General features: G+C 63.8%; 47 protein-coding genes, 3 tRNA genes and 1 riboswitch (1 of these 51 running past the window's edge). Of the genes, 19 read left to right on the top strand and 31 right to left on the bottom strand.

Annotated features, from left to right (window positions below; genetic code table 11):
- The 4 genes from AB5Y68_RS00255 to AB5Y68_RS00240 all read left to right on the top strand — a co-directional run.
- Positions 1–1,703, top strand: the 3' portion of a protein-coding gene (locus AB5Y68_RS00255; protein ID WP_039038965.1) for a M3 family oligoendopeptidase. The gene continues 88 nt to the left of window position 1, outside the view; 1,703 of the gene's 1,791 nt are visible here — the last part of the coding sequence; its start codon lies off the left edge, out of view; its stop codon occupies positions 1,701–1,703.
- A gap of 78 nt (positions 1,704–1,781) precedes the next feature.
- Positions 1,782–3,590, top strand: a complete 1,809-nt coding sequence (locus AB5Y68_RS00250; protein ID WP_039038964.1) for a M3 family oligoendopeptidase — start codon at positions 1,782–1,784, stop codon at positions 3,588–3,590.
- A gap of 184 nt (positions 3,591–3,774) precedes the next feature.
- Positions 3,775–4,314, top strand: a complete 540-nt coding sequence (gene ycfP / locus AB5Y68_RS00245) for an alpha/beta hydrolase YcfP (RefSeq protein ID WP_010674358.1) — start codon at positions 3,775–3,777, stop codon at positions 4,312–4,314.
- A 74-nt stretch (positions 4,315–4,388) separates the two neighbouring features.
- Positions 4,389–5,681: an NAD(P)/FAD-dependent oxidoreductase gene (locus tag AB5Y68_RS00240; RefSeq protein ID WP_039038963.1), complete on the top strand. Its 1,293-nt coding sequence runs from the start codon at positions 4,389–4,391 to the stop codon at positions 5,679–5,681.
- Between the two features lie 78 nt (positions 5,682–5,759).
- On the opposite strand, the gene AB5Y68_RS00235 is transcribed toward AB5Y68_RS00240, so the two are convergent.
- A complete protein-coding gene (locus AB5Y68_RS00235) occupies positions 5,760–6,950 on the bottom strand; it encodes an OmpP1/FadL family transporter (RefSeq protein WP_039038962.1) in 1,191 nt (396 codons plus the stop codon).
- Positions 6,951–7,180: 230 nt separating this feature from the next.
- On the opposite strand from AB5Y68_RS00235, the gene AB5Y68_RS00230 reads away from it, so the two are divergent.
- Complete coding sequence (locus AB5Y68_RS00230) at positions 7,181–7,498, top strand: heavy metal-binding domain-containing protein (protein ID WP_010674360.1); 318 nt, start codon at positions 7,181–7,183, stop codon at positions 7,496–7,498.
- A gap of 482 nt (positions 7,499–7,980) precedes the next feature.
- Here AB5Y68_RS00230 and AB5Y68_RS00225 read toward each other — a convergent pair whose 3' ends face one another.
- On the bottom strand, positions 7,981–10,251 hold the full coding sequence (locus AB5Y68_RS00225; RefSeq protein WP_039038961.1) for an LTA synthase family protein: 2,271 nt from the start codon (positions 10,249–10,251) through the stop codon (positions 7,981–7,983).
- A gap of 251 nt (positions 10,252–10,502) precedes the next feature.
- On the opposite strand from AB5Y68_RS00225, the gene AB5Y68_RS00220 reads away from it, so the two are divergent.
- On the top strand, positions 10,503–11,597 hold the full coding sequence (locus AB5Y68_RS00220) for a hypothetical protein (RefSeq protein WP_010674362.1): 1,095 nt from the start codon (positions 10,503–10,505) through the stop codon (positions 11,595–11,597).
- Positions 11,598–11,712: 115 nt separating this feature from the next.
- Here AB5Y68_RS00220 and lysC read toward each other — a convergent pair whose 3' ends face one another.
- Complete coding sequence (gene lysC, locus AB5Y68_RS00215; RefSeq protein WP_010674363.1) at positions 11,713–13,065, bottom strand: lysine-sensitive aspartokinase 3; 1,353 nt, start codon at positions 13,063–13,065, stop codon at positions 11,713–11,715.
- Between the two features lie 87 nt (positions 13,066–13,152).
- Positions 13,153–13,377, bottom strand: a riboswitch (Lysine riboswitch).
- A gap of 109 nt (positions 13,378–13,486) precedes the next feature.
- Positions 13,487–14,815, bottom strand: coding sequence for an amino-acid N-acetyltransferase (gene argA / locus AB5Y68_RS00210; protein WP_010674364.1), 1,329 nt, complete (start codon positions 14,813–14,815; stop codon positions 13,487–13,489).
- A gap of 252 nt (positions 14,816–15,067) precedes the next feature.
- Here argA and msrA point away from each other — a divergent pair, with 252 nt between their 5' ends.
- Complete coding sequence (gene msrA, locus AB5Y68_RS00205; protein ID WP_010674365.1) at positions 15,068–15,700, top strand: peptide-methionine (S)-S-oxide reductase MsrA; 633 nt, start codon at positions 15,068–15,070, stop codon at positions 15,698–15,700.
- Between the two features lie 303 nt (positions 15,701–16,003).
- On the opposite strand, the gene AB5Y68_RS00200 is transcribed toward msrA, so the two are convergent.
- From AB5Y68_RS00200 to AB5Y68_RS00190, 3 genes are read right to left on the bottom strand one after another with little or no spacing between them, the layout of a single operon-like run.
- Positions 16,004–16,339, bottom strand: a complete 336-nt coding sequence (locus AB5Y68_RS00200; protein ID WP_039038960.1) for a DUF3802 family protein — start codon at positions 16,337–16,339, stop codon at positions 16,004–16,006.
- Positions 16,340–16,399: 60 nt separating this feature from the next.
- Positions 16,400–16,879: a GNAT family N-acetyltransferase gene (locus AB5Y68_RS00195; RefSeq protein ID WP_039038959.1), complete on the bottom strand. Its 480-nt coding sequence runs from the start codon at positions 16,877–16,879 to the stop codon at positions 16,400–16,402.
- A gap of 3 nt (positions 16,880–16,882) precedes the next feature.
- Positions 16,883–17,254, bottom strand: a complete 372-nt coding sequence (locus AB5Y68_RS00190) for an MmcQ/YjbR family DNA-binding protein (protein ID WP_039038958.1) — start codon at positions 17,252–17,254, stop codon at positions 16,883–16,885.
- 106 nt (positions 17,255–17,360) lie between these two features.
- Between AB5Y68_RS00190 and AB5Y68_RS00185 the strand changes: the two genes are divergently transcribed.
- On the top strand, positions 17,361–18,155 hold the full coding sequence (locus AB5Y68_RS00185; RefSeq protein WP_010674369.1) for an alpha/beta fold hydrolase: 795 nt from the start codon (positions 17,361–17,363) through the stop codon (positions 18,153–18,155).
- 15 nt (positions 18,156–18,170) lie between these two features.
- Here the strand turns inward: AB5Y68_RS00185 and AB5Y68_RS00180 are convergent, their stop codons facing one another.
- Positions 18,171–19,148: a LysR family transcriptional regulator gene (locus AB5Y68_RS00180; RefSeq protein ID WP_080767962.1), complete on the bottom strand. Its 978-nt coding sequence runs from the start codon at positions 19,146–19,148 to the stop codon at positions 18,171–18,173.
- 61 nt (positions 19,149–19,209) lie between these two features.
- Between AB5Y68_RS00180 and AB5Y68_RS00175 the strand changes: the two genes are divergently transcribed.
- The 6 genes from AB5Y68_RS00175 to AB5Y68_RS00150 all read left to right on the top strand — a co-directional run bounded on the left by AB5Y68_RS00175 (position 19,210) and on the right by AB5Y68_RS00150 (position 27,317).
- Complete coding sequence (locus AB5Y68_RS00175) at positions 19,210–20,907, top strand: L-lactate permease (protein WP_039038956.1); 1,698 nt, start codon at positions 19,210–19,212, stop codon at positions 20,905–20,907.
- Between the two features lie 12 nt (positions 20,908–20,919).
- Positions 20,920–21,741, top strand: a complete 822-nt coding sequence (locus AB5Y68_RS00170) for a (Fe-S)-binding protein (protein WP_080767961.1) — start codon at positions 20,920–20,922, stop codon at positions 21,739–21,741.
- On the top strand, positions 21,734–23,170 hold the full coding sequence (locus AB5Y68_RS00165; RefSeq protein WP_039038955.1) for a LutB/LldF family L-lactate oxidation iron-sulfur protein: 1,437 nt from the start codon (positions 21,734–21,736) through the stop codon (positions 23,168–23,170). Before AB5Y68_RS00170 ends, AB5Y68_RS00165 begins: the two co-directional genes overlap by 8 nt.
- A gap of 1 nt (position 23,171) precedes the next feature.
- A complete protein-coding gene (locus AB5Y68_RS00160) occupies positions 23,172–23,816 on the top strand; it encodes an LUD domain-containing protein (protein WP_039038954.1) in 645 nt (214 codons plus the stop codon).
- The gene (locus AB5Y68_RS00155; protein ID WP_039038953.1) at positions 23,816–26,623 is read left to right on the top strand and encodes an FAD-binding and (Fe-S)-binding domain-containing protein; all 2,808 of its coding nucleotides are present in this window, start codon (positions 23,816–23,818) and stop codon (positions 26,621–26,623) included. The genes AB5Y68_RS00160 and AB5Y68_RS00155 overlap by 1 nt, the downstream gene beginning before the upstream one ends.
- Before the next feature lie 133 nt (positions 26,624–26,756).
- Entirely contained in the window at positions 26,757–27,317 is a 561-nt protein-coding gene (locus AB5Y68_RS00150) for a hypothetical protein (RefSeq protein ID WP_039038952.1), read from the top strand.
- Positions 27,318–28,039: 722 nt separating this feature from the next.
- Here AB5Y68_RS00150 and AB5Y68_RS00145 read toward each other — a convergent pair.
- The 5 genes from AB5Y68_RS00145 to AB5Y68_RS00125 all read right to left on the bottom strand — a co-directional run bounded on the left by AB5Y68_RS00145 (position 28,040) and on the right by AB5Y68_RS00125 (position 33,395).
- Positions 28,040–28,297 carry a hypothetical protein gene (locus AB5Y68_RS00145; protein ID WP_152610166.1) on the bottom strand — a complete coding sequence of 86 codons (258 nt, stop codon included), beginning with the start codon at positions 28,295–28,297 and terminating at the stop codon, positions 28,040–28,042.
- Positions 28,298–28,305: 8 nt separating this feature from the next.
- A complete protein-coding gene (locus tag AB5Y68_RS00140) occupies positions 28,306–28,776 on the bottom strand; it encodes a hypothetical protein (RefSeq protein ID WP_152610165.1) in 471 nt (156 codons plus the stop codon).
- 264 nt (positions 28,777–29,040) lie between these two features.
- Complete coding sequence (locus AB5Y68_RS00135) at positions 29,041–30,081, bottom strand: lipocalin-like domain-containing protein (protein WP_039038951.1); 1,041 nt, start codon at positions 30,079–30,081, stop codon at positions 29,041–29,043.
- A 185-nt stretch (positions 30,082–30,266) separates the two neighbouring features.
- Positions 30,267–32,693 carry an FtsX-like permease family protein gene (locus AB5Y68_RS00130; RefSeq protein ID WP_039038950.1) on the bottom strand — a complete coding sequence of 809 codons (2,427 nt, stop codon included), beginning with the start codon at positions 32,691–32,693 and terminating at the stop codon, positions 30,267–30,269.
- A 21-nt stretch (positions 32,694–32,714) separates the two neighbouring features.
- Positions 32,715–33,395, bottom strand: a complete 681-nt coding sequence (locus AB5Y68_RS00125) for an ABC transporter ATP-binding protein (protein WP_039038949.1) — start codon at positions 33,393–33,395, stop codon at positions 32,715–32,717.
- Between the two features lie 152 nt (positions 33,396–33,547).
- Here AB5Y68_RS00125 and AB5Y68_RS00120 point away from each other — a divergent pair, with 152 nt between their 5' ends.
- The 3 genes from AB5Y68_RS00120 to AB5Y68_RS00110 all read left to right on the top strand — a co-directional run bounded on the left by AB5Y68_RS00120 (position 33,548) and on the right by AB5Y68_RS00110 (position 36,180).
- On the top strand, positions 33,548–34,021 hold the full coding sequence (locus AB5Y68_RS00120) for a DUF4357 domain-containing protein (RefSeq protein ID WP_010674381.1): 474 nt from the start codon (positions 33,548–33,550) through the stop codon (positions 34,019–34,021).
- 134 nt (positions 34,022–34,155) lie between these two features.
- Positions 34,156–35,580, top strand: coding sequence for a sodium:proton antiporter NhaD (nhaD, locus tag AB5Y68_RS00115; RefSeq protein ID WP_039038948.1), 1,425 nt, complete (start codon positions 34,156–34,158; stop codon positions 35,578–35,580).
- A gap of 33 nt (positions 35,581–35,613) precedes the next feature.
- Entirely contained in the window at positions 35,614–36,180 is a 567-nt protein-coding gene (locus AB5Y68_RS00110; RefSeq protein WP_039038947.1) for a pyridoxamine 5'-phosphate oxidase family protein, read from the top strand.
- Between the two features lie 59 nt (positions 36,181–36,239).
- Here AB5Y68_RS00110 and AB5Y68_RS00105 read toward each other — a convergent pair whose 3' ends face one another.
- The 18 genes from AB5Y68_RS00105 to AB5Y68_RS00020 form a co-directional block, all read right to left on the bottom strand.
- On the bottom strand, positions 36,240–37,436 hold the full coding sequence (locus tag AB5Y68_RS00105) for a Bcr/CflA family multidrug efflux MFS transporter (RefSeq protein WP_039038946.1): 1,197 nt from the start codon (positions 37,434–37,436) through the stop codon (positions 36,240–36,242).
- 52 nt (positions 37,437–37,488) lie between these two features.
- Positions 37,489–39,177: a 6-pyruvoyl-tetrahydropterin synthase-related protein gene (locus AB5Y68_RS00100; protein ID WP_039038945.1), complete on the bottom strand. Its 1,689-nt coding sequence runs from the start codon at positions 39,175–39,177 to the stop codon at positions 37,489–37,491.
- A 69-nt stretch (positions 39,178–39,246) separates the two neighbouring features.
- A complete protein-coding gene (locus AB5Y68_RS00095) occupies positions 39,247–40,509 on the bottom strand; it encodes a hypothetical protein (protein ID WP_039038998.1) in 1,263 nt (420 codons plus the stop codon).
- Between the two features lie 200 nt (positions 40,510–40,709).
- On the bottom strand, positions 40,710–41,270 hold the full coding sequence (locus tag AB5Y68_RS00090) for a hypothetical protein (protein WP_039038944.1): 561 nt from the start codon (positions 41,268–41,270) through the stop codon (positions 40,710–40,712).
- A gap of 142 nt (positions 41,271–41,412) precedes the next feature.
- Positions 41,413–42,837 carry an FAD-dependent oxidoreductase gene (locus AB5Y68_RS00085; protein WP_039038943.1) on the bottom strand — a complete coding sequence of 475 codons (1,425 nt, stop codon included), beginning with the start codon at positions 42,835–42,837 and terminating at the stop codon, positions 41,413–41,415.
- A 75-nt stretch (positions 42,838–42,912) separates the two neighbouring features.
- Complete coding sequence (locus AB5Y68_RS00080; RefSeq protein WP_039038942.1) at positions 42,913–43,752, bottom strand: FTR1 family protein; 840 nt, start codon at positions 43,750–43,752, stop codon at positions 42,913–42,915.
- The gene (locus AB5Y68_RS00075) at positions 43,752–46,721 is read right to left on the bottom strand and encodes a YncE family protein (protein ID WP_039038941.1); all 2,970 of its coding nucleotides are present in this window, start codon (positions 46,719–46,721) and stop codon (positions 43,752–43,754) included. Before AB5Y68_RS00075 ends, AB5Y68_RS00080 begins: the two co-directional genes overlap by 1 nt.
- 4 nt (positions 46,722–46,725) lie before the next feature.
- A complete protein-coding gene (locus AB5Y68_RS00070) occupies positions 46,726–47,175 on the bottom strand; it encodes a hypothetical protein (protein WP_039038940.1) in 450 nt (149 codons plus the stop codon).
- Positions 47,176–47,293: 118 nt separating this feature from the next.
- Positions 47,294–47,779: a YqhA family protein gene (locus tag AB5Y68_RS00065; RefSeq protein ID WP_010674393.1), complete on the bottom strand. Its 486-nt coding sequence runs from the start codon at positions 47,777–47,779 to the stop codon at positions 47,294–47,296.
- Positions 47,780–47,861: 82 nt separating this feature from the next.
- Positions 47,862–48,563, bottom strand: coding sequence for a peptidase (locus AB5Y68_RS00060; RefSeq protein ID WP_039038939.1), 702 nt, complete (start codon positions 48,561–48,563; stop codon positions 47,862–47,864).
- A 31-nt stretch (positions 48,564–48,594) separates the two neighbouring features.
- Positions 48,595–49,395 (bottom strand): transglutaminase family protein, encoded by an 801-nt coding sequence (locus tag AB5Y68_RS00055; protein WP_039038938.1) that lies wholly within the window; start codon positions 49,393–49,395, stop codon positions 48,595–48,597.
- Positions 49,392–50,318, bottom strand: coding sequence for an alpha-E domain-containing protein (locus AB5Y68_RS00050; protein ID WP_039038937.1), 927 nt, complete (start codon positions 50,316–50,318; stop codon positions 49,392–49,394). Before AB5Y68_RS00050 ends, AB5Y68_RS00055 begins: the two co-directional genes overlap by 4 nt.
- Complete coding sequence (locus AB5Y68_RS00045; RefSeq protein ID WP_010674397.1) at positions 50,312–51,748, bottom strand: circularly permuted type 2 ATP-grasp protein; 1,437 nt, start codon at positions 51,746–51,748, stop codon at positions 50,312–50,314. Before AB5Y68_RS00045 ends, AB5Y68_RS00050 begins: the two co-directional genes overlap by 7 nt.
- 350 nt (positions 51,749–52,098) lie before the next feature.
- Complete coding sequence (locus tag AB5Y68_RS00040) at positions 52,099–52,938, bottom strand: oxidoreductase (RefSeq protein WP_039038935.1); 840 nt, start codon at positions 52,936–52,938, stop codon at positions 52,099–52,101.
- The gene (locus AB5Y68_RS00035; RefSeq protein WP_257707510.1) at positions 52,935–53,069 is read right to left on the bottom strand and encodes a hypothetical protein; all 135 of its coding nucleotides are present in this window, start codon (positions 53,067–53,069) and stop codon (positions 52,935–52,937) included. Before AB5Y68_RS00035 ends, AB5Y68_RS00040 begins: the two co-directional genes overlap by 4 nt.
- A gap of 178 nt (positions 53,070–53,247) precedes the next feature.
- Complete coding sequence (locus AB5Y68_RS00030) at positions 53,248–54,258, bottom strand: AraC family transcriptional regulator (protein WP_039038934.1); 1,011 nt, start codon at positions 54,256–54,258, stop codon at positions 53,248–53,250.
- 173 nt (positions 54,259–54,431) lie between these two features.
- Positions 54,432–54,507 (bottom strand) — tRNA-Asn (locus AB5Y68_RS00025).
- Between the two features lie 2 nt (positions 54,508–54,509).
- Positions 54,510–54,585, bottom strand: a tRNA-Asn gene (locus tag AB5Y68_RS00020).
- Between the two features lie 551 nt (positions 54,586–55,136).
- On the opposite strand from AB5Y68_RS00020, the gene dauA reads away from it, so the two are divergent.
- Together dauA and AB5Y68_RS00010 are read left to right on the top strand one after the other, a co-directional pair.
- A complete protein-coding gene (gene dauA, locus AB5Y68_RS00015; RefSeq protein WP_039038932.1) occupies positions 55,137–56,873 on the top strand; it encodes a C4-dicarboxylic acid transporter DauA in 1,737 nt (578 codons plus the stop codon).
- A 269-nt stretch (positions 56,874–57,142) separates the two neighbouring features.
- A tRNA-Ser gene (locus AB5Y68_RS00010) sits at positions 57,143–57,230 on the top strand.

Genomic DNA, 57,230 nt, shown 5'->3' with positions numbered 1-57,230 from the left:
CCCTTACCCGGCTTGACGCCCTCCTGGCGGACCTGCCGGATCCCGCCCATCCCGTTGCGGATGCCAATGCCCTGCGCCACCTGTTGCGGGCCATCCGCCGCGAGGCCAACGGGGTGAAGACCCTGGCCTGGAACAGCCAGGTCTATGGTTACAACCGGCTGAGCCAGAACGGGCGCGACGAGGAGGCCCGAGTACTGCTCTCCCGGGGCCAGCAGCTGGAGGCGACCCTGGCCCAGCGCAGCAAGCCGGTGGACCTGTTCTGGGTTCGCGCCCCCGAGTCACTGGTGCGCACCCTGCTGCAAGACCCCGAGCTCTTCGAGCTGGCCTACCAGATCCATCACGACAGAGCGCTGCAGGATCAGTGGCTTTCGCTCGAGAGCGAGCAGCTCATCGAGGGGTTGGCGGTGGACGGCCTGCAGGGGTGGGGGGATCTCTACGACAACCTGGTGGGGCGGCTGCTGCCGGTGGTGGAGGGGGTGCCCATGGGGCTTGCCCAGGCGGACAACCTGCTCGCCCACCCGGACAGGGCGCGGCGCGCCAGTGCCTGGCACGCCATCCAGGGCGCCTGGGAGGCGGAGCAGGAGACGGTGGCCGCCATTCTCAACGCCATCAACGGCTGGCGCAACGAGCTCGGCCGCCAGCGCGGCAAGGAGCGCAGGCTGGATGCCCTCGAGCTCACCTGCCATCAGGAACACATCACGGACGCGACCCTGGAGACCCTGATGGCGGCGGCCGGGGAGCACAGGGAGCTCGGGCGCCGTGCCTTGCGGGCCATGGCCTGTGCCCAGCAGATCACCGACTTCGCCCCCTGGGATCTCTTTGCTCCGGCGCCCCAGGCCGTGCACGGCAAGTTCGGCTTCGAGCAGGCGCTGAATCTGGTGATGGAGGCCTTTGCCGCCTTCGATCCCGAGATGGGGGCGTTTGTCCGCATGATGGCCGACAAGGGGTGGATCGATGCGGCCCCGAGCGAGCACAGGCGAAGCGGCGCCTATTGCACCGAGTATGCCGATCCGCCCGAGCCAAGGGTCTTCCTCACCTTCGAGGGGACCATGGACAACGTCATCACCCTGGCCCATGAGCTCGGCCACGCCTGGCACAGCTGGTTGCTGCGGGATCTTCCCTTCGAGCAGCGGGGCTACCCCAAGACGCTGGCGGAGACCGCCTCCCTCTTTGCCGAGATCCTGGTGCGCGATGCCCTGCTGGCCGCCACCGACAAGGTGGAGCAGCGCCGGGCCATCGCCTGGCTGGACGGGGAGCGGGCCGCGAGCCTGCTGCTCGACATCCCCGCCCGCTTTGCCTTCGAGCGCGCCCTGGTGACGGCGCGGGAGGCGGGTTACGTGGGGGCGAGCCAGATGCGGGAGATGATGAAATCGGCGCAGCAGCAGTGCTATGGTGACGCCCTCAGCCAGTATGACGAGCTGTTCTGGGCCAGCAAGGGCCACTTCTCCATCGCCGAGTCCGGGTTCTACAACTACCCCTATCTGTTTGGCTATCTCTTCAGCCTGGGGCTCTATGCCCAGCATGCGCGGGCCGGGGGCGAGTTTGTGCCCGCCTATCGCGCCCTGCTGCGAGACACCGGCCGCATGAGCGCCGAGGCCCTGGTGGAGAAGCACCTGGGGGTCGACATCCGCGAACCCGGGTTCTGGCAGGAGAGCCTGCGCTATGTGGAAGAGGCGGTGGTGCGCCTCGAGCGGCTGGTGTGAAGCCTGCCCGCGAAGGTGGTGGCTCTGGCCACCTGGATTTCACGACGGGCCAGGCCCGTCCCTGACGATGAGCGTTCGATGCAACAACGAGTCTATCCACAGCAGTGGCAAAATGATCACATCTACCCCTCCCTCGACAGCTGTGTCCTCGAGGCGGACATGAGCCTGGCCCGCGCCAGCCTGGCCGAGCTGAGCGGTTTTATCGAGGGACTGGCCCAGGTTCCGCGCACCCCAGGCGCCTTGCAGGACTTCCTCAGGGAGGTACGCCTGCGGGCCCGGCGCATTCGCGACATCGGCTGGAACATCGCCGTGCTGGCCGCCTGCAAGGGGAGCCAGGACGCCCGGGATCCCCTCGCCAAGCAGGTTGCCTCCCGGGCCCGTGCCCTCAATGCGGATCTGTTCAAGACGCTTGCCCCCATCGAAGATCTGATGCTGGGGCTGCCTGCGCCCGAGTTTGAACAGCTGATGGCCGACCCCCTGCTCGGGGAGGAGGAGTACCGGCTGCGCCACGAGCGCCACCTGCAGGATCAGCGGCTGCCGGTGGAGGCGGAGCAGCTGGTCATCGGCCTTGGCACCGACGGCCTGCACGCCTGGGGCAACCTCTACAACGATCTGGTGGGCAAGATAAGGCTGGTGATCGCGGGTCGCGAGATGGGGCTGGCGGAGGCGAGCAACCTGCTCTCCAGCCCGGATCGGGCCCTGCGCAAAGAGGCCTTCGATGCCATCAGCGCCGGCTGGGAAGGGGAGCAGGAGACGGTGGCAGCCATCCTCAACGCCCTCAACGGCTGGCGCCTGGAGCTCTCGCGCCAGCGCGGCAAACACCGGCGCCTCGATGCCCTGGATCTCTCCTGCCACCAGAGCCACATCGAGCGGGCGACCCTGGATACCCTGATGGCGGAGACCTGGCAGGCCCGCCATCTGGGCCAGCGGGCCCTGGGGCTGATGGCCGGTCACCTCGGCCTCGAGGTGCTGGGGCCGGAGGATCTCTTTGCGCCGCCCCCTGCCGCCAGCCGCCGGGAGATACCCTTCGAGGAGGCGGTCGACATCATCGCCCAGGCCTTCGCGCGCTTTGACCCCGAGATGGGGGACTTTGCCCGCATGATGGCCGAGCGCGGCTGGATTGATGCCGCCCCCACCCCCAACCGGCGCACCGGGGCCTATTGCACCAAGTTTGCCGAGCCGGTGGAGCCGCGGGTCTTCATCACCTATGCGGGCACCATGGACAACGTCATCACGCTGGCCCACGAGCTCGGTCACGCCTGGCACAACTGGCTCATCCGCGACTTGCCCATGAGCCAGCGCAGCTACCCCATGACCCTCGCGGAGACCGCCTCCATCTTCGCCGAGACCCTGGTGCGCAGCGCCCTCTACGAGCAGGCCCGAAGCGCCGAGGAGCGTCTGGCCATCGCCTGGGCGGATGCCGACGGCGCCGCCACCTTCCTGGTCAACATCCCGGCCCGCTTCGACTTCGAGCGGGCCCTGGTGGCCGAGCGCGAGCAGGGCTATGTGTCGTCGGCCCGGCTCAAGGGGCTCACCGACGAGGCCTGGGGACGCTGGTACGAGCAGAGCCTCGACCGCTATCACCCCCTGTTCTGGGCCGCCAAGGCGCACTTCTCCATCGCGGGCTTCGGTTTTTACAACTACCCCTACCTCTTTGGCTATCTGTTCAGCCTCGGGGTCTATCAGCAGCTGATGAGCCGCCAGGCCGCAGGGGAGGCGGGGGTGGCCGAGGCCTATCGCGCCCTGCTGCGAGACACAGGTCGCATGAGCGCCGAAGAACTGGTCGAACGGCATTTGGGGCAGGACATTCGAAAACCCGCCTTCTGGCAGGGGAGCCTGGCCCTGGTGGAAGCGGCGGTGGCGCGCTTCGCCCAGTGCGGCGGGTAACCTCGCCAGACCCGGTTTGCGCCATGTCCCGCCGGGGCATGGCGCTGCCACAGCGGCCCCGACGCGCGGTTTGGTGGCCCGAAGGGGCGTGATCCAAAGCAAGAAAGTGGGATGTTTTGGTGGCGCAAGGCCCTGTCGCTGGGGTAGTTTCGATAGAACCGACACAGTTTTTGAGGTCTTGTCCATGATCATCTATCTGCATGGCTTTGATGCCACCAGCCCCGGCAATCATGAAAAAGTGCTGCAGTTGCAGTTTATCGATGATGATGTGCGTTTCGTGCACTACAGCACGGTTCACCCCCGCCACGACATGAGCCACCTGCTCAAGGAAGTGAAGAAGCAGCTCGACATGAGCACCGATCCCAAACCCCTCATCTGCGGCGTGGGCCTGGGTGGCTACTGGAGCGAGCGGATCGGGTTTCTGTGCGGCATCAAGCAGGTGATCTTCAACCCCAATCTGCACCCGGAAGAGAACATGCAGGGCAAGATCGACCGGCCTGAGGAGTACGAGGACATCGGCACCAAGTGTGTAACCGAATTTCGTAATAAAAATTCAGGAAACTGCCTGTGCATCCTTTCCGTTCAGGATGAAATCCGCGATAATCGGGACACTGAACGTGAATTGAAGAACTATTACGACATCGTATGGGATGAGCGCGAGACCCATAAGTTCAAGAACATCTCGCACCATCTGCAACGGATGAAGGCCTTCAAAGAAGCCTGAGCCATCACGTCAACCGATTTCGTTTTAGGGAGCCAATGGCTCCCTTTCGTTTTGAGGAACCAAGGAAAATCATCATGATGAATATTGTCGTTGTAGGCGGTGGCGCCGGTGGTCTCGAGCTTGCGACCAGCCTGGGCCGCAAGCTGGGCAAGAAGAACAAGGCCAGGATCACCCTGGTGGATCGCAATCGCACCCACCTGTGGAAACCCCTGCTGCACGAAGTGGCCACCGGCTCCATGGATGCGGGCATCGACGCCCTGAGCTACCAGTCCCACGCCAAGAACCACGGCTTCGAATTCCAGCTCGGCAGCCTGACCGACATCAAGCGCGACGAGAAACGCATCGTGCTGGCCCCCATCCACGACGAGAGCGGCGCCCTGGTGGTCAACGAGCGGGAAGTGGCTTACGACATCCTGGTGATGGCCATCGGCTCCGTCTCCAACGACTTCAACACCAAGGGCATCAAGGATCACTGCATCTTCCTGGACAGCCCCTCCCAGGCGCACCGCTTCTACAACAGCATGATGAACCGCTTCCTGCAGTTCGCCACCGAATACCAGCCGGGTGACAAGGTGAAGATCGCCATCGTTGGCGGCGGCGCCACCGGCGTCGAACTCTCTGCCGAGCTCTACAACGCGGTGGAGCAGCTCTACGCCTACGGCTTCAAGAACCTCACCACCGACAGTCTCAAGGTGACCCTGGTGGAAGCGGGCCCCCGCATCCTGCCGGCCCTGCCGGAGCGCATCAGCGGCTCCGCCCATCAGGAGCTGGTGAAGCTGGGCGTGGACGTGCGCACCGCCACCATGATCACCGAAGCGACCAGCGATGGTCTGCACACCAAGGATGGGGAGCTGATTGAAGCAGACCTCATGGTGTGGGCCGCGGGCATCAAGGCGCCGGACTTCATGAAGGAGATCGCGGGCCTGGAAACCAACCGCATCAACCAGCTGGTGGTCCACGAGACCCTGCAGACTACCCGGGACGAGAACATCTTCGTCATCGGCGACTGCGCCGCTTGCCCGCAGCCGGACGGCAAGTTCGTGCCGCCCCGCGCCCAGTCCGCCCACCAGATGGCGACCCAGGCGTTCAAGAACATCCTGGCCAAGATGAATGGCGGCGAGATGAAGCCCTACCGTTACCACGATCACGGCTCCCTGGTCTCCTTGAGCCGCTTCTCCACCGTGGGCAGCCTGATGGGCAACCTGATGCGGGGCTCCATGATGGTAGAAGGCTACATCGCGCGCATCGTCTACATCAGCCTGTATCGGATGCACCAGGTCGCCCTGCACGGCTACATCAAGACCGGCCTCATCATGCTGGTGGGCCGCATCAACCGGGTGCTGCGCCCGAGCATGAAGCTGCACTGAGTGCATGGCGGCTGCCGCTGCGAACATCAAAAAGGAGAGGCTTGCCTCTCCTTTTTTTATGGCCGACGCGGGGCGACGCTAGAAACGTCTGCCGTAGTTGAGGGCGAAGAAGTAGAGGGCCGGGGTGGGGTAGCGGCCCGAGAGATCCCGCTCATCGACGCTGGCGCTCTCCATGTGGATGTACTCAAACCCGGCTCCCAGGGTCTCCTGAGGGGTGAGCGCATAGGTGACACCGGTGCCGAGCCGCAACGCGCTGCCGCTTGGCGCCGTGAGGGAGGTGTGATCTTGATCCCGGTAGGCACTGGTGTCGTACGCCACGCCGCCATTGAGGGTCCATTGGGGCGTCAGCGCGTGCTGGAGCCCGAGCGCCAGGTGGTAACTGTCCTGATAGAGCCCCTTCTGCGGGGCGGTGCGGTCAAAGATGGTGACCTCGTTGTCGTTGTAGCGGCTCCAGTCCTGCCACCCCAGATTGCCCATGATGGCCCAGTCGTGGGCCAGAGTATGAAAGGCGCTCACCATCAGCTGCTGGGGGCTGTTGACCATGCCGGACAGGGGCAGGGTGGCGCTGATGCCGGGCAGGTTGGGGCGCGAGAAGGTGATGGTGCGGTCGATGGCGAAGTGGTAGGTCACCTCGCTGGCATAGCCGAGCCCGAATCGGGTCTCTGGATTGTGCTCATAGAGGAGCCCCAGCTTGGCATTGAGGGCCCAGTCTCCGTCGTCCTGCTTCTGCTCCCCGCCACTGCCCTCCCGGGTGAGGGAGAACAGGCCGTAGTTGATGCCGACCCCGGCCCCGAGCGACCAGTGCTCGTCGAGACGATAGGCGATGGATGGTTGCAGGGTGAGGCCGATCAGGGTGGCCTTTTTGATGAGCTGCTTGCCAGCCCAGTCGCCAAAATCGAGCCCCAGCCCGAAGTTGCCATAGAGCGCCAGGCCCGCCGACCAGCGATCATCGAGCTGCTGGCTGTAGTAGGCGGAGGCCGCGGGGAACCAGCCGACGACGGTATCGACATCCCCCTTCGCGGGATCGTCCAGATCGTAGGGCAGGTCCCCGTAGAGCAGTTGCCCGCCGAGGGTGAGGTGGCGCCCCTCCAGCCGGGTCAGTCCGGCGGGGTTCACCAGTTGCACGGTGGCATCCTGGGCCCTGGCGGCCATGCCGGCGGCGGCCAGGCCGAGATCATTGGTGCCGGTTTCGTACAGGTAGAGACCGGCCCCCTCGGCGGGGGCGTTCAACATGGCGGTCAGGGGCAACAGCAGCAGTGTCCGTTTCATCAAGGTCCCTCTTTCATCGTGGCTGAGAAGCCCTCTCCCCAGCGTCGGTGCCCATCCTTGCATTCCCGGGGAAAGTGGCACGACACAGGCAGTATAGATGGCACCTTGATGAGCGTGGCGGGCACGATGCACGGGGCGCCCCGCCACACCGGGCTTATGCTTTGGCCAGCGCCTTGCTACCATGACGGCAACGGTGCTTCGCGCACCCAGCCCAACTCACAGGAGACCTCATGATCCTCTCAACCACCCCCACCCTGGAAGGCAAGACCATTCGCGAGTACCGCGGCATCGTCGTGGGCGAAGCCATCCTCGGCGCCAACATCTTCAAGGATCTGTTCGCCGGCATCCGCGACATCATCGGCGGTCGCTCCGGCGCCTACGAAAAAGAGCTGGCCCGGGCCCGGGAGATCGCCTTCGAGGAGCTCAAGGAGCGTGCCCAGGCGCTGGGGGCCAACGCCGTGGTGGGCATCGACATCGACTACGAGGTGGTGGGCCAGAACGGCAGCATGCTGATGGTCAGCATCAGCGGCACCGCCGTGGTGATCTAGCCCGCCAGTGCCCGGCCCTGCATGGCCAAACGCCCCGTCACAAGCCGACCCCGAGGTCGGCTTTTTGTCGGGTGTGGCGCGCAAAGGTGGGTGCAAGTGAGTGGGGCTCAAGGCCTGAACGTTTCGAATGCCCCGATGGTTCTGGGCTGGTCGGGAATGAGAGAAAAAGCGGCCCGGCCCGGAGAAGGTGCGGGAACATGGGGGGGGGGCACAGGGCCTGAAGGTCGGCAAAGTTGTTCAATTTTACTATTCGATTATGAGTTATCGTTTGATATGTCTAAACAAAAAATGACCTGTCAGGGGTCGTAGAGCCCAGGTCGGGACGAACATGGCGAGGTGCAGGCGGCACTGTACTCGCATCCCGCCCATAAAAAGAGGTCGCCCGGGCGACCTCTTTGTCGTCTGCGATTTCGCTGCGGATCAGGGCAGGGCATCGGGCCGGAAGGTGTTGCAAGGATCTGTGTCCCTCGTGTCTCAATCGATCAGGGCAATGCATCGGGCCGGAAGCTGGCGCGGATCTGCGGCACCAGGGGTGAGGGGTCGAAGCCTTTCTCCTCCCCGAGCACCGGGTGGAGCAGGGGTTGGTCCCGGATAGGGGTGAGGTCCCCCGCCAGCAGTTGCCTTGTGGCCTGGCCCATCTGGTAGAGCTGGCGCACCGGGTCGAACTGGCGGGCGAGATCCAGCCCGTCCCCGGCCCGGGTGAAGGCCATCATGGGGATCTGGTAGCTGGCATCCCGTGGCGGTTTGGCGCCGTGGATACCCTTGCCCGCCGACATCAGGAAGGGCTGGTGGTCCCCGAAGGCCACCACCAGGTAGCGCTTGCCGGAGTTGTCCAGGGTCTTGAGCAGCCGCTCCAGGGAGGCCATGGCGTCCACCACCCCGGTGTAGTAGGTGTTGAGCAACTGGGTATCCGCCGGGCTCTGGTCCGGGCAGGCGCCGCTGCGCTGCTGGGCCCGGTAGCGATCCCCGTCGAAGGGGCCGTGCCCCTGCATGGTGACCGCGTAGGCGAACAGGGGCTGATCGTCCTGGTTGCTGCGTTTGAGCAGGTGATCGATGAGGGCATCGTCGGAGATGTAGAGCCCCTTGTGCTCGAGGGCGGTGAAGCGGGTATCGAACCAGCGCTCCTGGTAGCCGAGGGCCGGGATCGCCTTGGCGCGGCCCCAGAACTTCTCCACATAGGGGTGGGCGAACAGGGTCTGGTAGCCGCTTTGGGCTGCGCTGCGCGCAAGGCCGGGCACCTTGTCCGAGAGGTAGTAGTAGGGCACCACCCCCTGTTTGAGCAGGCCCACCGGCAGGCCGGTGTTCATCTCGAACTCCGCCAGTACCGTCATGCCCCCCGTGGTGGGGGAGTGGATGGTCTTGCGCCATTGGGCCACGCTGGCGGGCAGGCTCAAGGTGGGGGCGGGGGCGCAGAGACGGCCCTGCCAGTCAAGCCAGAGTGACTCGTATTGCAGCACGATCACCAGATCGAAGCGGGGAGCCCTGGGCTGGGCGGGCAGGCTCAGCTCCGGGGTGCGCTCGTTGATCTGCAAGGGGTAGCGAAACACGTTGCCGCTTTGCAGCATCTCGTCCACCAGGTTGAACAGGTAGAGGCCGGGGCCGGCGCGGATGATGTCCCTGTGGTAGTTCACCGCCCTGTCCACATAGCGGATGTTGGCCCCGAGCAGCTTGTTGCCGGTCTGGGTGGCGAATACGCAGAGGGCGAAGAAGGCGGCGGTGGCGGCGGCGGTGCGCAGCAAGCCTCGCAGGATCCAGCGGGAGAGGGCGAAGCGCCACACCAGAAAAAGGAGCCCCAGCACGACGAGCACCGGCACCACAGGGTGCTGATCGAGCAGGATGTGCAGCAGGGCCAGCAGGTTGCCCAGATCGTCCCCCCCCAGCGGCACCCCGTAGATGGCGATCTTCATGAAGTTGGCGAGCAGCCCGATGCCCGAGAGGGCGGTGAAGAGCAGCCCCATATAGAGACTGAAGCCTGCGAGGGCACAGAGGCTCCAGCCCAGCACCATGCTGCCCCAGGCGAGGTAGTAGTGCTCGGGCCGAAAGCCCGACCAGAACAGGAATTCCCCCAACTTGAACACCACGAAGCCGTGAAGCAGCACGAAGGTGAGGTTGCCGAGCAGCAGGCTGCCTGCCACCCGGGCGCGGTAGCTTCGGCGCAGCCGCGGCAGCAGGGCCTTGAGCACGGCGGCGCTCACCAGCAGCACCAGCAGCAGGCTGGTCATCAGGTAGAGGAGGTTGAAACCGCGCTCCGGCAGGGTCTGGAGGATCTGGCTGTATTCGGCGCTCTCCGGCCTGTCTGCCAGCAGCAGCCCGATGCGCAGCTGGTAGCGGCTGTCCAGGGCGTCGTCGGGAGCGCGCAGGGCGCTGTTGAGGCTCAGGGTGCAGCGCTCCTTGCGGCACTTCTGGCGCTTGTCCACCGCCTGGCTCAGCTGATCGATGCGCACCCCTTTGTCGTTGAGCAGCTCCACCCGCACCTTGTCCCCCTCCTGCAGGGGTTTGAGCAGTTGCCACTGGCTGCGCACCACCAGATAGAAGCCCCGGTTGTCACTTTTGTAGAGCAGGCTGTAGCGATTGAGGGTCGCGATGGGCTGATCCGCCGGGCCCAGAATGAGGGGGGCGGCACGCCCGAGCCAGCTGACGGGGTTGAGCAGCGGCAGGGCGAGGGTCAGCAGCAGCAGGGCGGTCAGCAGACCCAGCAACAGCCCGGCCAGGGGCTGGGAGGCGGGGCGGTGGCCGGTGACGGGGGCATTCATAAGGGCTCATCCTTGGAGCGGTCATGGCAGCGACGACTGCCTCTATTTTGACCCGATGGTGCGTGGCTTGTTCCTTGATGTCAATTTAATGACAACAAGATGAATATTCCGTGATGAGCACTGTGAAGCAATTTGTGATCCCGATCCGCCAGGGGCACTCATTCTGTGATGAAAGCGTCATCATGAGCCTTTGCCGCTGGTCTGGGAGGGGGGCGCTGTTTAGTCTCTCAGTAACGGTTGGAGGTACATGTATGAATCCCAAAGTTGCGGCGCGTCAGGCCAGATTGCTCCAGATGCTGGAGAGCAAAGAAGAGATCCGGATCGGGCGGGAGCGGGACTGCCCCCTGCCGCTGCCCCAGCTCGTCCGGCTGACCGAGGATCACCCGGACGTCGTCAAGGTCTACGGTCACGGGCTCACCGCCGAGGTGTTCCATCTCAAGGTGGAGGGGCACCACTGGTGCCTGAAACGCTGCCGCCAGGACTCTCTGGTGGCCAATGTGGACGGCAAGACCGCCTTTCTCACCGAGCTGGAGCGCCGCCGGGAGATAGAGAGCCTGCGGGAGCTGCACCCCACCATCCTCTCCAACGTGGTCTGTACCAGTTTCGGCTCCGCCCGGGCCGGGGTGCTGGTCTCCCCCTGGCTGCGGGGGGAGCCGGTGCGCACGCTGTGCGAGCGCAACCTGGCGCAGATGCTGGCGGTGGAGGCGGAGCTGGCCCGCTGGGGCTGGTTTGACTGGGATCCGAGCCCGGGCAACCTGCTGGATGACGGCCAGCATATCTCGGTGTTCGATTTTGGCTACATGTGGCCCTTCGATCCCCTGCACGAGTTCAATTCCAACGGCCTCACCGATCCCGATTTCCATGTGCCTGAGCGGCTGGAAACCCGCACCCTCTCCGGGCTCTGGCTGGACGAGGCGGATCCCTTGCCGCTGTTTCGCCGCTGGCGCGAGCTCTGCCTCGCCTGGGCCAGGGGAGAGCTGCAATACCTGTCGCGGGAGGGGGCGAGCGCCCCCGTGCTGGCGCGGATGCAGGGACTGGTGGGGGAGTGGAGTGCGGCGCTGGCAAGCGACGAGGCGCTGGCGGCCAACTGGTGGCGCGACATGTACCGCAGCCATCGGCTCGACATCCTTGACGACCTCAGCGGCAAGAGCTGCGGCCCGCTCACCCTGCGCCGCCTCGACTGGCTGGAGCAGGCGGTACGGGAGCACTTCCCGGCCCTGGTGGACAATCTGGCCCCTGACGAAGCGGGGCTCGGTCAGGCCGGGTTGCTGCAACGGCTGGGGGGGCTGCGCGAGCAGATCCGGGCCAATCTTCTGCCCACCCGGGCCACCCTGGTCACCAGCTGATGGTGGAAGAAGAGTGACAAGAGGGGCGCCGCGGCGCCCCTCTTTGCTGAGTGGGAAGGCCGCCCCGGGTGTGATGGGGCGGAGGAGGCTTGTGGTGTGCCAGCGCCGGGGCGACTCAGTCGAGCAGTTCTCGGTGCAGGCAATTGACGATGTGGCCCGCCTCGTCCTCTTTGACCAGGAAGCAGAGGTTGTGGGCGCTGGCGCCGTAGCAGATCATCCGGATGTTGTGCTCGCGGATGGCGTCGAACACCTGGCTGCCCACCCCGGCCGCTTCGCTCATGCGGTTGCCGATGAGCGCCACCAGGGCGAAGCCGGTCTCCACTTCCACCTTGCACAGCTGGCCGAGCTCCGCCAGCACCTTGTCGTTCAGGATGGGTTCGCCGTTGCTCTGGCTGCCGGTGTGATCCAGGGTCAGGGAGACGCTCACCTCGGAGGTGGTGATGAGATCCACCGAGATGCGGTGACGGGCCAGGATGCCGAACACCTCGGCCAGGAAGCCGTAGGCGTGGAACATGTTGAGGCTGTGCAGGGTCACCAGCACCTGCTGGCGGCGCAGGGCCACGGCCCGGAACAGCGGGTTGCTGCGGGTGGTGGCGCGGATCCAGGTGCCACCGGCGGCGGGATCCTTGGCGGAGCCCACGAACACCGGGATATCCTGGCGCAGCGCGGGTTGCAGGGTGGCCGGGTGCAGCACCTTGGCGCCGAAGGTGGCCATCTCCGCCGCCTCCACGAAGCTGATTTCGGGGATGGGGCGGGCGCGGGTGACCAGGCGGGGATCCGTGGTGTAGATGCCGGGCACGTCGGTCCAGATCTCGATGCTGCCTGCGTCCAGTGCCTCGGCCAGGAGGGCCGCGCTGTAGTCGGAGCCGCCACGGCCGAGGGTGGTGGTGCGACCATCGCCGTCGGCACCGATGAAGCCCTGGGTGATGACCAGGCTGTCACCCAGCAACGGGCCCACCGCCTGCTGGCAGAGGGCGCGGGTTGCCGCGAGATCCACGGTGGCCTTGCCAAAGCGGCTGTCGGTGCGCAGCAGCTGGCGCGCATCCTGCCACTGGGCCTTGACCCCGCGCTGGTGCAGGAGTTCGGTGAAGAGACGGGTGGACATCAGCTCGCCGCAGGCGATGAGGCGATCGGCGAGTTCGGCGTCGGTGTGCTGACTGGCCTGGCGGGCCATGGTGCGAATGTCGCCGAGCTGGGCATGGATGAGGGCGCTCACGTCGCTCGGGTTGCCAAGGGCGGCCAGAATGGCCAGCTGGATGTCGGCAAGCCTGGCAAGCTGGGCATCCTGTCCGGCTTCGTCCAGTTCACCCTGAGCCAGGCTCACCAGCAGGTTGGTGACGCCGGCGCTGGCGCTCAGCACCACCACCCGGGTCGCCGGATTGGCCAGCACCACGTCGGCGCAGTGGTTCATGGCCGCGGCATTGGCGACGCTGGTTCCGCCAAACTTGGCGACATTGATCGGGTTCATTGCATACTCCTGTCTCAAGGTGAAAATCCGGTTTCATCGGGCAAATAGAGAGGAGGAGGCAAAAAATGGCAGGAAAACGCGAGGATCCCGGCCAGAAGCACTCCACCTGCAGAGCCCATCCCGTACCGGCCCCAGGTGGGGCGCGGTGTGGGATGACCACTACCGATGACAACCCGGGGGATTCAGCCCCCGCAGCCGACGTGGCGGTGTCCAGTCACTCGCCTCGTCTCGGCGCTGCTCCCCCTGACCCAAGTTCACCGGACACTGGTGTCCTCCCCTGGGCTGCCTGGGCAGCGCTCCTCTTCTGGTGCCACCTGTGACAGGTGGCGTGCATGTACAAATACCTTGGTCTGGATTGCACTGTCAATCGAGTTCGTAAAAAAGAACAAAATTGACGGTAACTAGGCACAAGATCAATCAGTTACGAAATGGTCTTGGACAAAACCTTGGAGCGACGCTGCCAGTTGTAGAAGCGCTGGCGCTCCACCGGCAGATCTTCGACTTCCAGGGGATCGAAGCCCCGCTCCCGGAACCAGTGGATGGAGCGGGTGGTGAGCACGAACAGGCGACGGATGCCGAGCCGCCTGGCCCGCTCGGCCACCTTGGCGATCAGGGTGTCCCCCCGGTTGGAGTTGCGATACTCCGGGTGGATGGCGACGCAGGCCATCTCGGCCATGGCTTCTTCCATAAAGCAGTAGAGCGCTGCGCAGCCGATGATGAGGCCGTCCCGCTCGATGATGGTGAACTTGTCTATCTCCATCTCCAGCTGCTCCCGGGAGCGGCGCACCAGGATCCCTTCCTCCTCCAGCGGACGGATGAGATCCAGGATGCCGCCGATGTCCTCAATGGTGGCGGCCCTCGCCCGCTCGGCGCTTTCGCGCACGATCTGGGTACCCAGCCCCTCGCGGCTGAACAGCTCCTGCAGCATGGCGCCGTCGTCCTGATAGCTCACCAGGTGGGAGCGGGGCACGCCACCCCGGCAGGAGGCGATGGCCGCGCGCAGGTAGCGGGCGGTGCCTGACATCTCTTCCCCCGCCTGCTCCAGCGCCACCAGCAGCTCTTCGGCCTGCTCGGGGAAGAGCTCGGAGATGGCCTCCCCGTGCCTGTCCATTACCCCCTGGGTGCTGCTGAAGCAGATGAGCTTGTCGGCTTTGAGATCCACCGCCACCCGGCGGGCTACCTCTTCCGAGCTCAAGTTGAAGCTCTCGCCGGTGACCGAGCAGCCGATGGGGGAGATGAGCACCAGGCCGTGCTGATCCAGCTGGCGGGTGATCCCCTCCACATCGATGCGACGCACCCGGCCGCTGTGGCAGAAGTCGATGCCGTCATCCACACCCAGCGGCTGGGCGGTGACGAAGTTGCCGCTCACCACGCTGATGCGGGCCCCCTGCATGGGGGTGTTGGCGAGGCCCATGGAGAGCTGGGCGGTGATGTCGTATTGCAGACCGCCGCACACCTGCTTGATGATGGCGAAACTGGCATCGTCGGTGACCCGGATCCGCTTGTGATACTGGGCCTGGATGCCGGCACGGGCCAGGGCCTCGTCATTTTGCGGACGCGAACCAAACACCAGTACCAGGCGGATCCCCAAGGTCTGCAGCAGGGCGATGTCGCTGACGATGTTGGCGAAATTGGGGTGACAAATGGCTTCCCCGCCGATCATCAGGACGAAGGTGGCACCCCGGTGCACATTGACATAGGGGGTGGATTGCCGAAAGGCATGGACCAGGCTGGGTTCGCGTTCACGCACGTGTTTCATTCCATAAAAAAGCAGCAATTCGCTCAATATATGAAAATAAATTCACAAATCAAGACTAAATATTGGCTTGATGTTTTTTTGTCGCCATTTTGACCAGTGTGGGTGGGGAGGGGAAGACGCAGGCAAGGGCGGGAGGGTCGCCCCGGGGGCAGCTCCCTGGTTGATCCGGGCTAATAACCTGATATCTTCGGTGTTCCTTTTCGTCAGCCGCATTGCGCGGGGTTTTATACAAGGACAGGGCATATGGAGCAGATTATTTCACCGGCAGAGGCGCTGCCGGGACGGCGGGAAGCGCTGGAGATTGGCCAGGTGCACGCAGTAAACGGCCACCCGACCCAGGGGCCCTGGCCCGAGGGGATGGAGCTTGCTTGGTTCGGCATGGGCTGTTTCTGGGGGGTGGAGCGTCTGTTCTGGCAGCAGCCCGGGGTCTATTCCACCGCCGCCGGGTATCAGGGGGGGCTGACCCCCAATCCCACCTACAAGGAGGTGTGCAGCGGCCTGACCGGCCACGCCGAGACGGTGCAGGTGGTGTTCGATCCCAAGGTCATCAGCTATGGGGATCTCGTCAAGCTGTTCTGGGAACACCATGATCCGGCCCAGGGGATGCGCCAGGGTGGCGACATCGGCACCCAGTATCGCTCCGTCATCTTCGTCGGGGACGACACCCAGGAGGCGATTGCCCAGCAGAGCCTGGCCGCCTACCAGCAGGCCATGACGGCGAGCGGTGACGGGCGTACCATCACCACCCGCATCCTGCCGCTGGCCCCTTTCTACTATGCCGAGGATTATCACCAGCAATATCTGGAGAAGAATCCCGAGGGGTATTGCGGCCTGGGGGGCATCGGTGTCTGCCTGCCTCCCAGCCTGAATCGCTGAGGCGTCATTGCATATCACGGGGGCCATCAGGCCCCCGTGTCATTGTGATGAAAAATAATTGAAAAAAATGCGTCAGGTGGGGAACTAAACTGAACCCTGGCTGACCAACAGGGTAGCGACCACGGATGGTTGCCAAGACCAGACACATTTTTTTGCCCCGAAATTCATTACTCTGACAAGCGCGATGAATTGACAATGCTAGCAAGCAGGGCTGCCCGATGAGGCGGCCCTTTTCATTGGGCGTCCCGCCTCACTCCTCGCCTCATTGCATCTCGTCCCCTTGCCGTCACGGCAGGGGTGGGGTCAGCTGATGGTGCTGTCGAACAGGTTCTTGATGAGGTCGATGAACTCGATGAGGAAGGCTTGCTGGGCTTCGCTGGGGGCGGACAACCAGACGGCGGAGAGCACCTCTTCCAGGTCGGCGACCACGGCATCGGCCTCCTGCATGATCAGGAAGCGCACCTTGGGGTCGAGCTGGGGGTTCTGCTCGCAGATGGCCATCAGGTTGTCGGCCACCCGGCTGCTCACCAGATCCTCGATGGTCTGGACGCCGCCGCCTTGTTGCTGGCTCTCGAACAGACCCAGACTCTCAACCAGATACTCGATCAGCGCAATGTAACCGTCGCTCTCTACCACCATGATGGCTGCCCTTTCTTCATTGCCTTGGGGAAATGGTGCGTATTTTAGTGGCTGAACCCGTCATGGCAAGCGGCAGTGGAGCCGATGGCGGATAAATTGGACACCGCCGCGCTCCACCGTCTCCAATCCGGTCAGCAGAAAGCCGTGACGCAGGAAGAGAGCAAGGCTGAAGGCGCTCGCCTCCGTGGTGAGGCTGCCAAGCCCCATCTGGCTGGCGGCTGCCAGCACCCGCTCCAGCAGCAGGGTGCCGAGCCCCTGGCGCGGATGATCCGCGCTCACGTAGAGCAGGCTGAGATGACCGTCATCGCTCAGGGTGGCAAAGCCAAGGGGCACATCGTCTTGCTCGATGACCCAGCCATGGTGCTCGCGCAACTGGCTGGCAAGCCTCGGGTGATGGGCGCCCCTGGCCCACTGCTCCACCTGATCCGGGCTGTAGTGTGCAGGCCCCAGGCGGCGTACCGACTGCTCGAACAGATCCAGCAGCCTTGGTATGTGCGCCTCCTCGAGGGGGACGATGCGAGGAGAAGAAAGAGACGGCATGGGTCAACCCTCCCTGATGGTCGCGCGGGGAGCCTGGGGCCGCTTCGCCCTGGGCAGACCCGCCACCACCCGCTCATAGGAGTGGACTATCCAGCCCTGCCAGAGATCGTCAGACAGGCCTTCACTCAGTGTCACCGTGTTCCAGTGCTGCTTGTTCATGTGCCAGCCCGGTTTCACCTCGGGGTGGATCTCCCGCAGCAGCAGGGCGAGCTCGGGTTCGCACTTCAGGTTGATGGAGAGGGGCTCCGCCTGCCAGTCCACCAGGGCAAACATTTTGCCGGCGATGCGGTAGACCAGGATCTCCGGGCCGAAGGGGGTGTCCTCGGTGGCGCCGGGCTGGCTGAGCAAAAATTCACGCAATTGAACGAGGGTCATGGGGACTCCAGGCTGGTCCGATCATGGTGGAAGCATGTTCACCGGGGTGAGCCTTCTGTTAATATGCGCGCCGAGTATACCCCCCATCACCCCGGGAGCCCATGAGATGTTGTACCACAAGACCTTTGAACTGGGTCCCGATCGGGATTGGGTGGTGTTCGTGCACGGTGCGGGCGGCAGCTCCTCCATCTGGTTCAAGCAGTTGCGGGCCTACCGGGAGCACTTCAACGTGCTGCTGCTGGACCTTCGCGGTCACGGCCAGTCCAACCAGCTGCAGCAGGTGGTAAAGGGGCACTACAGCTTTCGGGCCGTGACCGAAGACATCCTGCGCCTGCTGGATCACCTGCGCATCCCCCACGCCCATTTTGTCGGCATCTCCCTTGGCACCATCCTCATCCGCCACCTGGCGGAGCTTCGCCCCGAGCGGGTCAAGAGCATGGTGCTCGGCGGTGCCATCCTGCGTCTCGACATCCGCTCCCGGGTGCTGGTGCAGCTTGGCCGCCTCGGCCAGCACTTCCTGCCCTACATGTGGCTCTACCGCCTGTTCGCCTTCATCATCATGCCGCGCCAGCACCATCAGGAGTCCCGCAACCTCTTCGTGCGCGAGGCCAGAAAGCTGTGCCAGAAGGAGTTCAAGCGCTGGTTCCGTCTCGCCACCGAGGTGAACCCCCTGATGCGCTACTTTCGCGAGCGGGCCCTGCCCATTCCCACCCTCTACGTGATGGGGGAGGAGGATCACATGTTCCTCGCTCCGGTGCGCGAGCAGGTGGCCCGCGACCCTTACAGCCGCCTCGAAATCATCGAAAAGTGCGGCCATGTCTGCAACGTGGAGCAGCCGGATCACTTCAACCGCCAGTCCCTGGCGTTTCTCTCCCGTCAGGCGGCATCGTCCGCCCTCTGAGGCCCGACAAGGGCCTCAGATGAAGTAGTGGCCAATCTCCAGATAGCGCTGGCGGATGTGCTCGATGAGCAGCCTTATCTTGCGCGGCGGCTGGCGGGTGAAGGGGTAGACGGCGTAGATGCCGAGCTTCTTGCCCACCTGATCGGGGAAGAGATCCACCAGCTCGCCGTTCATCAGATCGTGATAGACCAGACAGCGCGGCACATAGACGATGCCGCGTCCCCCCAGCGCCGCCTTGCGCAGGGCCCCGGCGTTGTCGGTTGAAAAGCTCCCCGACACCGACACCAGATAGTTGCCCTCTTCCCCCTTGAAGGCCCACTCCGAGGCCCCCGTGCTCTGGTAGGCGTAGCGCAGGCAGTTGTGGGTGAGCAAGTCTGATGGCTCCCGCGGCGCCCCGAAGCGGCGCACATAGGCGGGGGCGGCGCAGATGACCCACTGGGAGTCGAGAATGTGGCGGGCAATCAGGCTCGAGTCATCCAGATAGCCGGTGCGAATGACCAGATCGAACCCCTCTTCCACCAGGTTGACGAAGCGGTTGTCCAGGGACATCTCCACCGTGAGCCCCGGGTGCTGCTGGCAAAAATCGGCTACCGCATCGGCGAGCAAGAGCTCCCCCGAGATGGTGGGCACCGACATCCGCACATGACCGCTCACCTTTTCACCAAATCCCGCCACCGCGTCGAAGGCGTCCAGTGCGGCGGCCTTCACATTTTTGGCACCTTGATAGAGCGCCTTGCCCGCCTCGCTCAGGGTGAGCCGGCGGGTGGTGCGATAGAGGAGCTGGACCCCGAGCTCCTCCTCAAGACGCCCGATCCGCTTGCTAACCACTGAATTTGTCAGGGAATTTTGTTCCGCTACCTTGCTGAAGGATCCGGCCTCCACCACCTGGGCGAAGAGGATGAGGTCGTCGGTACTGGCCATATTGATCAACTTTTGGAACGAATGTTGTTCATTATTTCCATATATCGCGAAAAAGGAACAGGGTAAGGTCACGTCCGCTTAACAAAACAACAACAAGGTGCGCCTCTGCACCCCTCTGGACAAGGACGCAATGATGACAGACACCCTGCTGGCCCTGGTGGCCTTCTCGCCGATCCTGGTGGCCGCCGTGCTGCTGGTCGGCCTCAACTGGCCCGCCAAGCGCGCCATGCCCGTCGCCTTCCTGTTGACCGTGTTCATCGCCCTCTGGGGCTGGCAGATGAGCCCGACCCGGGTCTTTGCCTCCACCCTGCAGGGGCTGGTGATCACGGTGACCGTGCTCTGGATCGTGTTCGGCGCCATCCTGATGCTCAACACCCTCAAACACACCGGTGCCATCACCGCCATTCGCGGCGGCTTTACCAACATCTCGCCGGACAGGCGCATCCAGGCCATCATCATCGCCTGGTGCTTCGGCGCCTTTATCGAAGGGGCCTCCGGTTTTGGCACCCCGGCCGCCATCGCCGCGCCCCTGCTGGTGGCCATCGGCTTTCCGGCGCTCGCCGCCGTGCTGCTCGGCATGATGATCCAGTCCACCCCGGTGTCGTTCGGCGCGGTGGGCACTCCCATCCTGGTGGGCATCAACAAGGGGCTGGATAACCAGGCCATCGGCCAGACCTTGAGCGCCGGTGGCAGCAGCTGGGACATCTACCTGCAGCAGGTGACCACCAACGTGGCCCTCATTCACGCCACCGTCGGCACCCTGATGCCGGTGCTGATGGTGATGATGCTGACCCGCTTCTTCGGCCGCAACCGCAGCTGGACTGAGGGGCTCTCCATCCTGCCGTTTGCGATTTTCGCCGGGCTCGCCTTCACCGTCCCCTATGCCTTCACCGGCATGCTGCTCGGCCCCGAGTTCCCGTCCCTCATCGGCGGCCTGGTGGGGCTGGCCCTGGTGGTGACAGCGGCGCGAGCCGGTTTTCTGGTGCCCAAGAACTCCTGGGATTTCGCCCCCGAGAGCGAGTGGCCCGCCGAGTGGCTGGGTTCCCTCAAGCTCGATCTCAAAGAGGCCGCCGGCCGCCCCATGTCGCTCATGCTGGCCTGGCTCCCCTATGTGGCGCTGGCGCTCCTGCTGGTGGCGAGCCGGGTGAGCCCGGAGTTCAAGGCCAGCCTCCTGTCGGTGAGCCTCGCCTTCACAGACCTCTTGGGGGAGAAGGGGGTCAGCGCGTCCATTGAGCCGCTCTACCTGCCGGGGGGCCTGCTGGTGCTCTGCGCCCTGCTCGCCACCTGGCTGCAATCGCGCTCCCTCGCCCCCTTCGGGCGGGCATTGGGGGAGTCCAGCCGCACCCTGATCGGCGCCGGCTTCGTGTTGATTTTCACCGTGCCCATGGTGCGCATCTTCATCAACTCCGGCGTCAACGGGGCGGATCTTGCCAGCATGCCGGTGACCACCGCGAATTTTGCCGCCGGGCTGGTGGGGGAGTTCTTCCCTGCGCTCAGCGCCACCATCGGCGCGCTGGGGGCCTTCATCGCCGGATCCAACACGGTATCGAACATGATGTTCAGCCAGTTCCAGTTCGAGGTGGCCCAGACCCTGGGGGTCTCCACCGCCGCCATGCTGGCCCTGCAGGCAGTCGGCGCCGCCGCGGGCAACATGATTGCCATTCACAACGTGGTGGCGGCCTCGGCCACCGTGGGGCTGCTCGGTCGTGAGGGGGCGACGCTGCGCAAGACGGCGCTGCCGACCCTCTACTACCTGCTGGTCACCGGCCTTATCGGGCTGGCGCTCATGTACAGCTTCCACATCTCGGACGCACTGCTGCAGCTCAAGTAAGGAGAGCAAGTGATGAAGGTAATGCGGGTCTACCCGGCCAAGCCGGCCGATGTCTATCTCTACGCCACCTGTCTGGTGGACCTGTTCGACCCGGTGGCGGGGCTCGATGCCATCGCCCTGATCGAGCGGGAAGGGATAAGGGTGCACTTTGTCGAGAAACAGACCTGCTGCGGGCAGCCGGCCTACACCTCGGGTCACGAGGAGGAGGCGCGCAAGGTGGCGCAAAGCCAGATGGCGCTCTTCCCCGAGCCCTGGCCGGTGGTGGTGCTGTCGGGCTCCTGCGGCGGCATGATGCACCACCACTACCGCCGCCTCTTCCCCGAGAGCCCCGAGGTGGCCGATTTTTGCGATCGGGTGTTCGAGCTCACCGAGTTTCTGGCTCGGATCTGCCGGGTGCGCTGGCACGGGGTGGGGGAGGCGAGCATCGTCATGCACACCTCCTGCTCGGCCCGGCGCGAGATGCAGGTACACACCACGGCCCGCAGCCTGCTGGGGCAGCTGGGTGGCGTCACCTTGCATGAACAGGCCTACGAGAGCGAGTGCTGCGGCTTTGGCGGCACCTTCTCGGTGCGCCATCCCCACATCAGCCAGGCCATGGTGGAGGACAAGACCCGCCACCTGCTGGCCACCGGCGCCGACACCCTGGTGAGCGCCGACTGGGGGTGCCTCTTGAACATCAAGGGATCCCTGGCCTATCAGGGCAGGATCTTGCCTGCCACCCACCTGGCGAGCTTCCTGCTCGCCCACAGCCGCCCCGACAGTGACGAAATAGCTCATAACGGCGCCGCTGTTAGCGATTTGGCTCATACCAAAGAGGCCCAGCCCCATGTCTGATCACGCCAAGTATTCGCCGCGCCGCTTCCATCCCCAGGCCGAGGCGGCCCTGGCCGACCCCGTGCTGCGCCAGAATTTTCGCGGCGCCATGGATTACCTGCGCGCCAAGCGCCGGGATGCCTTCGCCGACCCGCAGGAAGAAGCGGCGGTGCGCGATGCGGCGGAGCAAATCCGCCAGCGCTGTCTCTCGCGTCTGCCGGACCTGCTGGAGCAGCTCGAAGCCAACTGTGAGCGCAACGGCATCCGGGTGCACTGGGCCCAGACACCGGCCGAGGCCAACGCCATCATCCTTGGCATCGCCCAAAACAACGGGGTGAGCAGCATCGTCAAGGGCAAGTCCATGGTGAGCGAGGAGGTGGGGTTCAACCACGAGATGGCGCGCCACGGCATCCGCTGCCTTGAGAGCGACATGGGGGAGTTTATCGTCCAGCTCGACGGCGACACCCCGTCCCACATCATCATGCCCGCCATCCACAAGAACAAGCAGGAGGTGAGCGACACCTTCGCAAGCAACCTGGAAGGCTTCACCCCCACCACGGACGTGGACGCCCTGATCCAGACCGGGCGGCGGGCCCTGCGCGAAGAGTTTCGCCGCGCCGGCATGGGGCTCTCCGGCGTCAACTTTGCGGTGGCCGAGACCGGCAGCCTGTGCCTCGTCGAGAACGAGGGCAACGGGCGCATGTGCACCACTGTGCCCAAGGTCCACGTGGCCATCACCGGCATCGAGAAGGTGGTGGAGTGCTTATCCGACGTGCCGCCCCTTTACAGCGCCCTGACCCGCTCGGCCACCGGACAGGCCATCACCACCTACTTCAACGTCATCAGCGGCCCGCGCCGGGCAGGGGAGCTGGACGGCCCGGACGAGGTGCACCTGGTGCTGCTCGACAACGGCCGCAGCCAGGCTTACCGGGACGAAGAGCTGCGCAAGACCTTGCAGTGCATCCGCTGCGGCGCCTGCATGAACCACTGCCCGGTCTACACCCGCATCGGCGGCCACGCCTACGGCACCATCTACCCGGGCCCCATCGGCAAAATCATCTCCCCCCACCTGCTGGGGCTGGAGAGCACGAGCGATCTGGTGACCGCATCGAGCCTGTGCGGTGCCTGCGGCGAGGTGTGCCCGGTGCGCATCCCCATTCCCGACCTGTTGCAGCGCCTGCGTCGGGAGGCCAAGCACGACGCCCAGCCCGGCCACGAACCGCTGGCGGGGCAGGGGGCGGCCAGGAGCCGGCTCGAAACCCTCGCCATGCAGGGCTTTGCCTTTGCCGCCACCCACCCGCGCCTCTACCACGCCGCGACCGGGGTGGCCGGTCGCCTGCGGGGCTTGATGCCCAAACACCTGGGCCCCTGGACCCAGTGCCGCGAAGCCCCCAAACCCGCCCCCCAGAGCCTGCACGCCCTGCTGCGCCAGAAGAAGAAGGAGTCCTGAGATGTCGAGCAAAGAGGCCATATTAAGCCGCCTGCGCGGCGCCGCCGCCCCCATGGCCCACGCCCCCCATGGCTGGCAGCCCTGGTGCGGAGAGGATGAACAGGCGCGGCGTGAGCGCTTCCTTGCCGGGATCCGCGCCAGCCACGCCGAGATCCTCACAGTCCAACAGGCAAACCTTGCCCGGGATCTGGCCGCCTGGCTGGATGAAGAGGGTGTGACGAGTCTGGCCTGTGGCCAGGGCGGTCGCTGGCAAGTCGAAATCGTGGCCGCTTGCGCCGGGCGATCTGTGTTGACCCCCGCAGGCGAGTTCGCGAGCTGGAAGGACGATCTGTTCGACGTCTGTCAGGCGGGCATCACCCACTGCGCGGGCGCCATCGCCGATACCGGCACGCTCGTGTTGCTGCCCGATGGCGGCGAGCCGCGCACCCTCTCGCTTGTGCCCCCCTGCCATATCGCCCTGCTGGCGGCCTCAACCATCGCCGACAACCTGGCGGGGCTGGTGGCGATCGGGCGCTGGCAGCAGGCCATGCCCACCAACCTGCTGCTGGTCTCCGGCCCCTCCAAGACTGCCGACATCCAGCAGACCCTGGCCTACGGCGCCCACGGCCCGAGTCGCCTGCTGGTGGTGCTGGTGGAGGATTGCTGATGCGCTGGAATGAATTTGACGCCGCCGTGCTCTCGCGCATCCCGCAGGAGCGGCTGGTGAGCGACCCTGATTTGCGTCTCGCCCACGGCACGGACGCCAGCTTCTATCGGCTGGTGCCCGAGCGCATCGTGCGCCTCGACTCTTTGGATGAAGTGCGCTTCGTGCTGTCGGTGTGCCGTGAATTGAACCTGCCGTGCACCTTTCGCGCCGCCGGCACCAGCCTCTCGGGCCAGGCCCTGAGCGATTCGGTGCTCATCACCCTGACCGACAGCTGGCGCGGCCACCGCATTCTGGACGAGGGCGAGCGCATCGCCCTGCAACCCGGGGTGATCGGCGCCGATGCCAACCGCTATCTGGCGCCTCTGGGGCACAAGATTGGGCCGGATCCCGCCTCCATCAACGCTTGCAAGCTCGGCGGCATCGCCGCCAACAACGCGAGCGGCATGTGCTGCGGCACCGCCCACAACAGCTATCACACCCTGCACGCCATGACCCTGCTGCTGGCCGATGGTACCGTGCTGGAGAGCGGCAATCCTCAGAGCCGCGCCGCCTTTGCGGCCAAGCGCCCGGAGTTGCTGGACGGGCTCGCCGCCCTGCGCGCCGAAGTGCTGGCGAATACTGAACTTGCCGCCAAAATTCGCCACAAGTACCGGCTCAAGAACACCACCGGCTACGCCATCAACGCCCTGCTCGATCATGAAGATCCCGTCGATATCCTCACCCACCTGATGATTGGCTCGGAGGGGACTCTCGGCTTTATTGCCGAGGTGGTGCTCGACACCGTGCCCGAATACCCCCACAAGGCCTCGGCCTTGCTGGTGTTTCGGGACGCCGAGCAGGCGTGTCTGGCCACCTCGCGCCTGAAAAGTGCGCCGGTGGCGGCGGTGGAGCTGATGGATGGGCGATCCCTTCGCTCGGTGGCGGGCAAGCCCGGTCTGCCGGACTTTATCAAGACCCTGGATCTGGCCGCCTGCGCCCTGCTTGTCGAGGTGCATGGGGAGTCGAAGGAAGAGCTGGTGGAGCGCTGCGAGCAGGTGACGGCCATGGCGGCCGAGTTTGCTCAGGTCGCCTCTGTGCCTTTTACCAGCGACAGCGCCGGGCTCTGGGCCATTCGCAAGGGGCTCTTCCCGGCGGTGGGGGCGGTGCGTACCACAGGCACCACCGTCATCATCGAGGATGTCGCCTTTCCCATCGAGCGCTTGGCCGAAGGGGTGGCGGGGCTGCAGCAACTGTTCGACGAGTTTGAGTATCACGAGGCCATCATCTTTGGCCACGCGCTGGAGGGGAACCTGCACTTCGTCTTTACCCAGGGGTTCGACGATCCGGCCCAGGTGGCCCGCTACGGCGCCTTTATGGACGCGGTGGCGGAACTCGTCGCCGTGCGCTTTGGCGGGTCCCTCAAGGCCGAGCATGGCACCGGCCGCAACATGGCCCCCTATGTGGAGCTGGAATGGGGGCCGGAGGGGATGGCGCTGATGCGGCGCATCAAGGCGTTGCTGGACCCCGATGGCTTGCTCAATCCCGGCGTCATCATCAACGACGACCCCAAGGCCCACCTGGCCCACCTCAAACCCATGCCGGCGAGCGATGCCATCGTGGATCCGTGCATCGAGTGCGGCTTTTGCGAGGCGGTCTGCCCCTCGCGCACCCTGTCGCTGTCGCCGCGCCAGCGCATCGTGCTTTACCGCGAACTGGCCCGCCGCAATCGTGCCGATGAGCCCTCCAACCAGCTGGCCCGGCTGTTTGACTATCAGGGCATCGACACCTGCGCCGCGACCGGGCTGTGCGCCGATCGCTGCCCGGTGGGCATCAACACTGGCAGCCTGATCAAGAAGCTGCGCACTGACAAGTACCGGCGCTTCGTGCCCATTGCCCGCTGGAGTGCCGATCACTTCGCCGGCGTCACCCGCACCGCCCGCAGTGCGTTGGGCCTCAAATCCATTGCCGGCAAGCTTCTGGGAGACAAAGCGCTGGCGCGATTGGTGAACGGGGTTCGCCATCTGAGCGGCCAGCGCACACCCGCCTGGTTGCCGACCCTGCCGGGGCCGAGCCGCTACCGGTGGCCGCAAGGGGAGGGGAGCCATGGCGGATCCAGCGAGGACATTGGAGAGGATCGCGCCGTGGTCTATCTGCCATCCTGCGCCAGCCGGGTGTTCGGCCAGCAGGAGGAGGCCCCGTCACTGCCACAGGTGGTGCAATCCCTCCTCAATAAAGCGGGCTGCCGGGTGATAGTGCCGCAAGGCATTGAGGGGCTCTGTTGCGGCATGCCCTATGACAGCAAGGGGATGAGCGAGGTGGCAGCTACCAAGCGTACGGAGCTGGCTGCGGCGCTGTGGCAGGCAAGCGAGCAGGGGCGCTGGCCCGTGCTGCTCGACACCAGCCCCTGTGTGCAGCGACTGCTCTCGGGGGCGCTCGGCAAGGGCCTTCGGGTGTTCGAGCCCTCCACTTTTGTGCTGGAACACCTGCTGCCCCACCTTGAGCTGACCCCCATCGATGAGACCGTGATGCTTCATATCACCTGCAGCAGCCGGCGCATGGGGCTCGGCGATAAGATGCTGGCGGTGGCCCGCGCCTGTGCCCGGGAGGTGATCGTGCCTGAGCATATCCAGTGCTGCGGCTTTGCCGGCGACAAGGGGCTGATGACCCCGGAGCTCAACGTAGCCGCCTTGGCAAGCCTGCCCGCCCAGGTTCCCAACGATTGCCGTCAGGGTTTCAGCAACAGCCGCACCTGTGAAATGGGGCTCAGTCAGCACGCCGGCATTCCCTATCACAGCATCCTCTATCTGGTGGATCAGGCGGCGAGATAGGGAAAAAAACGGCAGGATAACTATCCTGCCGTTTTCAATGGGGTGAACAAGGTGGCTTTAAAGCGGGACTTGTCTGGTGCTACGTGCTATGAAAGGGGCCGATGCTGATACGAGCGATGGCAAGGAAGGATTGATGACGCCGCTGAACCACTATCTGCCTGCCTATCACTTCTGTGAAGAGCACGCTCGCGACATTGCCGCCGACCCGCGCACCGTCATCCAGGCGGCGTCCAACTATCGACCGGAAGCGGATCCGGCCTTTCGCCACCTGATCGGCTTGCGGGAAGTGCCGATGCGCCTTGGGCATCTTCTTGGCCGCCAACAGAGCGCCAGCCCGCCTCCCTTTGGCCTGCATAGATTCGTGCCGCTCGACAGCCAGGACGACAACACGCTGCTCTACGGCCTTGTCGGCCGGTTCTGGCGGCCGGACTTTGGTCTGGTGACCATAGCGGACAGTCAGGCGTATCTGGACTTTGCGGCGCCAGGCATTGCCAAGCTCGCCCTGGGGTTTTCGGCCAGCCGCCAGCCAAACGGCACCACCCGGTTGACCACCCAGACAAGGGTGTTCTGCCCGGATCTGGCCTGCCGCCTCAAATTCGCACCTTACTGGTATCTGATCCGCCCCGTCAGCGGCCTGATCCGGCGCCGGATACTGGGCGCCATCAAGGCCGAGAGTGAAGGGGGGTTGTTATAGCTGTGCCGGAGCACCCACTTTGACCTTCAATTTTTGGCGCAAGCAGGAGATAAGGAGTAGTGGCTCAACAAGGTGATGGTTCAAGCGTTCTTCTGAATATTTCTTTAGTGCTCGAGTCGGTAGCCAGTGACCCCTGTAGCCCGCAAGAAAACATCGAAAAATGTGGCTAAGCCCGCAACGTGGACCAGCCGGATCACTTCAACCGCCAGTCCCTGGCGTTTATCTCCAACCAGACGGTCGCGGCGTAAGCCATTTAATGGGGAAGGTTTGGCGTAGGTTGGGTTGAGCGAAGCGAAACCCAACATGGGAATTATTATTTTCATCCCATAGTTCGTCGGTTTGGTGCATTTCGAGTAGGTTCGATTAACGAAGCGTAATCGAACGCATGGAAAGGAAATATCTTTTTCTTTGGCGTGAGTCACTCTTATTCAAGGTTAGATTTTAATATATGGATGTAGCCCCATGTTTTTAATGGTATGGGGCGTTTCGCGAATGTCCGATTACGCTTCGTTAATCGAACCTACGGTCCTTCAATCGGCAGTCGTTGGCGTTTATCTCCAGTCAGACGGTCGCGGCGTAAGCCATTCAATAGATAAGGTTTGGCGTAGGTTGGGTTGAGCGAAGCGAAACCCAACACAGAAATATTATTTTCATCTCATTGATCGTCGGTTTGGAATATTTAAAGTAGGTTCGATTAGCGAAGCGTACTCGAGCCTACGGTCCTATGACAGTTCAATTAGGTGCTCACAACATAACATATCACCGAGACTTGAATCTAATAAAGGTTGAATTAATTTCTTAACTTCTTTTAGTGATGCCTGTGCTTCAAACCTAAAGGTTTCATTTATTAGCGTCACATTCGAGAAGTCATTAATACGTATTAAATCATCTCTTAGAGCGTTCAAGTAAATATAGTATTTCTCTAGTTCTACATCGATATAATAATTTTCAACATTGCAAATTTTTAGCTCAAATTCCATGTTATTCCTCATGAGCGATAACCAAATGTAATACTTCCCCAACGAGCATACCTAACACCGACAGACCAAATTAGATTTTCATTGTCCTTCTCTGTTTTCGATTTATATTTTCCCACATAATCGTCATCAAAAGATACTGGTATATTATCTAGGTCTATCCAAGGAGCTTTCCAGCAAGAGCTATGAGAACTCCATCCATTTAAAATCACATCGCTTTCATATCTAATGGATTCATTGCGTACAAAACTACTACGCCCAGGTCTCCTTGCCTCTATTCTGAACTGATAATATTCAAGTGCAATAGGAAGGCGATTTGTAACCGTAATTAGGAGGGGGTAGTCTTTGTTGCACTCGGAAGTTGCAGCGAACTTGACATTTAATCCTAGGCCAGCACCTGACTTAAATGCCCACAACCCTATCCATATAACTCCTATGGTAGTAATAGAACTCGCAATTATCAGTACAATCTTCTTGTTCATAAGGGTTCCTAATAATATGAAATATCACTCTCATGATTCATCACAGCTCGGTAGGTTAGAATTGCGAAGCGTAATAGGAGTTTCGCGAATTATTATTGGTCTGGTAAACCAACGAAAAAATCATATGTCATAAGGCGACAACGTGTCCATATGGAGATTGTATCAACCATCAACCATCAACCATCAACCAGCCAGTTGGGTGAAAATGTCCCCAACGTATGGAATCTGAATGATTTTTTGAGGCTGATCAGATTTTCAAGATGATCAATACCCCGTCATTTCCAGATAGCCGACGCCCTTGGCATCCCCCGAGACGGACACCGCCCCTTCCCAGTAGTCGAAGCGTCCCGTCATGGCCTGATTGGCTTGGCGGGCGCGGATCGTCAGGTTCAAATCGGCGGCTTCCAGCTGCCACTCGATGGGGTAGGCTTGCCCCTTGGGGCCGCGCCAGGTCTTGCCGGGGGTGAGGTGGATCTGCTCAGGGTTCAGCACCCGGCTGCTGCCATCCCGCTCGATCAGGATGCCGTAGCGGTTCTCAGGCTCAGAGCGTCCCGATTTGGTGCGCAGGCGAAACAGCATCAGCTCGCGGCCATCCTCAAATTGCAGCGAAAACCAGTCCCAGCCCGATTGCCACTCGGCCAATACCGAGCTGCTCCACTCGTGATCAAACCAGCCCTCACCGCTGACGTTGCGGGTTTCGCCATCCAGGGTCAGGGTGCCGCTGATGGTCAGGCGCGGGTAGGAGTAGTAGAAGGAGGCGTTGCCCGGGCTCTTCTCGCTGTAACCCGCTTTGCCTTGCAGCACCGCAGGCTTGGCGGCGCTCACCTGCACATCAAGATCCCCCGCCTTGCTCTGCACCTTGAGGGTGGCGGGAAAGAGCGCTTCTCCTTGAGAGGCCAAGACCCACTCTTTCAGCCAATACTCACCGCCGCTGGCACCGGCGAGCCCCGGCCCCTGGCGGCTGGTGCGCTCGTCCTGCTGGTGGCGGCCTTTGCTCACATCCGTGATGGCGAACTGGGCCAGCCAGAGCTGGGGGGTGAGCCAGGGGTTGTCGGATGTTATCTCCTGCTCGATGCCTTGGCGAAACAGGGTCCACTGCATGCCGTAGCCGCGCCCTTGCTCGTCTTTCAGGTTGCCGGTGAGATACCACCATTCGGAGCTGTAGTCGGGGTGGGCAGCGTGATCAGCGGGCAGGTTGATGGACTGACCCGGCAGGGCCTTTTTGAAGTGATTGCTACCGCCACCCAGGATGCTCCCCAGATCGCTGGCCTGCGCGTGGCCGCTTATGGCAACAAGCGGGATCAAGCGGGCTGCAAGCCACAGGGACCGTAAAGAGGACAAGATTCCCCTCACCCTGGCCCTCTCCCGAAGGGAGAGGGGATGGTTCGCGGCAGCTCTGTGCGCTTCTCTGCGCTGAATCAAGTGCGGTGACAGAGATCTGGTCAATGGGGACGTCAAGCCATGGCTGAGCCAGAGCGCCAACCGATATGTCATACCACTCTCCTTGCGGCGTACCAGGAGGCCAGCGCCCCGCACACCGGCGCCAGCAGAAGCGCCGTGACGGCGTGCAGGGGGGCGGCCTCGAAGGCCAGCCGCCAGCCAAAGGCGCGGGGGTTGACCACCTCAATCAGCACCCAGGCGAGGCCATAGCCAACCGGCAGTGCCAGCAGCGCGGTGAGCAGCCCGAGGCCCGCCCCCTGCCACACCAGCAGCCGGCGGCAGTGGCGGGGGCTCAGGCCAAGGCTCTGCAGGGTCTGCAACTCGCCGCGCCGGGCCAGCCCCAGCACCATAAAGGCCGAGCCGATGCCGACGAAGGCGATCCCCAGGATCAGCAACTTCAATAGCTCGGTCACCACAAAGGTCTGATCGAACACCCTGAGGGCGGCGGCGTGGATGGCGGGGGCGGGCAACAGGTTCACCTGCTCGCCAAACTGGGTCCTGAGCCTGTCGCCAAGGTGCTCGGGATCCGGGCTGAAGAGGGCAAGGGATTGCACCTTGCCCCCTTCGAAGGCGTGCAGTATCTGCCCCTTGTCGCTGCCGTAATCCTGATAGACGCCGGTGACGGTGAGCGTTCGCGGCCCCTGCTCGCCGCTCACCTCAAGGCGCTGGCCCACCCTGACCCCGAGGCGTACCGTCAGCGGTTCGCTCGCCAGCACCTCGTCGGGGGTGGCGGGCCAGCGCCCGGCCAGCAGGGGATAGGCGGCTTTGAGCTCGGGAATAAAGTCCATCTGCGCCCACTCGATGGGCTGCCCCTGCCAGCGGGCGGGGAGCACGGCGCGGCGGGAGGCGGCGCGCACATCCGGCGCGGCGAGGATGGTGTTGAGGGTCTGCTCGCCGAGGGCGCCCCTGCTGCCTGCCACCCCCTTGGGGGCGGTGACGTAGAGATCGGCGGCCAGGCGCTGGCCGAGCCAGATCTCCACGCTCGAGCGAAAGCTCGACACCATGACCCCGATGCCGATGGCTGCGGCGATGGCCAGTTGCAGCGCCATCACCGCGATGGCGGTGCGATCCAGGTGATAGAGGGTTTCTGCCACCCCGAGCCGGGCGGTGAGGGGGCCGCGTGCACGCAGCCGCCCCAGCAAGGAGCGAAGGGCATCGGGCAGCAGGAGGGCCATGGCGAGCAGCCAGCCCCCGGCCACGAAGAGGGCGCCGCCAAGGCCAGTGCAGGGCTGCCACAGACACAGGGCGCACAGCAGCAGAATGGCGATGGCGAGCCCCCGACGTTGCCAGGGATGAGCCGGCGGGCGGCTGTTGCCCTCTCGCAGCGCAAGGGGGGATTGGCGCAGCAGTTGCCACCAGCCAGGCAGGTTGGCGGCAAGCATCCCCAAAAGGCCAATCACCAGCGCCTTGCCAAGGCTCGTCGGGGAGAGGCGCAGCAGGTCGATGGGGTTGGGGCCATAAAGGTCGGCCAGCGCCTGGGTGAGCTGCCCCATCAGGGCGAGGGCCAGCAGGCTCCCCAGCAGCAGCCCGAGCAGGGTGCCGAGGGTGGCGAGGATCAGGATCTCCAGGGTCAGCCAGCGCAGCACCCGGCGCGGCGGCATCCCGAGGATGATGAGCTGGGCGAGCAGGGGGCGGCGCACGCTCTGCACGAAGCGCTGGGCGTTGAACACCAAAAACAATCCCACCGCCATGGCGAGCAGGGAGAGGGCGCTGAGGTTCAGGGCCAGCGCATCCCCGAGCTGGCTGGCATCGAGCGCCGGGCTGATGGGCTCAAGCCAGAGGGGCTGATGGGGGGCATAGGATTGCAGGGCCGCCTGCAAGGCTCTTTGCAAGGTATTGGCCTCTTGCTCGCTGAGCTTGAAGACGATGCGATCGAGCCGTCCTTCCTTGCCAAGCAGGGGCTGGGCGAGGCCGATGTCGGTCACCAGCAGCCGCTCCATGGGGACGGCGCCGGGCTCGAAGGTGCCCGCCAGGGTCAGGGTCAGGGGGCGTTGCCCCTCATCCCCCAGCACAAAGGTTCGCGACTGGCCCGCTTGCCAGTCAAGGCGCTTCGCCTCGGGGGCGGCCAGCCAGACGCTGTCGGCGCGATTCAACGAGACATCGGGTTGGCTGTCTGGCGCATCGCCAAAGAGGCGGCGCAGGGGGCCGGGGTTGAAGAGATCCATCCCCAGCAACTGGAAGCTGCGCCCCTGCTCGTCCTTGAGCCAGGCGTGAAGCTCTGGCATGGCGTCAAGGTTTGGCTGGCTTCGCACCAGCCTCACGTAGACTTGCTCATCCAGGCCACCCTGGGGGGCCAGGCGGTAGTTGGCCTCCCCGGCGAGCTGGCTGCGGGCGGCGACGAAGTTGGTGCGGGCGCTGTGGTTCAAGAGCTCGATGGCCACTACCAGGGTGACCCCGAGGGTGAGTCCGGCCAGGCTCATCAAAAGCAACCAGGGGTGAGCGCGATAGAGGCGCAGCAGTGCCTTGAGCGGCAACATCAGCAGGCCCCCCGGCAGACGTCAGCCATGGCGGCGCCCCTTGAGCTCGACCAGCTGTCCCCCTTCAAGGCGCAGCACCCGATCCGCCAGGTCGCCATAGCCCGGGTTGTGGCTCACCAGCAAGAGACCGGCGCCGGTATCGCGCACCGCCGCCATCATCAGGGCCATCACCTGCTCGGCGTTGTGTTCATCAAGACTCCCGGTGGGTTCGTCGGCGAGCAGCCAACGGGGCTGATGAATGAGGGCGCGGGCCAGCGCCACCCGCTGGCGCTGGCCGCCGGAGAGCTGTTCCGGCCAGGCGTGGCGTTTGTGGCTCATGCCAAGGCGCGCGAGCAGGGCATCGAGGCGCCCATCGTCCTGGGGCAGGTTGTTTATCTGAAGGGGCAGGGCGAGGTTCTCGGCCACGGTCAGGGTCGGCAGCAGGTTGAAATCCTGATAGACGATGCCGAAATGGCACCCGCGAAGCCGGGCCCGCTCGTCTGTCGGCAGGGTGTCGAGGCGGGTCTCTTCCAGCCAGATCTCCCCCTCGTCCGGGGCGATGAGACCGGCGATGAGGTTGAGCAGGGTGGACTTGCCACAGCCGCTTTGCCCCAGCAGCAGGCAGGTTTCCCCCGGGGTGAGGGCGAGATCCAGCCCCTCAAACAGGGGGAGCGTCTCGCCGCCGTTGGCGAAGCGTTTACTGAGGTTGCGCAGGCTAAGCATGGGATAACCGTTTGATGGTCAATGGCTTTCACAATGTCCGTCACTATGCCAGTTAGTGATCGCGCCTGCAAAAGGGATGGGGATCCTCGCTGGATCCCGCTTGCCTGAGGTGGTTAGAATAGGGCCTTCCATGGGTCACAGGATGAGCAAGGATGTTACACAAGCAAGTCAGTTTTATCGTCGACAGCAAGGGCGTCAAGCAGGCTGCCGTGGTCCCCATCGATATCTACAACGAGCTGATGACCCTGCAAAAGGCCCTCTCCGACAACAAGCCGGGGGAGCGCGAGCTCTACCACTTCAACGGCAAGGGGGCAGAGGCCCATGGTTATCCGGTGGGCAAGCGGCAAAACCCCGGTTTCATGGTCCAGGCGGGCTCCACCGCCAACGGCGAGGATGCGGCCTCCCTGCGCGAGGCGGTGATCGAGCTGCGCCAGGAGCTGCTGGGCAAGGGGGTGCTCGTTCCCCACCCCGAAGGGGGCTTCATCTTTACCGCCGATCAGCTCTTCAACAGCCCGAGCCTGGCCGCGAGCCTGGTGGCGGGCAACAACCGAAGCGGGCTGGATGCCTGGCAAAACAGCGCAGGCTACACCCTCAAGCAATCGGGTTTTGGCAAGAAGACCTCCTGATGACGGGGCCCGGCAACGGGCCTCGCTCATGTTTGCCTGAGTGCCCGCGGCGGGCCGCTCATCAGGATGACAAAGAGGCGGCTTCCTTTTGCGCTGCTAGCCTCAATGCCAGACGCCTGCCAGGAGATGCCGCCATGTCTGGACTCCTTCGCCTCGTGCCCGGGGCGGCCCTGCTCAGTGCCCCCGCCGCTGCGGGCAACGGCCCCCTCGATCTGACCCACAGCGGGGTCGGGCTCTTCGCCCTCGCCATCTTCGCCCTGGCTTATGCCCTGGTGATGGCCGAGGAGTACCTGAAGCTGCGAAAGTCCAAGCCGGTGCTGGTGGCCGCCGGCATCATCTGGATAGCCATCGGCCTGGTCTATACGGGGCAGGGGCACAGCGAGCTGGTTCAGGCCGGGTTTCGGCACAACCTGCTGGAGTATGCCGAGCTGATGCTCTTCTTGCTGGTGGCCATGACCTATGTGAACGCCATGGAGGACAGGCTGCTGTTCGCCGTGCTGCGGGTACGCCTGGTGCAGGCGGGATTCAGCCTGCGTACGCTCTTCTGGCTCACCGGTTTTCTCGCCTTTTTCATCTCCCCCGTGGTGGACAACCTCACCACGGCGCTGCTGATGTGCTCAGTGGTGCTCAACGTGGCCAATGGAGAGCGCCGTTTCATCAACCTGGCCTGCATCAACATCGTCGTGGCAGCCAATGCGGGCGGCGCCTTCAGCCCCTTTGGCGACATCACCACCCTGATGGTGTGGCAGGCGGGCAAGGTGCCGTTCCAGCAGTTCTTGCTGCTCTTCATCCCCGCCCTGCTTAACTTCCTGGTGCCGGCCACCCTGATGAGCCTGATGGTGCCCCGTCTGGTGCCCGCCATGCCGGGCGAGATGGTGGTGCCAAGGCGCGGCGCCGTTGTCATCGTGCTGCTCTTTGTGCTCACCATAGTGACCGCAGTCGCCTGCCATCACTTCCTGGGGCTGCCCCCCGTGCTCGGCATGATGATGGGGCTGGGCTACCTGCAATTTTTCAGTTTCTATCTGCGAAAGACCCAGCCCGTCACCCTGGCCCGGGCACGGGCGCTGTATGAGCGCACCGGGGACGAGGCCAGGCTGCTGCGTCTGGGTTCGGTGGTGCCGTTCGATGTGTTCAACAAGATTGCCAAGGCGGAGTGGGACACCCTGCTCTTCTTCTACGGGGTGGTGATGTGCGTCGGCGGCCTCGGGTTTATGGGGTATCTGGCCCTTGCCTCCCATTTCCTCTATGACGGTGGCGATCCGACCCTGGCCAACGTCGTCATCGGCCTGCTCTCCGCCCTGATCGACAACATTCCGGTGATGTTCGCCGTGCTCTCCATGGAGCCGCAGATGAGCACGGGGCAGTGGCTGCTGGTGACATTGACCACCGGGGTGGGGGGCAGTCTGCTCTCGGTCGGCTCCGCCGCCGGGGTGGCCCTGATGGGGCAGGCCAGGGGCATGTATACCTTCGTCGGGCACCTCAAGTGGTTGCCTGCCATTTTGCTTGGCTATATGGTCGGCATAGGGGCGCACCTGTGGCTCAACAGCGCCCTGTTTTAGGGAATCCGGTTCCAGGCACCAGGGAGAGGCAAGATGGGACAACTGTTCGAGGCGCTTTTGCCGCGCCATGTCACCTTTATCGAGGGGCAGAAGATCTTCTTCGTCGGTACGGCGGCCGCGAAGGGATCGGTCAATCTCTCCCCCAAGGGCGGGGATTCGCTGCGCGTCCTCGATGCCCGCACCCTGGCCTGGCTCAACCTGACCGGCAGCGGCAACGAGTCCGCGGCCCAGGTGCTGCAACAGCCGCGCATGACGGTGATGTTTTGCGCCTTCGAGGGGGCGCCGCTTATTCTGCGGGCCTATGGCCAGGCACGGGTGCTGCACCGCACTGATCCGCAGTGGCCGTCGTTGCTGGCGCTGTTCCCCCCAAGCGTGGCGGCTCGTCAGATCTTCCTGCTGGACATTGAACGGGTTCAGACGTCGTGCGGCATGTCGGTGCCCCTGTTTGACTATCAGGGAGACAGGGAGGATCTTGCCAACTGGTCGGCACGCCAGGGGCAGGAGGGGATAGAGGCCTACTGGCGCAAGAAGAACCAGCTAAGCCTGGATGGGCTGGAGAGCGAGATCCTGGCTCGCAGCGGGTTGCAGGCCGATGACTGAGGCCTGCGCCCCGATGCAAAAAGCCCTGTCCATGGACAGGGCTTTTTCATTGCAAGGCATCAGGGGACGCGCTTGCCGCTCAGCAGCCAGTAACTGAGGGCCGACCCCAGGCCGCAACCTGCGATGGCGATGGCCATGGGGAGCGGCGATTCGGGGGGATTGAGGTTGACCAGGACCCCCACCAGGGCCCCAAGGCCAAAGCGCAGGGTGCCCGCCAGCGCCGAGGCGGTGCCTGCGGACTGGGGGAAGTGGCCCATCAGGCCGGTCATGGCGTTGGCCCCCACCAGGCTGATGTGGCCGACGAAGAGCACGACGGGGATGACGATGCCCCACAGGCCGCCAGTCTGGCTCCAGGCGTTGTAGATGAGCAGGGCCCCGGCGAGCGGCAGCACGGTCAGGCCGTATCGCAGCATGCGCTCGGCACCCACCCCTTTCACCAGCCGGCTGTTGGCGAAGGTGACCACCATCATCAGCAGGATATTGAGACCAAAGAGCCAGCCGTAGTGCTCGGTCGGCACCTTGAAATACTCGATGTAGACATAGGGGGAGGCGCTCAGGAAGGCGAACATGCCGGAGCTCGACAGGGCGCCGCACAGCACATAGCCCATGGCACCACGGTGGGAGAGCACCCCCCAGTAGTTGCGAAGCACCTGCCCGAGTCGCAGGGGCTGCTTGTGCTCGGGTTTGAGGGTCTCCTCAATCTTCCACTGCATCACCAGGCAGATGAGCAGGCTGATGGCCACCAGCAGCCAGAAGATGACCCGCCAGTCGCTGTGAGCGCTGATGTACCCCCCCATCACGGGGGCCACCAGGGGGGCGAGGGTCATCACCAGGATGACGAAGGACATGGCGCGGGAAAACGCATCCTTCTCGAACAGGTCGCGCAGCAGCGCATTGACCACCACGGAACCCGCGGCGCCCCCTGCGGCCTGCAACATGCGCCAGGCGAGGAGCTCAGGCAGGGAGTCCGCCATGGCGCAGCCCACGGAGGCCACGGCAAACATCGTCAGGCCCGCCAGGATCACCGGCTTTCTGCCGAAGCTGTCGGCGAGCGGCCCGTAAAAGAGCTGACCGATGGCAAAGCCCCCCAGGAAGGCGCTGATGGTGAGCTGGGCGCCGTCGATGCTGGTAGCCAGATCCCGGGCGATGGCGGGAATGGCGGGCAGATACATGTCCACCGCGAGGGGAGTCAGGCCCGCCAGGGCACCGAGCAGGATGAAGAGGAAACGGGGGGAGAGGGAGCTGGCTTGGGGCATAGGGTATCCGAGTCGTGGGCTGGGCCGGGTTAAGAGGCAGGTGTTGAGTCTATCAGTTTTGGCGGGCGCGATCAGGTGCATCCTGCCCGATGCCCTTTTGTCTGGTGTGGCGCCAGAGCAGCCAGAGCCAGGCAAGCCATCCGAGCAGGGAGAGGGCATTGCCGGTGCGCTCCGGCCAGCGTGCCGCCAGGGTCAGGGTGAGGCTGTGGTGGCCCGCCGGAACCCAGAGTTGCATCAACCCCTGGCGATTGGCGCTCACCGTCAGCGCCAGGTGCCCGTCGAGGCGGGCCTCCCAGCCGGGGTAATGGTATTGGTGCAGGACTAGCCGGGTCGGCACCCGGGCCTTGACCTCCAGCGCCAGGGCGCGGGGTTGCCAGCGGGTCAGGGTCCAGCTTGCGCCTGGCGGTTCGGCGCTGACGGGCGGCTGGAACTCCTCCTTCCAGGCGAGCAGGGTCGGGGCGAACATGCCCCCCGGCACCTGCCTTGGCCTGTATTCCCGGGCACTGCGCTTGCTGTCGAACTCGAATGCCATGGCCTCCCGTTCGGGGGCCTGGGTGAGGGGGGCGTGACGCACATAGGCGAGGGTGGAGAGGAGGGTCAGCAGAAATACTCCCCACCAGAGCCCCTGCCAGAGACGATGGGGCTGGGTGCCGAGCGCCACCACGGCGACCGTGGCAAGGGCGAGCACCAGGTTGAGCCGCCAGGGAAACTGCACCCGCTGCAAGGGGGGAAGCAGGCCCCAGAGAGGCTGGCTCGGGGGCAGCATCATCAGGAAGGCGACGACGCCGATCGCCCCCCAGCACAGCAGCTCGGGGTGGCGCGGCTCCCGGGCGGCGGCCCAGGCGATGAGCAGCAGGACCAGGGTCAGCATGCTCTGCCACGCCAGGTGACCGCGAAAACGCCAGTCCTCCCAGGCGCTGGGCAGGCGGTCGAGAAAGTTGCGCCTGTAGTCGAACATGCCGCCACGCATCAGCTCCATGGAGATGGCCCCCTGATCCGCCAGGGCGGGCAGCAGCAGGGCGGCTGCCATGCAAAGCCCCACACCCTGGGCGCCGAGGGCTTGCCAGCAGGGCGTCAGAGTGCGGGTGCGTCTGGCGAACCAGAAGGCGCGCAAGGTGACCAGCCCCATCATGAGCAAGAGGCTGGGGAGGTGGGAGAAGGCCAGCAGCGCCAGCCCCAGGATCAGCAGGGGCAACCCCTGAGGTCGTCCGCGGTGGGCGAGATCCTGCCCCAGCAGGATAAGGGGAGCCCAGGCGAAGGCCCAGAACTCCGCCAGGGCGAAGCGGGCATAGAGATCCATGGCGACATGATAGGGCAGCGCCAGATAGAGCAGGCTGGCGGCCAGGGCCCGGCCAGGGGGCGTGGTGGCACGCAGCCACAGATAGGCAAACACCCCGGAGAGCAGCAGGGCCAGGGTGGCGCTGCCAAGCAAAGGGTAGATGGCCTGCTGGGGGTGGGCACCGGGCCCGGCAAAGAGGGCGCTGACGTAGTAGGGGAGCGGGGGATAGAAGAAGAAGGTGGGGCTGCCGAAGCCGCCGTTCATGGCCATCAGCCAGCGGGGATAGAGTTCCCCCTGCCAGAGCTGGCGGGCAAAGTAGTGGCCGGAGAGCAGGTGATGAAACAGATCGTGTCCCTGGCTGCCCCCCTGCCACCAGAGAGGCAGCATCAGCAGGGCGCAGGCCAGCAACAGGGCCAGCGCGACCCGTATCCCCTCCTTGGTTCCGCTCGTGTTTCTTTCCATTGCACTGGTTCCTGACAGACCCGGCTGTGAGTGTAGACGAGTCGTGCGATGCCCTCGCAAGTGCCCGGTTCAGCGGGGCAGGGCGAGCCAGAGGCCGGGTTCGGCGTGAAAGCGGGGGGCAAACCAGAGGGTGTCATAAGGGCCTGGTAGCGCCTCTGCCCCCAGGGGGCGGCGGCTGAGGCGGCAGGCCCCCTGGGTGAGCGCAAGGGCGGCATCCCCCCGGTACCAGCCGTCGGTGACGGGCAGGGTTGTGGTTTCCCTAAGCAGCCTCACTCCCCACTGGGTCACCAGCGCCGGGCAGTTTTTTTCGGCGACCCTGGCCGCCTGCACCATGGCGGATGGACGGGCTGGGGTGAGGGTCACCGCGAGCAGCAGCAATCCGGCCAACGCGACCTGCCCAACTCCTCGGCGTGGCAGCCAGCCTGCCAGCAGCACGATACCGAGCAGGGTGATGGGCGCAAGATGGCGGGGATTGTCCGGATTCTGGCCAAACAGGGTCCAGAGCAGCAGAACGAGCCAGTAGAGAGGCCAGAGCACGGAGGGGGCTGGATTGTGATCCTTTGAGCGTTGCCAGAGCGGCAGTATCAGCAAGGCCCCCATCAAGAGTGGCCAGAGCGGGGTGAGCTGATCGTTGAAGGTATTGGCCCAGCTCAGCAGTCGATCCCCGTGGGCTGCCGCCGTGTTGCCCCAGAGGGTAAAGTGGCCGTCGGTAAAGCGCCGCCCCTCGGCAAAATAGGCCCAGCCGTCGGCCTGCCAGACAAACAGCAGGCAGGCTAGCCCTACCAGCGCGATGGGGAGCACAAATCTGACGCGGTTGCCCTGCTGCGCCAGCCCGAGCCACAGGGGCAGCAGGGCCAGCACGAAGTAGGAGGGGCGCAGCGCAAGCATAAGGCCCAGCAGCAGACCCGCCAGCGCTATCTTGCGCTGCTGCAAGGTCAAGAGTGTGCCGAGCCAGGCGGCCAGCGCCGGCCCATCCGAGAGGCCGGAGAGCGCCAGGGTCGGGGTGAGCGGCAGGGCCAGCACCAGCAGCCAGACCGGCACCAGCAGGCTGGGCCGCTGCCACAATCTGACCGAGAGGAAGGAGGCGAGCGGCGCCAGCAAACTGCTCCCGAGGAGACTTGCCCACTGCACCGCGCGGGCCGGATCGTCCACCGCCAGATTGATCAGCCGTGCCAGCCAGATAAAGGCGGGGTAGCCCGGAAAGTGGGGGGAGAACTCCAGTACGCTGAAGCGCACCACCCCGTGGGCGAAGTTCAGGGCATCGTCGGAATCGAGCGCCACGGGGAAGGTCAGTAGCCAGCCAAGCCAGGCCAGTTGCAGCAGAATGAGCAGCCAAATGGTGGTGGAGCAGGGGGAAGGCCAACGCCGGGCCATTACCTTACCCCTCATCCCCAGCCCTTCTCCCGCAAGGGGAGAAGGGGGCAAACCGGCGTCCGGGTGCATTTATCGGTAGGCCGTGCGTAGGGTGGGTAGAGCGCAGCGAAACCCACCGTTTGTCACAGCGAGGCGGCGCAATGATTGGCAGGTTGCCATCAAAGCGGCGCCAGCACGGCCATCAGCGCTTTTTCGGCCTCGGTGAAGGCAGTGGCATCGGCGGGCTTGGCGCCCACCCCGAACACTCCCGGGTTGCCGATGGCATCGAGCACCTTGGCCAGCGCCTGTTCGGCGGCCTTGCGATCCCCTTCATCGAGGGAGGGGAGGATCAAATCGAGGAAGCGCTTGCTCTTGACCACCAGCACCTTGGCGGTCTGGTAGTCGCCAAGGTTCTGGCTGGCCCCCTCGAGGCGGCGCTCGATCTCCGCCTTGTAGGCCCGGTTGAGCAGGGCCGCGGTAGCCGCGGCGTCTTTGGCCTTGATGGCGGCGGCCAGCGGTGCTTGCAGCTCCACCTTGTGGTGCTCCTCCAGATAGGTCAGCTCCTCGGCAATCTCGCTCAAGGTGGCGCTGGCATCCTTGCCGTCAGTGGCGGCGCCCAGCAGTGCCTCGCGGGCATCGATCAGCAGCTCCTTGCCGGCGGCGGCGTAGGAGTAAGCCTGCGCCTGACCGCTCAGGGTCAGCAGCAGGGTGAGGGCGAGTAAACCCGGGCGGATGGTCATCCTGTTCTCCTTATTTATGCCAAGAGGTTATGCCCATGGCGCGGCACTCAGGCCACGCTCTGGGTTTCAATGACGGTATTTTCGTTGCGATGATTGAAGGTGTTGCGGCGTCTGTTTGCCTGTTGAACACCAGTCATCGTGCTCACGCCACGCTCTGGGTTTCGATCACGGTATTTTCGTTGCGATGATTGAAGATGGCGTGACGTCTGTCCACCCCGTCGATCACCATGTCTGCGGCCATCATCCCCATCTCCATGGCGGTGTCGGTGAAGATGTAGCGGAATGTCCCCTGACGGCCGGTCATGATGAGGTTGCCTATCGGCATCAGCGCCTTGATGGCTTCGTTGCGGCGGGCCTGATAGCCCAGATCCATCAGCGGATAGGCGTATTCACTGCGCGCTTCGAAGGTCTCATCGCCGAGCTTGGCTGTATCGACGCTGAGGCTGGCGAGATCGGCGGTGACCCGACCGCGCAGATCAGAGAGCGGTGCCTGCCAGGTGGCATCCCCCGGGTTGCAGGGGATCTCCAGCATCACGGATGTTTGCCCCTGTGGCGCCATAAAGGGGCTGCGCCGGCGCGGCTCCTGCAGACGGGTCGCCAGAATATGGGGGTCGGAGAGGTACTGCCAGGTGTTGTCCGACAGGTTCTCCTGTTTGAGGGGCATATTGACGAAGCGAAGCGACCGGTAGTGGAGATCGCACGGCAAGCCCAGGTGCTGGCAGGTGAGCGGCAGCGGCAGGGTGGAGATCACCTGATCAAAGCGCTCGCTCTGCTCCACGTCATCTTGTTTCCAATACACCCGTTCAATGCGGCCATCAGCCTGCTCGAGACGGGTGATGGTGGCGCCGGTCTTGAGTGTGACGCCCTCTGTCACCAGCCGCTCCCCCAGGGTGGTGAAGATCTGGCCAAAGCCATACTTTGGATAACGATATTTGCGGGCATAGGTGCGCACCGACATGCTGCCGTTGCGCCTTGGCAACAGGCGGCGCGCTACGTCTTTGAGATCGATGAGGCTGATGCGCTGGCCAGCCCAGTCGGCAGAGAGCTTGTCCGGGTTGATGCCCCACAACTTGCCGGTGTAGCCCTCGAAGAACTGGCGGTAGAGGGTGCGACCGAAGTGGCTCTGGATCCACTCGGCAAAGCTCGCCTTGGCAAAATCGGTGGGCTTCCTGGCAAAGGGCAACAGCAGCAGATCCTTCACCGCACCGGCCATCAGGGCCAGCGGCGCCGTCTTGAGCAAATTGGGCAGGTTCAAGGGGTAGTCATAGGTACGCCCGCCAAAGCGGATCACGCTCTTTCGCTCGGCGTGGAGCAGGTCGTCCCCCATCAGCTCGTCGATAAAGGCGAGCAGCTCGGGGTTCTTGGTGATGAAGCGGTGGCCGCCGTAGTCGAAGCGATACTCGCCGTCGCGCCCCTTGAAGGTCTGGGTGGCGCACATGCCGCCCACGACCGGCTCCTGCTCGAACAGGGTGACCGCAAAACCGGCCTGGCGCAGGCGCCAGGCGGCCATCAGGCCGGCAGGGCCGGCGCCCAGCACCGCAATGTGCTTCTTGTTGTTGTCGTTCATGAGTGTTCCGAAACGGCGTGATAGCTGGGGGAGCGCGCCTGTGCGCGGCTCCCGAACAGAGTGTGCTCCCCGGGCTCAGCCCCTGGTCGGGGCGGCGCTCCCCTGGGGGCGATAGCTGCGATGCCAGAGGGTGACAAAGATCATGAGGTAGCCGGCCCAGGTCAGCAACTGCAGGCCGGCCGGTGAGGCGTTGTAGCCAAACAGGGCGCGCAGGAAGGTGCCGAATACCCCCTGATCGTCGAGGATGTGGCTGATGTTGAAGACCGGCGTGGTCCAGAAGGTGATGACGTCCGCTGCCTGCAACATGTTGACGGCGGACGAGAGCAAGCCTGCGGCGATGATGATGATGAGCAGGCCGGTCCAGCGGAAGAAGGGGGCCAGCGCCACCTTGCGGGTGGAGCGCAGCAGCCCCCACACCAGCACCACAGAGACCAGCAGCCCCGCCAGCGCGCCCATCAGCCCCTGGTGCAGATCCACCCCTTGCCCGGAGTAAACCAGGGCCGAGAAGAAGAGCACGGTTTCAAAGCCTTCGCGCATCACCGCCAGGAAGGCGAGCAGCACCAGACCAAACAGGTTGCCACCGTCGATGGCGGCATCGATGCGCGCCGTCATGGCCCCCACCTGGGATTTGGCCTGTTTTTGCATCCAGATAGCCATATAAGTGAGCACCAGGGTGGCGAAGATCAGGATCCCCGCCATCAGCAAATGGTTATAGCGCTCGCTCTCGAACTGGCTCACCACCACCTGGAACAGGAAGGCGACGACAAGGGAGGCGACGAGACCTAGGCCCACCCCCAGATAGATGAACTTGTTGTAGCGGCTTGCCCCCAGCTTGGCGAGGTAGGAGAGGCAGATGCCGACCAGCAGGAAGGCTTCCAGCCCCTCGCGCAGGGTAATGAGAAAACTTGCGAACATCAGGATTGAGGCTCCGTATCGGGCGTAACGGGGAGGGGCTGCAGGGTCAGTTGCAGCCGATTGAGTTGCACTATGGGTGGCTCCGGCAAGCTCGGCTCGGCGGCGCGCACCGCATCATTGACCCACTTGGGGTAGGTGCGGAAATTGAGTTTGATATCGGCCTTGAAGGGCCCCTGAGCATCCGCCGGCAGTGGCCAGACTTCATCGCGCCAGCCATCGGCCGGGATGCGGGTGTCTTCAAGGAGCTTGGCGTAGCGCCAGAACTTGAGCCCCACCGGCTTGCCTTCGGCGTCGCCGAACACTTTTCTGAACAGCCGCGCATCCTCAGGGACGGCGCCGTTCACCGGCTGGCCGCTTTCAAGCACCCGCTTGCCGCTGGCGTCGGTGACGGTCAGCTCCAGCCAGAGTTCACGGAAATCGGCGACCCCGGTGGGCAGGGCGTGGCCGGCGCCGGTATTGGCGACTCTCACTATCAGCGCAGGTTGGCCGCTCTGGTTTTCAATGCGGGCCGAGAGGGTGGCGCTTGAGCGCAAGAGCGCCAGGCTCTCCTGCTCGAGGGTTGCACTCCTCAGCCCCACCAGCTGATGCTGGGCGCCGGTAAAGTTGTGGCGATAGAGCCGCTCTTTCACGGTGCCGTTTTCGGTGGACTGGCCCGCCACCGGCGCGCCGCCGTTGCCAGGTGTAGGGTTCATGTGGCAGTCGATGCAGGTGCGCCGTTTGGCAGGATCTTCGGCTTTGGCGAAGCTGGATTTTTCCCACTCATCCCAGGTGTTGACGATATTGGCGCCGGTGCCGGGGGCGAACTCGTTGTGGCACGACTTGCACAGGGCCGCGTCCCGGTAGAAATCCTTCTGGTAGGAGGCCTTGTGCATGGCGGGGCGGGCGTTGATCTGCCGCTCTGCCAGCCAGTGCTGGAGGCTGCCCCCCGGGGCATCCTCGAACACATAGCTCTCGCGGTCTTTCAAATTGACCGTAAAGGCGCTGTTGCCGCCGGCATCCTCGAGCTTGGTGATGCGATGACAGAGCACACAGCCAGTCCCTTCCTCAATCACAGGTTCGCCCGCCTTGTGGGCGGCAATGAGCGAGGCTCCGCCCTGCTCGAACATGTGGGAGCCCTTGGGCAGATCAGTCTGGCCGTTCATCACCTGCTGGGGCATGTGACAGCCCTGGCACCACTGGCCGAAGGCTTCGCCCTCGGTTTCGCGGGCCAGCGCCTGCACCACCTTGTAGTAGGGGTGGGAGTTGCCCATCAGCCGGTGGTTGCTCTCGCTCCAGTCCTTGAACGCCTGTTGGTGGCAGTTCTGGCAGGAGGCGGAGTTGAGCCACTCTTTCGGGTGGGTGGTCGGCGCCTTGGCAGGATCCCTGCGCGGGGCATCGAGCCTGAGCCAGTTGGCCAGATAGGGGAGGTTGCCGTCACTGGTCACGAAAGCGTGCAGATCCTCCATCATCGCCTGCACCTCGGGCTGGGGCCTCGCGGGGTCAACCGCTTCGGCCCCATCGCGGGTGTCATGGCCCATGCCGCCCTGGGTCTGCTGGGTCATGCGCAGGTATTCGCCGATAAAGTCCCCCGCCACCATGTTGGCGAGGTTGGCGTGGCCGTTGATGGCGTTGTCGCCGCTCTGCTGGCGATGGGCCGCCATCAGATAGCGGTTGGTGAAATTGAACCCGTCCAGATGGCAGGAGTTGCAGCTCATCCAGTTGTCCCCCGCCATGGGGAAGCGGCTGTTGGCGGCGGTATTACCCAGGTTGAACAACCGCTCGCCGCGCTTGAGCGCTGCGGGGCGGGGATCGGTCTCTACCAGTTTGGCGAAGTGGGGCACATCGACGGTGACCCGGGCAAACGGGCCGCTGCCGCCGCTATTGAGACGGGTGAGATCCTGCCCCATGACGTTGTGCACCAGGATGTGGTCGCCATCGATCAGCAGATCGCGCGGATTCTGGCCCGGCAGGTGACGCAAGAGCTGGGTCGCCTTGGCGCCCCCCTGAAACTTCTTGCGGCGGTGGCGGTTGCTGTTCTGCTTGCCGCTGCGCGACAGGTCGAACACCAGCAAGTCTTCGGAACCCGCCAGGGTCAGGTAGACCCGCTTGCCATCGGCGGCGAAGCGCGCCGCGAACGGGTTGGAGACGATCTGGCTGCGGTTGCCGACGCTGGGCAGGTTGATCTGCAAGAAGAGCTGTTTTCTTTCATCGACCCGCTCCTTCTCTTCATCGAGATCGATGATGGAGACCGCCGGGAAGACGGTGCTCTGAAACTGGAAGGGGTGGTCAAAGCTCCAGAGCACGTGGGGCAGCCAGGCTTCGCTGCCATCGGGGGAGAGAGCGATGCCGTCCAGCAGGCGCGGCAAGCCCTGGGAGTCGCTCGGGGTATCGCTGTGGGTTTCCGCCAGGGTGATGAGCTTGGGCTTGGGCAGAGTAGCCCCCTTAGCGCCCTTCTCAAGTTTGGCGAGATCATAGATGGCGAGCTGGCCTGTCATGGCGTGGGTGAGCAGCAGGCGATCGTCGTCGGTCAGTGCCAGCCCGCGGGGAGTCTCGGCGGTTTTTGCATCCAGCTGGAGGTTGCCCGCCCTGTCATAAGCCTGAAGGCGCCCTCCCTCGAACAGCGTGACCCAGAACCAGCGCCGCTTGGGATCGAAGATGACGCCATAGGGTCTATGGCCGGTGGGGATCGCCTTTTCCTGCTCGAGATCATCCTCCAAGAGCAGCAGGCGATCGCCGCTGTAATCGGTGACCAGCAGGGTGCCGTCATCGGCGCGGGCCAGCTGGCGCAGATCGCCCCCCAGTTGTGCCTCTTTAAGTCGCTTGCCGCTATCGCGCTCAAGCAGGGTGACCGAGCCGGCACTCTGGTTGGCGGTGACCAGGCGCGGGGCGCTCCCCTCGTCATAGGCAATCATGGCGGCGCCCATCTCCCGGGCCGAGGCGGTCCCCAGCAGCAGGGCGGCCAACATCAGGGATAACAACAACTTCAACATAAGATCAGGTGCGCCATTTCAAGATGGTCCAGCGCCAGGCGTGGCGCAGCACCAGGGGCGTCAACGCGAGGGCGCTCAGCCAGTGGGCCCAGCTGGCAAGGTTGCCGAGGCTATCCCCCGGGGTGCCGTGCAGCACCAGCACCAGTCCGCTGGCCAGACAGATCAGCAGCAAGGCTTCGATGATGCGCCCGGTGGTGCGCAGAAAAGGCTTGCGGCTCTTGCGCAGCAGGCTGCGATGGGAGAGCCAGAAGGCGCCAAACAGCAAGGGGAACAGGGTGAGCGAGAGGGCGACGTGCAAAAACAGGTTCCAGCGCGCCAGGGACCAGGTCGGCGTCAGGGGTTCCCACAGCAGCAGACCGGAGAAAAACATCAGATAAAGGGCACCCTCGGCCGCCTGATGGTGATAGGCCAGCCACTGCCAGCAGTGTCGTGGTGAGAGGGAAAGACTCGTCATGGGTGCTCCAGCTCCCGGGCGGTTCAGCCCGGGGCGAGCAAGTTTACAATGCAGTAAGGGTAATGAAAAGAGTTATCAATTCGGCTCTTGATGAATAGACCCTGAATGGCGCCGGGCCCTATTTGTGCTCCGCCAGCCGCTCGGTCACCGCATAGATAAGTGCCGCGGTGGAGAAGGCGAGGAAGACGATGACCGACCACTTCATCTCGATCTCGTTACCGGTGCCGTCGTCGAGGAAGGCTTTGAGCACCTCGATGCCAGCGATGGTCACCAGGGAGTTGATGACGATGAGCTTGAGGGACGCGAAGTTGATCTTGCTGAGCCAGTTATCGCCAAGGGCCGCTCGCTGCTCCGGGGTCTTGATGAACTGCACGTAGCCGCAGATGGCCACCAGGATCAGCATCTGGGCCACCAGCACGAAGTCCACCAGGGTGAGTACCCCCGTGATGAGATCCAGATAGTGGATGTCGATGATGTCGCGGCACAGCACATAGAGCTGCATGGCGAACTTCACCATCAGGAGGGCGACACAGATAAGGATGCAGACATAGAAGGGGAACATCATCAACCGGCTGCCGTTGAGCATGACGTTGAAGCGGCGCATGGGAAACTCCATCGAAAAGGAAGGCAGCCAGAATATCCGGAAAGAAAGGAGCGGGAAAGCGCCTTGGCGCCTCCCGCCCGGCCTAGAGGGGGAAAGTGGGCAGGCCCTGGAACAACTGCTGCAACCCCTCGCCCCAGGCCTTTCGCAGCGCCACGAAATGGGGGTTCTGTTCGGTGATGCGGTGCTGGTTCGTCGCCGAGAAGCTGCCCTCGTGATAGACCAGGGCATCCAGGGGCAAGCCCACCGACAGATTGCTGCGCAGGGTCGAGTCGATGGAGATGAGGGCGCACTGCAGGGCGGTTTGAAGCGGCGTCTCATGGCTGATGATGCGATCTATGATGGGCTTGCCGTACTTGCTCTCACCAATCTGGAAGTAGGGGGTGTCGGCGCTCGCCTCGATGAAGTTGCCCTCCGGGTAGATGTGGAACAGGCGGTGGCGCTCCCCCCGGATCTGCCCCCCCAGCAGGATGTTGCAGCCGAAGTTGATATGGCCCTGCTGCTGACCCCCATCCCGGCTGATGACGGTGCGTATGGTCTGGCCGATGAGGGCGGCAGCCTCGTAGAGGCTGGGGAGGGCAAGGAGCTCCTGCCCCTCCGTCAGCAGGCTGATGACGCTCTGGGTGGTGGCCAGATTGCCCGCGCTTTGCAGCACTATCACCCTGTCCTCCCGGGTGAAGAGGTGCAATTTGCGGAAGGTGGCGATGTGATCCACCCCCGCATTGGTGCGCGAATCGGACGCAAACACCATGCCGTCTTGCAGGCACATGGCGACGCAATAGGTCATGACCGCACTCCCGCCAGGACTCTCCCGGTCTTCATTGCTGCTGTCCATCCAGGCGGGTCACCTGCGCCTGGCTCTGCAACTGTTCGCACCCGCCGCCATAGCGCACGCCGCGCACCGGACAGGCATCCAGATAATCCATGCCGACTGCGAGCTTGAGGTGCTCGCTGGTGGAGTTGGTGAGGTTGGTGACGTCGAACGTGTGCCAGCGCTCCTCGATCCACACCTCGGCCCAGGCGTGCATCGCCACGTGGCTGTTGTCCTGGCTGTAAAGGTAACCGCTCACGTACCGGGCCGGCAGGCCGGCGTGGCGGCAGCAGGTCAGGAAGACATGGGTGTGGTCCTGACAGACGCCACTGCCCGAAGCAAGGGCCTCGTCTGCGCTGAAGGTGGCATCCGTGCTGCCGGGCTGATAGGGCATCAGCACCAGGATGCGTGCCATCAGGCTCTGCAAGTCGGCCAGGGTCGGCGCCTCTGGCAGGCAGGCCTTCGCGAGATCCTGCAGGGCCGGGGTCGGGCGGGTGAGGGGGGTGGGCCTCAGGTAGCTCAGGGGAGAGATGAGGGAGGACTCCTCATCTTCCGGGGCGTCGTCGCAGATCTCCACCTCCCCGTGGGCGCGGATCAGGATCCCCTCGTGGGGGGACTCCAGGCTCAGCACGTGCAGTATGTTGCCGTAACCGTCCGTGGTGCAGGTGGCCTCCCCCGGCAGCTCCAGTTCCCAGGAGAGGATCTGCTGGCGGGCCGTGCTGTGGGGGGTCAGGCGCAGGTACTGGGTGCTGCGGCGCACCACGTCGGCATAGTGGTAGCGGGTCTGGTGATCGATGATGAGTCTCATAATACCTCCAGGTAGGCGGCGTGGATGCTCTGGCCGATGGCGCCGATGTCGCTGAGGAAATCACTCAGGTACGCCTGCATGCCGAGAGCAAAGACATCGTCGATGGCGCCATAGGTCAGATGGGCGTTGAGTATGGTGGTCAGGCGCCGGGGCGTCTGACCGGCGTTGCCCTCGATCTGGGCCAGGATCAGCTCCATTTCGTCGAGGCAGGCCCGCAGGGAGCGCGGCACTTCATTGCGCAGGATCAGCAGCTCGGCGATGGAGGCATGGGAGAGTGTCTTGTAGAGGGTCTGGTGGGCCTCGTAAGCGCCCACTGACCGCAACAGGGCGTTCCAGCGGTAGAACTCGCGCACGCTGTCCTCGTCCTCCCGGATCACCTGATACTTCACGGTCAGGATGCGTGCCGTGTTGTCGGCCCGCTCGATGAAGGTACCAAGGCGCAGGAACCAGAGCACGTCACCGCGCATGATGGTGCCATAGGTGGCGCCGCGAAACTGGTGGGAGCGTTCCTTGATCCAGTCGAAGAACTCCTGGGCCTGACCGCTGGAGAGACCCGCCTGGCGGCGTCGGCGGATCTCTATCCAGGCGGCGTTGATGCTCTCCCACACCTCACCGGGGATCTTGCCCCGCACGGCGTGGGCGTTGTCCCTGGCCATGCGCAGACAACTGAAGATGCTGCTCGGGTTCTCCTCGTCGAAGCAGAAAAATTGCAGCAGGTTCTCCATGTTCACCTGGCCGTAGCGGGCCAGGAAGGGCTCATGGGTGCCGCTGATGGTGAGAGGCGCCACCAGCTCGCTGTGATCGGCGTCGATGGAGGGCATCAGCGACATGGTCTGGGTGACGTCCAGCATGCGCGCCGTGTTCTCCGCCCGCTCCAGGTGGCGGGACATCCAGTAAAGTTCGCTTGCGGTGCGGCTCAGCATGGGCTGCCCTCCATGACCCAGGTGTCCTTGGTGCCACCACCCTGGGAGGAGTTGACCACCAGGGAGCCTTCGGTGAGGGCGACCCGGGTCAGGCCGCCCGGTACCAGGCGCAGCTCCTGCCCCGTGAGAACGAAGGGGCGCAGATCGATGTGGCGAGGGGCGATGCCGGCGTCGACGAAGGTCGGGCAGGTGGAGAGGGAGAGGGTCGGCTGGGCGATGTAGTTGTCCGGCCGCGCCTTGAGCAGCTCGCGAAAACGGGCCAGCTCCTCGCGACTGGCGCAGGGGCCGATAAGCATGCCGTAGCCGCCGGCGCCATGGACCTCCTTGACCACCAGCTCCTCCAGATTGGCCAGCACGTGGGAGAGGGCAGCCGGCTCGCGGCACTGCCAGGTGGGCACGTTGTTGAGAATGGGATCTTCCCCCAGATAGAAGCGGATCATCTCCGGCACATAGGGGTAGATGGACTTGTCATCCGCCACCCCGGTGCCGATGGCATTGGCCAGCACCACGCCGCCGGCGCGGTAGACCGAGAGCAGCCCGGGCACGCCGATGAGGGAGTCCGGGTTGAAGGCGAGGGGATCGAGGAAGTCGTCGTCGATGCGGCGATAGATGACATCCACCCTTTTCAGCCCCGTGGTGGTGCGCATCAGCACCTGACCATCCTTGACCACCAGATCCGCGCTCTCCACCAGCTCCACCCCCATCTGCTGGGCGAGGAAGCTGTGCTCGAAGTAGGCGCTGTTGAAGCGTCCTGGAGTCATCACCACCACGCAGGGGTTGTCCACCGGGCTGCTCTCGCGCAGGGTCTGCAGCAACAGGGCCGGGTAGCGCTCCACCGGTGCGATGGGCTGGTTGTGAAACAGCTCCGGGAAGAGGCGCATCATCATCTTGCGGTTCTCCAGCATGTAGGAGACCCCGGAGGGGGTGCGCAGGTTGTCCTCCAGCACATAGTACTCACCGTCGTGGTTGCGGATGATGTCGACCCCGGTGATGTGGACATAGGTGTCCCGGTGCAGGTCGACCCCCTGCATGCAGGGCTGGTACTGGGCATTGGTGAGGATCTGGGCGGCCGGGATCACCCCCGCCTTCAGGATGCGCTGATCGTGATAGATATCGTGCAGAAAGGCATTGAGGGCGGTGACGCGCTGGCGGATCCCCTTGTCCAGATGTTGCCACTCCCGGGCGGGAATGATGCGGGGAATGCTGTCGAACGGGATGAGGCGCTCGGCGCCGTCCCCGTCTCCGTAGACGTTGAAGGTGATGCCGACCCGGCGAAACAGCAGGTCGGCCTCTTCACGCTTACGCTCTATGCTCTTCTCGTCGGTCTGGTGCAGCCACGAGAGGTAGGCGTGGTAATGATCGCGAAACTGGTTGTCGGTGAGCAGCATCTCGTCGTAACAACCGGGTCCGGGGGGCTTGATAGGCAGCATAGGCAACTCCTTGTGACGTCCCTGCGTACATCACAAAGTGCAAGGGCTGTGCCAGCCAATTGAGTCGCTATCGAGGCCAGTGTCAGTAGTTTTTTATTGAAAAATCATATGGATGACTTTTATGTCATCAAGGGGCAAGGCAGGGCGCACCAGAGTGGTACCCCATAGAGGGTAAGCCTGCGCCATCTTGTGGCAACAGGCCATGAGGGCAAGGGACGGGCGCATCGGGATGCGGGGGCGGAAGGCGAGCGCCCTTGCCCCGAGGTGGGGCAGGGGGATAAGAAAGAACCCGACCGATGGCCGGGCTTTCAGGCGCAAGCCTATCCTGGGTGAGGTGTCGGTGGACTGGGTCAGCCGCGTTGGTGCGGGATCCCTGTAGCAAGGCGCATGAAGCGGTCAAATGCACGATCCGGCAACAAGCGGCGCAGGAAGATCATCGGCCTGGCCCCAAAACCAACGGCATAGCGGGTCTTGGGGCGACGGGTCTGGACCGCCTTGGCGATGGTATCCGCGATGAGTTCCGGCGGGGACTGGCGCTGGCGGCTGGCGCGTCCGATCATGGACTCCCCCATGGGGAGGGCCTGGTGACCATAAGGCCCCTCGCCGGAGACCTCGCGCAGTTTTTGCGCGGCAATGTCGGCCCACTCGGTCTTGATGCCACCCGGTTCTACCACTACTACATTGATGCCAAAGGGTTCCACCTCCATGCGAAGGCAATCGCTGATGGCCTCCAGTGCGAACTTGGTTCCGTGGTACCAAGCTCCTAGCGGGGTGTGGATCTTGCCGCCCATGGAGGTGATGTTGACTATGGTGCCAGTCTGTCGGGCGCGCATGTGGGGCAGCACCAGCTGGATGAGGCGAACGGCGCCAAACACATTGACGTCAAACTGGGTGCGACCCTCCTCGAGAGAGACTTCTTCAACCGAGCCGTAGGAGCCATACCCGGCATTGTTGACCAGTACGTCGATCTTGCCGGTTTCGGTGATGATCCTCTCCACTCCTGCCTGCATAGATGCATCCTGGGTCACATCCATGGCGATGACGCGGATCCCCGCGTCTGTCAGGCATTGCATGCGTTCGATGCGCCGCGCTGCGGCATACACGGTGAATCCTAGAGCCTTCAGTTTCATGGCGGTGGCCGCTCCGATACCGGAGGAGGCGCCGGTGACGAGCACAACGTTTGAGTTCATATGGAAGATCCTTGAGCAAAATGAATCGCATGCGAGTCCAGAATCGGCTTGCCTGCGGTATCGATACCATATCCGACCCGTGATGCCATGGTTCTGGCAAACGGCGCCATGACGCCATCGAACTGCGCCATCCCTATTGCTTTCGAGTCAGCCTGTGCGGCGATCACCGTCCTTGACCGCGGCCCTGGCGGCGGCCAGATTGGCCGTGAAGTCGACGGCGCTAAATGCCTCCCGGCTGCCAGCGACGGCGAAGGTGGCCCCGGCGAGCAGCACGCGACGGGATTGATATGGGTGGTCATGAGGCTGACCTCAGTTGAATCGATATGACTGGCGAGTGCTTTCCAGCGTCCGCCCGGTCCAATCCTGGAATGCGCGGTAGAAGGAGTTGGGATCTTCGAAGCCAAGCAGAAAGGCTATCTCCCCTCCAGACAGGGTGGTGTGCTCAAGGTAGTGGCAGGCGAGCCTTCTTCGCGTCTCGCTGACCAGGGCTCGAAAGTTTTCCCCTTCCTCTTCCAGCCGGCGTTGCAGGGTTCTCTTGCTCATGCCCAGGCGACTTGCCGCCACCTCAATGGTGGCCGAGTTGCTTGGCAAGAGCTCGAGCAGAACGGCATGCACCCGCTCCGCCGTGGTGGCGGCAGAGTCCATTTCGCACAACTGGCGACGCAGCTCGGGCTCGAAGGCTCGCCACATCCCCTCGTTGCTCGTGAGAAAGGGGTGCAGCACGTCCACGGCAGAAAACGTAATGCTGGCATGGGTTCCAAGTGTGATGGCGGTGCCGAAGAAGCGCTCGTAGCGCTGCAGTGCCTTTCCAGCAGGGAGCGCAGGCAGTGTCACTCGCACGGCACAGATCGCCTCACGTGTGGCGATCTGTGCCAGTCGGACAAAGAAGGCGAGTTCCACCACCTGCAGGGAGACCGGGACCTCGGTGTGCCCTCCTTGCCAGCGAGGGGAGAGCGTCATCTCTCCCCAGGAGCCTACCGAGATCTCGAGGCTCATGGGGGCAACGAGCGCCTTGTATTTGGCCAGCCGCTGGACAGCCCGCATCAGATCCGGGCTGCACAGGGCGGCAAACAAGGGGGGACTGAAGACTTCGCTGGAAACGGTCTCGATGAGCCGCAAGGGAAACAGGACGTCATTGGCTTCCTGCTCCAGCGCCCGCCAGAAACGGAAATACTCATCGGTTGTCAACCCATGATTCTCGCGCGACAACGTGTCTTCCGGCAGCAGTGCCCTGCGCAAGACATGCCTGGATGGCAGGCCAAGGTCTTTGAGCAGTAGCTGCCATCCGACGTCCAGGGAAAAGTGAGATTTGTGTGCCATGCGTGCGCCTTTGCCGTGCGAGGTGAAGTCAGTGCTAGCGGAATGAGGACCAGTATAGGGGGCAGGGCGAGAGCATTGACATGCAAAAGGCGCCAATGTGGTGGCATTGGATGCCAGAGACAGGCAAAACAAAAAGGCCCGATCTTGCGATCGGGCCTTTGAGGCATGGAATATGGCTCCCTCGACAGGACTTGAACCTGTGACATACGGATTAACAGTCCGCCGTTCTACCGACTGAACTACGAGGGAATTGGCTCCTCCTACTGGACTTGAACCAGTGACATACGGATTAACAGTCCGCCGTTCTACCGACTGAACTAAGGAGGAATTGCCTGTCTCGTCGAGACGCAGCGGATATTAATGATCCCCCGGACGGGTGTCAACCCGCCACTCCACGGAAAAAGGGCTTTTCGGCCCGTTTGCCCAAAACTTGGGCGCTGTGGACTATTTTCAGCACAATCAGCAGCTTGAGATGCCCTGCCTGCGGCCACGGTCGGGCTGGCGATGAAGGTGCCATCGGCCTGGAGGGGGCGAGGCAATGGATAAGCCGATCATGGCGGGAACCGATGAAAATCGGCGATGTCGCCCCTGTCGATGGGCTTGCCTCTGAGGTGTGGGGGATGCGAGGGAGGTGCCGGTTCGCGATGACCAGGGATCTATTAAAGGAATGGCAGGGAAAATCGGCGATATGCGAGCTATCGATGACAATAATGCGGGGTAATGGCCATTTCTTGATCCTGCCCATCGAATTATCTGGCCGGGTCGGGTATGGTTGCCTTCGATACCATCGCCGCGTCGACAGCTCTGCCGGCCCTTGATGATGATCGGGTGCCGGTTCACCCCGGCCTTTGTCTCCCTCTTCTGGTATTACCCTAGACATGCACAATCAAGCTTCCTTACAAGGCGTGAAGCTGGCCATCGCATTGCGCCAATCCTGCATTGACGAACCTTACAGCGTGGCGCGCTTTGGCCGCGACCTCATCGCCGGCATCACGGTCGGCATCATCGCCATTCCCCTTGCCATGGCGCTGGCCATCGCCAGTGGGGTGCCGCCCCAGCACGGGCTCTATACCGCCATCATCGCTGGCATCGTCATCGCCGTGACCGGGGGATCCCGCTTCTCCATTTCGGGCCCCACTGCCGCCTTCGTGGTGATCCTCTACCCGGTGGCCCAGCAATTCGGCGTGGGCGGCCTGTTGATGGCCACCCTGATCTCGGGCTGTTTCCTGGTGGCCATGGGCATGGCGCGTCTCGGGCGCCTCATCGAGTACATTCCCCCCTCGGTGACCCTGGGGTTCACCGGTGGTATCGCCATCGTCATCGCCACCCTGCAGATCAAGGATTTCTTCGGCCTGCAGGTCCTGGATATGCCGGAAACCTATCTGGGCAAGGTACAGGCGCTGGCCCATGCCTTGCCAAGCTGGCAGTGGGGGGACACCCTGGTGGGTGTGGCAACCCTGGCGGTGCTGCTGCTCTGGCCGAGATTGCGCCTGCCGGTCCCCGGCCATCTGCCCGCCGTGCTGGTGGGGGTGGGGCTCGGGTTTGGTCTGCACCAGTTCGGGGTGGACGTCGCCACCATCGGCAGCAAGTTCAGCTATACCTTGGCCGACGGCAGTCAGGGCATGGGTATTCCCCCCATCGCCCCGACCCTGGTGATGCCCTGGGCGCTGCCGGGGCCGGACGGGGCGCCGGTGGAGTGGAACCTCGCCGCCATCGAGCGGCTGCTGCCCGCCGCCTTCTCCATGGCCATGCTGGGGGCCATCGAATCCCTGCTCTGCGCCGTGGTGCTCGATGGTATGACGGGTCGCAAGCACAGCTCCAACGGCGAGCTGGTGGGGCAGGGCCTTGGCAACATCCTGGCCCCCTTCTTCGGTGGCATCACGGCGACGGCCGCTATCGCGCGCTCCGCCGCCAACGTGCGGGCCGGTGCCACCTCGCCCATTTCCGGTATTGTCCATGCGTTGGTGGTGCTGGCCGCCATCCTGGTGCTGGCTCCCTGGCTCTCCTGGTTGCCGCTCTCTGCCATGGCCGCCCTGTTGCTGCTGGTGGCCTGGAACATGAGCGAGGCCCACAAGGTGGTGGATCTGGTGCGCCGGGCGCCCAAATCCGATGTACTGGTGCTGCTGGTCTGCCTGTCGCTGACCGTCATCTTCGACATGGTCATCGCCATCACCTTCGGGGTGATCCTGGCCTCTTTGCTGTTCATGCGTGAAATCGCCAAGATGACCAGGCTGCACAACCTGGCGGATCACAAACGCTATGCCAGCGAGGTATCCCCCTCGACCCTTGTCTACAAGATCAACGGACCACTGTTCTTTGCCGCCGCCGAGCGGGTTTTTGACGAATTGCTTGCCCAGGTGAAGGACCACAAGGAGTTGATCCTGCAAATGGAGGCGGTCTCCATCCTGGATGCTGGCGGTCTCACCGCCTTCCAGCAGTTCGCAAAACGCATGGCCAAGGCGGGGGTCCGTCTCAAGGTGGCTGAATTGCAATTCCAGCCTCTCAAGACCCTGGCGCGGGCCAAGGTGCGTCCGGTGGCGGGAGAGCTGGAGTTCTACGGTTCGCTGGAAGAGGCGATTCGAGGAGAACATTTGCACGAAGCGGTTGAAAGTTGATGGAAAGGGATAGGAAATGGCATATTTTTAGTCACTTGGTTCGGTTATTGAGCAAACAGTGGCAAAAGATAAAAAATTGCATTGACCGCCTCGCGCCTATCCCTTACATTACGCCCCGTTCCAGCGCAACGGCGCAGCGAATTCGTGTTGACTGACCACGTAAAAGCACAGACCAAAATTGGGTGCGGTGTCCGAGTGGCTGCCCACCGACGAAGTCGGCAAGATGCATGTTTACGTGCTCCGAAAGCCACTTCAAGCAGTGAAAATTTGGTGAGGTGTCCGAGTGGCTGAAGGAGCACGCCTGGAAAGTGTGTATACGGCAACGTATCGAGGGTTCGAATCCCTCCCTCACCGCCA

The organism is Aeromonas sp. R6-1 (assembly GCF_040908165.1).
Classification (GTDB): domain Bacteria; phylum Pseudomonadota; class Gammaproteobacteria; order Enterobacterales; family Aeromonadaceae; genus Aeromonas; species Aeromonas caviae.
The sequence above is the reverse complement of the archived record's forward strand: the minus strand, read 5'-3'. Positions and strand labels throughout refer to the sequence as shown.

Coding starts and splice junctions, on each gene's coding strand:
- AB5Y68_RS00250 (WP_039038964.1), top strand. CDS start 1,782: ATGCAACAACGAGTCTATCCACAGCAGTGGCAAAATGATCACATCTAC.
- ycfP (WP_010674358.1), top strand. CDS start 3,775: ATGATCATCTATCTGCATGGCTTTGATGCCACCAGCCCCGGCAATCAT.
- AB5Y68_RS00240 (WP_039038963.1), top strand. CDS start 4,389: ATGATGAATATTGTCGTTGTAGGCGGTGGCGCCGGTGGTCTCGAGCTT.
- AB5Y68_RS00235 (WP_039038962.1), bottom strand. CDS start 6,950: ATGAAACGGACACTGCTGCTGTTGCCCCTGACCGCCATGTTGAACGCC.
- AB5Y68_RS00230 (WP_010674360.1), top strand. CDS start 7,181: ATGATCCTCTCAACCACCCCCACCCTGGAAGGCAAGACCATTCGCGAG.
- AB5Y68_RS00225 (WP_039038961.1), bottom strand. CDS start 10,251: ATGAATGCCCCCGTCACCGGCCACCGCCCCGCCTCCCAGCCCCTGGCC.
- AB5Y68_RS00220 (WP_010674362.1), top strand. CDS start 10,503: ATGAATCCCAAAGTTGCGGCGCGTCAGGCCAGATTGCTCCAGATGCTG.
- lysC (WP_010674363.1), bottom strand. CDS start 13,065: ATGAACCCGATCAATGTCGCCAAGTTTGGCGGAACCAGCGTCGCCAAT.
- msrA (WP_010674365.1), top strand. CDS start 15,068: ATGGAGCAGATTATTTCACCGGCAGAGGCGCTGCCGGGACGGCGGGAA.
- AB5Y68_RS00200 (WP_039038960.1), bottom strand. CDS start 16,339: ATGGTGGTAGAGAGCGACGGTTACATTGCGCTGATCGAGTATCTGGTT.
- AB5Y68_RS00195 (WP_039038959.1), bottom strand. CDS start 16,879: ATGCCGTCTCTTTCTTCTCCTCGCATCGTCCCCCTCGAGGAGGCGCAC.
- AB5Y68_RS00190 (WP_039038958.1), bottom strand. CDS start 17,254: ATGACCCTCGTTCAATTGCGTGAATTTTTGCTCAGCCAGCCCGGCGCC.
- AB5Y68_RS00185 (WP_010674369.1), top strand. CDS start 17,361: ATGTTGTACCACAAGACCTTTGAACTGGGTCCCGATCGGGATTGGGTG.
- AB5Y68_RS00175 (WP_039038956.1), top strand. CDS start 19,210: ATGACAGACACCCTGCTGGCCCTGGTGGCCTTCTCGCCGATCCTGGTG.
- AB5Y68_RS00170 (WP_080767961.1), top strand. CDS start 20,920: ATGAAGGTAATGCGGGTCTACCCGGCCAAGCCGGCCGATGTCTATCTC.
- AB5Y68_RS00165 (WP_039038955.1), top strand. CDS start 21,734: ATGTCTGATCACGCCAAGTATTCGCCGCGCCGCTTCCATCCCCAGGCC.
- AB5Y68_RS00160 (WP_039038954.1), top strand. CDS start 23,172: ATGTCGAGCAAAGAGGCCATATTAAGCCGCCTGCGCGGCGCCGCCGCC.
- AB5Y68_RS00155 (WP_039038953.1), top strand. CDS start 23,816: ATGCGCTGGAATGAATTTGACGCCGCCGTGCTCTCGCGCATCCCGCAG.
- AB5Y68_RS00150 (WP_039038952.1), top strand. CDS start 26,757: ATGACGCCGCTGAACCACTATCTGCCTGCCTATCACTTCTGTGAAGAG.
- AB5Y68_RS00145 (WP_152610166.1), bottom strand. CDS start 28,297: ATGGAATTTGAGCTAAAAATTTGCAATGTTGAAAATTATTATATCGAT.
- AB5Y68_RS00140 (WP_152610165.1), bottom strand. CDS start 28,776: ATGAACAAGAAGATTGTACTGATAATTGCGAGTTCTATTACTACCATA.
- AB5Y68_RS00130 (WP_039038950.1), bottom strand. CDS start 32,693: ATGTTGCCGCTCAAGGCACTGCTGCGCCTCTATCGCGCTCACCCCTGG.
- AB5Y68_RS00125 (WP_039038949.1), bottom strand. CDS start 33,395: ATGCTTAGCCTGCGCAACCTCAGTAAACGCTTCGCCAACGGCGGCGAG.
- AB5Y68_RS00120 (WP_010674381.1), top strand. CDS start 33,548: ATGTTACACAAGCAAGTCAGTTTTATCGTCGACAGCAAGGGCGTCAAG.
- nhaD (WP_039038948.1), top strand. CDS start 34,156: ATGTCTGGACTCCTTCGCCTCGTGCCCGGGGCGGCCCTGCTCAGTGCC.
- AB5Y68_RS00110 (WP_039038947.1), top strand. CDS start 35,614: ATGGGACAACTGTTCGAGGCGCTTTTGCCGCGCCATGTCACCTTTATC.
- AB5Y68_RS00105 (WP_039038946.1), bottom strand. CDS start 37,436: ATGCCCCAAGCCAGCTCCCTCTCCCCCCGTTTCCTCTTCATCCTGCTC.
- AB5Y68_RS00100 (WP_039038945.1), bottom strand. CDS start 39,177: ATGGAAAGAAACACGAGCGGAACCAAGGAGGGGATACGGGTCGCGCTG.
- AB5Y68_RS00090 (WP_039038944.1), bottom strand. CDS start 41,270: ATGACCATCCGCCCGGGTTTACTCGCCCTCACCCTGCTGCTGACCCTG.
- AB5Y68_RS00085 (WP_039038943.1), bottom strand. CDS start 42,837: ATGAACGACAACAACAAGAAGCACATTGCGGTGCTGGGCGCCGGCCCT.
- AB5Y68_RS00080 (WP_039038942.1), bottom strand. CDS start 43,752: ATGTTCGCAAGTTTTCTCATTACCCTGCGCGAGGGGCTGGAAGCCTTC.
- AB5Y68_RS00075 (WP_039038941.1), bottom strand. CDS start 46,721: ATGTTGAAGTTGTTGTTATCCCTGATGTTGGCCGCCCTGCTGCTGGGG.
- AB5Y68_RS00070 (WP_039038940.1), bottom strand. CDS start 47,175: ATGACGAGTCTTTCCCTCTCACCACGACACTGCTGGCAGTGGCTGGCC.
- AB5Y68_RS00065 (WP_010674393.1), bottom strand. CDS start 47,779: ATGCGCCGCTTCAACGTCATGCTCAACGGCAGCCGGTTGATGATGTTC.
- AB5Y68_RS00060 (WP_039038939.1), bottom strand. CDS start 48,563: ATGACCTATTGCGTCGCCATGTGCCTGCAAGACGGCATGGTGTTTGCG.
- AB5Y68_RS00055 (WP_039038938.1), bottom strand. CDS start 49,395: ATGAGACTCATCATCGATCACCAGACCCGCTACCACTATGCCGACGTG.
- AB5Y68_RS00050 (WP_039038937.1), bottom strand. CDS start 50,318: ATGCTGAGCCGCACCGCAAGCGAACTTTACTGGATGTCCCGCCACCTG.
- AB5Y68_RS00045 (WP_010674397.1), bottom strand. CDS start 51,748: ATGCTGCCTATCAAGCCCCCCGGACCCGGTTGTTACGACGAGATGCTG.
- AB5Y68_RS00040 (WP_039038935.1), bottom strand. CDS start 52,938: ATGAACTCAAACGTTGTGCTCGTCACCGGCGCCTCCTCCGGTATCGGA.
- AB5Y68_RS00035 (WP_257707510.1), bottom strand. CDS start 53,069: ATGGCGCAGTTCGATGGCGTCATGGCGCCGTTTGCCAGAACCATGGCA.
- AB5Y68_RS00030 (WP_039038934.1), bottom strand. CDS start 54,258: ATGGCACACAAATCTCACTTTTCCCTGGACGTCGGATGGCAGCTACTG.
- dauA (WP_039038932.1), top strand. CDS start 55,137: ATGCACAATCAAGCTTCCTTACAAGGCGTGAAGCTGGCCATCGCATTG.